Genomic DNA, 50,798 nt, shown 5'->3' on the forward strand with positions numbered 1-50,798 from the left:
AGACGGCATCGGGATCCAGAAGGGGTGGGGAGGACGAAGCGGGTGACGCGCCCGGGAAAGACACACTTTTTGTCCTGTAACCCGAACCAGACCCGTTGAGCCCTTGAATGGAGGATCCGCTGTGAAATCCGATCGGATTTCACAGCGGATCCTCCATTGATGCGCGGGTGCGTCGAGCCGAACCGCTGGACCTCATTCCGTGCCGGCGTCGAACGCGGCCGAGAGTCCGGAGCGATCGACATCGGCATCGACGTCGACGGGGGAACTGGCGATCTCCTCGGTGCCGCCGAGGTGGTGGTTGAGATCTAGAGATCCCAGTCCTTTGTGCGACCCTCAGTGCACGAGGCCGACACCATTCTATGGAGGCGGCCTCGTTCATTGCCACTTGGTGCGGTCAGCGCAGCGAGTGATGTTCCCAGGCGCGGTGCGGCACCGCTACTCTGGAAGAGTGAGTGAGACCGCAGTGACGCCCGAGACGCTCGCCTTGCGCGAGCTCGTGGACGCGCGCCGCGACGACTTCTTTGCGCTCCTGGAAAAATACAAAGCGACCAACCCGAGTCTGTTCGGGTCCGTCGCACGCGGGACGGCTGAGTCGGGAAGCGACATTGACATCCTTGTCGAAATGGACCCAGCTGACGGGAACCTCCTCATGCGAGCTTCCGGACTCCTGGAAGAGACACGTGAACTGTTCGGCCGCGACGATATTGACGTATTCCCCATACAGCTGCTCAAGCGCGGCATGTCGGCTTCAGTCCTTGCGGACGCGGTACCACTGTGAGTCGCAGCCCTGATCAGCGGATCTCTGACATCCTAGACGCAGTCGACCGTTGCCAACGCTACGTCGAAGCTCTTGACGATGGGGATGCCACACTCGCTGAGATGGCTGAGGACGCCATCGAACGCAATCTCCAGATCATCGGTGAAGCGGCCAATCACCTCCCACCGGAGGTCACTGAGGCACACCCGGAAATTGCCTGGCCGGAGATCCGCGGGTTCAGAAATGTACTCGTCCACCAGTGTTTCGGCGTTGACACCCACGTCGTCCGCGACGTCGTCGAAACGTACTTGTCGGGGCTGGCTGTAGCTTTGCGCTCCTCCGGAACACGTTGAGTGCGGATGTTTGAGGTTCTGACCGGTCTGGTACTCGGATCGACTCCTATTTCACCGTTCCGTAACACCGCCTGAGGAGGCCCCGCCGAGGTTATCGGTGATGTTCCGAGACTGGGCGAGACAGGTGTCTTGTCACACGCCGATTCGGTCGAGCCAAGGGCTCAGGACATACAGCGCATCCCTCCTTGCATCGGAAGGACTCAAGTCCTTGATTCGGGCCTCTAGCGTTCGAAGGCCGGCGAACTGCCATTTCTCGATGGCGGAGCGTTGAGCTTCGAAAGCTTCAGATAACCCATAGCGGGCGATGTCCTCTTTGACGATCCCTTTGCGTCCCCATCCTCCGAAAAGCGACTTGTGCGAATCTGGACCGATGATCAGGCGGGGCACCACAGCAAGATCCGCTGTGCTCCAGCAGTTGCCTGCATAGCAGATGATCTGGTTGGAATACCCCTGAAGTCCTCCGTGGACTGGACAGTAACCCCATCCGCCGTTGACCCAGGCATTACCCTTCACCTCGATAATGAGGAGCACATTGCGAATTTCTTCTCGTGCAGTGACGATGATGTCGGGCGATCGCTGGCGACCCGGTATCCTGACGCCTGCTGCACTCAGCCATTCGCTTCCGACCCATGACTCGAAGTCGGTCCCAGGCTGGTCAACGCCAGCCAGGTTCAGAAAGATTCTGGCGAGGTTATCGCCGAATTCCCCAACGAAGAATGCAAGAACCCGAGTGACATCTGTCTCTGATTGAAGGCCTTGCGAAATGCGCTCAACCCGACGTTCACTGCAGAAAGCGTCGCCGGCAGACCAGCTGGGATCTTTGTAGAAGTGTGGCGCGCGTGGATTGAACGCATTGCGTAGTTCCGCCATCTATTAGCTCCAGTCGAACATCGGGCAACTCTCGCCGAACGGGAATCTGTCGGTGCTTCGAAACTAGCAGTTTGCTCAGACACAGGCTCTGCACTGACGATATGGGCCTCCCCGCGTTGTCCAGTATTCTCGGGCCAAAGCCGCTCAGTCCGAGCGATCTGCGGCACGGATCGCGGCCTGCTGCTCGGGCGACAGCGGTCTGATCGCTTCCCGGATCGTCACGCCCGAGGCTCGGCGGGCACGGGGAAGCAACCACTCGAAGACGAGGTCCGGCCGCTTCTTCGCGGTGTCGCGCAGCACCCAGCCGATCGCCTTGCGGATGAAGAACTCACGCTCCTGAAGCATCACGTCGGCGAAACGCGAGAAACGGTCGAAGTCGCCGCCGCCGGCACGCAGCGGCCGCAGATGCGCGAGCAGCGCGGAGCGTCGAAGCCAGAAGTCCTTATCGACCGCCCATCTCTCGAGCACCGGATCGAAGTCTGCGGTCACCTCGGTGAGGGGACCGACGAGATCGCCGGCGAGAGGATCGACGAGGGCCCACGTGCGCGACTCCCTTAGGAACCGTTCGATGAGCGGGGCATCGTCTCCGCCGAGGTGGTCCTTCGCTGTGATGAGCACCATGACCGCTGCCGACCGGAGTTCGTGGATCGGGGTCTCCCAGAGCGCCTCGGCGACCGCGACTGCGAAGTCACGGCTGACGCCGGCTCCGGCTCCGCCCTCGACGGACCGCAGCTGTGCGGTGACGATCGAGCGAGTCTCGGGCACGCTCACACCGCAGTGATCGAGGGGGCTCTTGAGGTACGCCTTCTCCTTGGCGGCGCGCTCGGGGGTTCCGCGCAGACGCAGTTCGGCGGCGATCGCCTCGGCGATGGTGAGCGGCTGCCCTGTGTCGGCGGAGACTGTGCCGGGTTTCGGGGCGGTCATGGACACAGTCTCACCAGCGGCCCGGGGCCGGTCAAGGTGGACCTGGGGAAAGCTTGCGTGGTGGGTTCCGTTCGAAATCCAAGACCCATTCGAACAGAACCCACCACGCTGACGCCGCCCAGCAACAACACCGGTGCCGGTGCGACGTCGCGGGACGCGCGAACGCGACCCGGGTCAGGGGAGTGCCGGCGAACCTCAGCTCGCAGAGCTTCGCACGCGAGCGCCCGGTGCCCGTAATGGACGCATCGATCGCCGCAGCCGGGACGCTCAGTCCGTGCCGGCGTCGAACGCAGCCGAGAGTCCGGAGCGATCGACATCGGCATCGACGTCGACGGGGGAGCTGGCGATCTCCTCGGCGCCGCCGGCCTCGAGCGATCCCACGAGTTCCGAAGTCGGACCCGAGACGATGCCCATGGCCGCGTACTGCTCGAGGCGGGCACGGGAGTCGGCGATGTCGAGGTTGCGCATCGTCATCTGTCCGATCCGGTCCTCGGGACCGAACGCGGCGTCGCCGACGCGCTCCATCGACAGCTTCTCCGGGTGGTAGCTCAGCGCCGGACCCGTCGTGTTGACGATCGTGTAGTCGTCACCGCGGCGCAGGCGCAGGGTCACTTCGCCGGTGATCGCCGAGGCGACCCACCGTTGCATGGACTCGCGCAGCATGAGCGACTGCGGGTCGAGCCAGCGGCCCTCGTACATCCGCCGCCCGAGCCGGCGTCCCTCTTCGTGGTAGAGGGCGATCGTGTCCTCGTTGTGGATCGCGTTGAGCAGGCGCTCGTACGTGATGTGGAGCAGCGCCATGCCCGGGGCTTCGTAGATGCCGCGCGACTTCGCCTCGATGATCCGGTTCTCGATCTGGTCGGAGACGCCGAGTCCGTGCCGTCCGCCGACCTCGTTGGCCTTGTAGACCAGTGCCACGGGGTCGTCGAAGACCTCGCCGTTGATCGCGACGGGCCGGCCGGCTTCGAAGCGGACGGAGACCTCTTCCGTCTCGACCTCGACGTCATCGCGCCAGGCCGCGACGCCCATGATCGGTTCGACGATGTCGAGTCCGGCATCGAGGAACTCGAGGCTCTTCGCCTCGTGGGTCGCCCCCCAGATGTTCGCATCGGTCGAGTAGGCCTTCTCGGCGGAGTCCCGATACGGGTAGCCGTGGGCGACGAGCCATTCGCTCATCTCCTGCCGGCCGCCGAGCTCCTCGACGAAGGACGAGTCGAGCCACGGCTTGTAGATCCGCAGCTTCGGGTTGGCCATGAGGCCGTACCGGTAGAAGCGCTCGATGTCGTTGCCCTTGTAGGTCGACCCGTCGCCCCAGATGTCGACGCCGTCCTCCTTCATCGCGCGCACGAGCATCGTGCCGGTCACGGCCCGGCCCAGCGGCGTCGTGTTGAAGTAGGTCTTCCCGCCCGAGCGGACATTGAACGCACCGCACTGCAGGGCGACGAACCCCTCCTCGACGAGGAGGCGTTTGGCATCGACGAACCGGGCGATCTCCGCGCCGTACTCCTTCGCCCGAGCGGTCACGCCGTCGAGGTCGGGCTCGTCATACTGGCCGATGTCCGCGGTGTAGGTGCACGGAATCGCGCCCTTGTCGCGCATCCACGCGACCGCGCAGGAGGTGTCCAGGCCGCCGGAGAAGGCGATTCCGACGTGCTCGCCGACAGGGAGAGAAGAGAGAACTTTCGACATGGTCATCACTGTATCCCGCTGGAGGTGTCCGTGTCGAATTGTTATGCATAGGAATGAATTTTTATGTGGCATCGCCGAGGTGGTCCGGCGTTCCGCGATGACTTTGCGCCGTTCCGCGCGAAGTCAGCCCCGGTACGCGCCGAGGCGGCTCAGCAGTGAGCGCGCCCACGACCGCTCGGTTCGGGTGCCAGTGCGCTGGATGCATCCATGCCATAGGGATCAGAACCGAGCGGTTGGTGCTGGCGGCGGTTTCGGTAAGGGCGTTCGAGGACCCGCGCTCTGCCACGCACGCCGTATCGCGAGCAGAAAGTCCGCACGCGGTAGGCAAGTGCATCGCGTGCGGACTTCTTGCGAGTGGCGAGTGAGGCCGTCGGGACGACCGCGTCGCGTGCGGACTTCTTGCGAGCGGTGGCGCATAGCGCCGGGGCCGTCACGCGCGGAATCCCCGAGACATCGCGCGTGGACGCATCGTGGCTGCCCCACCGTCGCAGCCCACCCGGGAAGGTCAGGCGCCGCGGTGGGCGCGGATCGCCTCGGCGACGGCGATGGCATCGTCCTCCGGAGCATCCGACTTCCGGTCGGGGCGGGCGATGAAGAGGTAGAGGAACCCGACGGCGAGGACGACGACGAGGCCGATGAGGACGACGTAGTCGGCGAAGAACTCCCCGGTCTCGCCGGGCCGGGCGAGGAGGATCATCGCGAAGATCCCGTATGCGAGCGCGAGGACGTTGACGACGATGCCCCACGCGCCCAGCGACCACGGCCCGGCCGGCTTCCAGCCCTTCGCGCGCTGCCGCAGGGAGGCGAGGACGACCATCTGGAAGGCGAGGTAGATGCCGAGGATCGCGAACGAGGTGACCGCGACGAGGATGCCGTCGTTGAACCAGATGAGCACGCAGATGAGCGCGGGCGCGGTGCAGGCGACGATGAGCGCGTTGCGCGGGACCTTCGTGCCCTCGGTGACCTTCGACAGCCAGCGGTGGCCGGGCATCATGCCGTCGCGGGCGAAGCTGAAGATCAGGCGGGAGGCCGCGGCCTGGAGGCTGAGCACGCACGAGATGAACGCGAGGATCGCGATGAGAAGGAAGAGCTTCGCGCCCACCGGTCCGAGGCTGCCTTCGAGGATCGAGGGGATCGGGTCGGCGACCTCGCCGGCGACGATCTCTTCGAGATTGGGGGCGGCGAGCACGTAGCCGCCGAAGGAGAACAGGGCCGAGACCGCTCCGACGAGGATCGTCATGATCATCGCCTTGGGGATGCGGCGAGCGGGGTCGGAGACCTCCTCGGCGACATCGGCGCACGCTTCGAAGCCGTAGAAGAGGAAGAGTCCGGCCACGGCCGCACCCATGAACGCGGCGAGGTAGCTGCCGTCCCCGGCCACGCCCATCGCGTCGAAGAACACGGAGAACGGGTGCTTGCGCTCGAAGATGAGGAGGAAGAGGCCGAGCCCGATGACGCCGATGAGCTCGGCGAACAGGCCGATGCGCGCGATCCTGGCCAGCCACTTCGTGCCGCTGAAGTTGATCGCGAGCGCGAGGACGAGGAGCACGAGCGCGAGGACGAGCGTGACGTTGCGGGTGAGTTCGAAGTCGAAGAGGCTCGCGACGAAGCCCGCCCCGAACTCCGCCACCGAGGTGATGGTGACGATCATCGCGCAGATGTAGACCCATGCGGCCATCCACGCGTACTTCTTGCCCCAGAGTCTGCGGGTCCACGGGTAGATGCCGCCGGCGATGGGGAACTGGGAGACGACCTCGCCGAAGACGAGGGCGACGAGCATCTGCCCGGCCGCGACGATGACGATCCACCAGATCGACGGCGGACCGCCTGCGGCCAGTGCGACCGCGAGCAGCGAGTAGACGCCGACGAGCGGAGACAGATACGTGAAGCCGAGCGCGAAGTTCGCCCACAGGCTCATCGACCGGTCGAAGGAGTCGCTGTAGCCGAGGACGGAGAGATGGTCGCCATCGGAGAGATGCGCGCCGGTCGGTGTTCCGGCCCGTGCGGCTGACTGTGAGCCGGGCTGGGGACTGCCTGGCTGCTGCGGGGATTGCGGGGGCTGTTCGGTCATGGGGTGGCACCTTTGCACGAATCGACGGTGATTCAACCAGCTCATCGTAGCTGACCAGGAACGGTGCTCCGGAGGCCCGTTGCGGAGGCCTGGATTCCCGCCGACTGAGCAGACTCCATCCCGGCGCCCGGGCCGGCTCCTCGCCCGGGTGGGGGACCCGATCTCCGTCGTGAGAGGGAAGCCTGCCGCATGAACGCGTCGTAGATTGGTTGAGGAGGTCACCATGAGCGCATCGACTGAGAACAGCAATCCCCGTCCCACCGTCGCCGAGGCGAACGCCACCCCTGCGTCCCACGACCCCGCCGAGGCTGTCGCCCCGGCAGGTGGGCCGGTCCCCACCGAGGGTGTCGCCGAGTCCCAGCAGGCCGGTGCCGCCGCCGCGCAGACCCCGACCGACACTCCCGTTACGCCCGCCAGGGTGCCGTGGCTCGAGGTCGGGGTCTTCATCCTCGTCGCCGGGGGTCTCGGTTGGCTAGTGTGCCTGCCGTTGTGGCTCTCCGGTAAGGGACTTGCCGATCCGGTGCTCACGCAGATCTGTGCGACGACGCTGATGTTCACCCCGCTGCTCGGCACCGTTGCCGCGGTGCTCGTCCAGCGCAGACGCCACCGGGCGACGATCCCGAACATTCCCCGCTACCTCGGCCTGTGGCCGCTCTATCCCGTGGGACGCGTGCTCGGGGTGACCGGGCTCGCCGTGCTCGGCACCTACCTCCTCGTCCTCGCCGCCGCGTTCGTCTCTGCGGCGTTCGGCTGGCTCAGCCTCGACCTCGGCGGACTCTCCGGATTCCGCAGCGCGCTCACCGGCTTACCGGGCCTCGACACGATGCCCCTCGGCGCTGCGCTCGCCGTCTACCTGCTCATCGTCGTCGTCAACACGGCAGCGACCGCCGTGTTCGCCTTCGGTGAGGAAGTGGGCTGGCGCGGATGGCTGCTCACCTCGCTGCGACCGCTGGGAACGTGGCCGCTGCTCGTCATCATCGGCGTCGTCTGGGGGCTCTGGCACGCCCCGCTCATCCTCCTCGGCTACAACTTCGCCCGCCCGAATCTCGCCGGTCTCGCGCTCATGGTCGGCGCCTGCATCGCGCTGAGCATCCTCTTCGGCTGGCTGCGACTGCGCACGGGATCGGTGTGGCCGGCGGTATTCGCCCACGCCGCCCTCAACGCCTCCGCGGGGATGCTGCTCGCCCTCGTCCTCAACGGCAACGCCCCGGCCCCCGACGCCGCACTCGTCACCATGCTCGGCGTCTCCGGGTGGATCGTCTCGGGCGTCGTCATCCTCGTCCTCATCCTCACCGGCCAGTTCCGTCGCCAGCCGAGCCACGGCGGAGCCGCACTCGAGGCATGACGTCAAGTTCCCTCGCCGGAACGGCGGTCCCTCGCCGAGGTGAACCCCCAGGTAGCCTCGTCACCGGGCATTCGTCGTGGTCAGGCGTTGAGGTGGGACAGGGCATCCTATAGGCTCAAGCCCCAGGTGGGTGGATCAGGCCGCAGCGTCACACTGAGGACGACGGTCCCGCCCAGTACGGAACCTCACCCGGACGAGAAGGAGAAGCCCATGCTCGGATCATCCCTGCTGCGCACCGTGGGGCGCATGTCCACGGCACCGATCTTCATCCTCGGCGGCTATGCGGCCCTGACGAAGCCCGGCGGCCGCGTGCAGTTGGCGGCCCCGACACTGGACAAGCTTCGGGAGCTCATCCCCGTCCTCCCCGACGACAACGAGCTGCTCGTGCGCATCAACGGCGGCATCCAGCTCGCGGCGGGCACGACTCTGCTGCTCGGCATCAAGCCGCGCCTGTCCGCGCTCGCCCTCGCCGGGTCCCTCATCCCGACGACGATCGCCGGCCACGCGTTCTGGGAGCAGGACGAGCCGGAGGCCTCGGCGCAGCGCCTTCAGTTCTCGAAGAACCTTGCCGCGCTCGGCGGCCTCATGCTCATCGTCGGCACCGACGACACGCACAAGGCGATCGAGCGGGCCGCCGACAAGGCGGCGCGCAAGGCTGAGAAGCGCGCCTTCCGCGAGGCCAAGCGCGCCTGATCCGCCACGGTCGGCTCGAAGCGGTTTCGTCCGCCCCTCCCGTGAGGGTGCCCGCAGGAGTACCCTGAAGCAAACGGGCAGGATCGAGCTGACGGGAGCGGATCATGGTCAACTGGCAGCGCGGTGTCGAACGCCTCAGGCGCGACACTAACCATGAGGTCGTCGTCACCGGGGTCGAGGACTTCGGCGACCGCTATCGGCGGATCCACTTCACCGGCGATGATCTGCTCCGCGAGCTCATCGACGTCTATCCCACGGCGTGGGTGCGTCTGCGCGTCCCGCGCAGCGGCACTGCTGCAGGTGCGTTGGCCGGCGTCGGCGACAGGAGCGGCGATCAGGGCGCTGCAGGCGGTCCCGGCCGGTTCACCCACCGCGAATACACGTTCGTCGACGTCGACATCCACGCCGGAACGTTCGCCCTCGATTTCGTCCTCCGCACCTCCGGGAGGCACGGAGGTCCCGGCCCCGCGACCCGCTGGGCGATGAACGCCGTTCCCGGGACGACGATCGATGCCTCGGTCACCCCGGAGCGCATCGACCTGCCCGGGGACACGAGAAGGCTCGTCCTCCTCGGCGATCTCTCCGCCCTGCCGGCCGTGAACTCCTGGCTGGGATGGATTCCCGGCGAGGTCGAGGTCACCGCCATCCTCGAGGACGACGGCGACCGTGAGGGGATCCCGCAGCGGCAGCGGACGAACGCGACATGGACGTGGGTGAACAGCGCGGACACCCCTGGTCAGGCGATCGTCGACGAGGTCCGCGGACTCGGCCTCGACACGAACGGGCTCTACGTGTGGGCGGCCGGAGAGCGCGGCCTCATCTCCACGGTGCGCAGCCGACTGCGGCACGAGCTGCCGCTGGACAAGAAGCGCCGCTTCTCCCAGTTCTACTGGTCCGCCGGCAGATCCGCAGCGTGACGCCCGCCGACTCTGCCTCCACGACATCCGCGAATCCCGCTGACCCGACGTCCGCGGACCCCGCTGAGGTGGTCGCCTTCGCCGACTTCGACGATCCGCTCCTGTGGGTGAAGCCGAGTGCGCGCACCGACATCGCGATCGTCGACCACGACGAGGCATGGGCCGGGCAGTACGAGGAGCTCGCCGCCGCGATCCGCAGCGTCCTGGGCGATCGGGTGCTCGCGCTCCAGCACATCGGGTCGACCTCGGTGCCGGACCTCGCCGCCAAACCCGTCATCGACATCGACCTCATCGTCGCCGATCCCCGCCGTGAGGACGACTACCGCCCCGCGCTCGCCGAGGTCGGCTACGACCTCGTCATCCGCGAACCCGGTTGGTACGAGCACCGGGTGTTCCGGCACCAGGACACCGACGGCACCCAACGAACTCCGCTGAGCAACCTCCACGTCTTCGGCCCCCACTGCCCCGAATTCGTCCGGCACCGCCTCTTCCGTGACTGGCTGACCGCGACCCCGGACGACCGTCGACTCTACGAAGACGCCAAACGCCGGGCCGCGGAGGAGTCCAGCGACGCCGGGGAGACGACGATGGACTACAACGCCCGCAAACAGTCCGTCATCCGCGACATCTACCGCCGACTCTTCGCTGCCTCCGGTCTCCTCTGAGCAGTCGCCGCGTCTGACCGCCTGGTCCCCGCACCGAATCCGTCCCGCCAGGTGGGCTCTCGGCTGGCCGCGACCACACAATGCCCCCTGACGAACCGGCCGGGAGCGCCTATGCTCGAGACATGGCGAAGGCACTTCTCATCGTGGACGTCCAGAACGACTTCACCGAAGGCGGAGCGCTCGCCGTGACCGGCGGTGATGCGGTTGCGCGCGGGATCTCGGACTACCTCGGCGCGCGCGCCGCCGACTACGACGCGATCGTCGCCTCCCAGGACTGGCATGATGCCGATGGCGACAACGGCGGTCATTTCGCCGCCGAGCCCGACTTCGTCGACTCGTGGCCCGTCCACTGCGTCGCCGGCACCGCGGGTGCCGCCTTCGACCCGCTGCTCGAGACAAGGACCATCACCCACACCGTGCACAAAGGCCAGGGCGTGCCCGCGTACTCCGCATTCGAAGGGACCACGGAGACGGGGGAGCACCTCGGCGACCTGCTCACGACCCTCACCGTCACCGAGGTGGACGTCGCCGGCATCGCCACCGACCACTGCGTGCGCGCCACCGTCCTCGACGCGCTCGGAGCCGGGCTCGAGGTGCGGGTCCTCGGTGACCTCATCGCCGGGGTCGGCGCCGAATCGAGTGCGGCCGCGCTCGCAGAGATGCGGGCCGCGGGAGCCGTCATCGACTGACCTGAACTGGCCCGCGGCAGTAGGCATCCCCATCGAAAGTTGCAGACGAAGTCTCAACTGACAGGCGATGTGCCGAGCGCCGTAAATTGATGAGCTGGGACTATGAAGAATTCCCTTGCTCACGCCGGCGCATTCCTTGCGTCGAAGCGCGGTGCGTGGATCAGCCTCGGCGCTGTCCTCATCGTCGTCACCCTCCTCTTCGGACTCCTCGCCGGCGCCGGCGAGGACCGACCCATCGAATCGGCCCCGCCGGACTCGGAATCGAGCCGCGTCGCCGATGTCCTCGCGAAGTTCCCCGACGCCGACGAGCAGACCGTCATGGTTGTCGCCTCCCGGACCGACGGGGCTGCCCTCACCGCAGCAGACCAAGCGGGCTTGGCGAAGCTGCGCGACAACCTCGGCGAGGAGGCGCCCGCAGATTCCGGTGACGGACAGGTGAGCGGGCCGGTCACGTGCGATGACGGGGAGGCGGCACTGCTCATGGTGCCGATCACCGTGGGCATGACGAACACTCAGACCGCGGACGTCGTCGACGTCCTGCGGACGACGATCGCCTCCGACGCGGACGCGCAGGCCCTCGAAGACTCGGGAGTGTCCATGCTCGTCACCGGCGGTCCGGCGATCGGGGCGGACATCGCCTCGGCGTTCGACGGCGCCGACTTCACCCTCCTCATCGTCACGATCGTCATCGTCGCCCTCCTCCTCATCCTCACCTACCGGTCGCCGATCCTCTGGCTGCTGCCGCTGCTCGTCATCGGCACCGCCGACGGGCTCGCCTCGACCGTGACCGCGGCGATCGGCGATGCCCTCGACCTCCAGTTCGACGCCGGCATCATCAGCGTCCTCGTCTTCGGAGCGGGAGCGAACTACGCGCTCCTCCTCATCTCCCGCTACCGCGAGGAGCTCGGACGCGAAGCCGACCATCGCCTCGCGCTCGCCTCGGCATGGCGGCACACGGTCGGCACGATCCTCGCCTCGAACCTCACCGTCGTCCTCTCCCTGCTCAGCCTCGTCTTCGCCGTCATCCCCGGCACTCGCGGGCTCGGCATCACCGCGGCCGCGGGTCTGCTCATCGCCGCTGCCGCCGTCCTTCTCGCCCTGCCCCCGGTGCTCGCGATCTGCGGCAAGCGTGTGTTCTGGCCGTTCGTGCCCAAGGCCGACGGCGGGGTCCGTGAGGATGCCGAGGATTCCGGCGCCGAGGCGGTCGGCCCTGCCGCTGCCCGACCGTCGTTCTGGCGGCGGGTCGCGACCTGGGTGGTGCGCCGGCCGGGGCTCCACCTCGGCGTCGGGGTCGTCCTGCTGGGCATCATGGCCACCGGTCTCATCGGCACCACCGTGGGACTCGACCAGGAGGAGAAGTTCCGGGTGCAGTCGGAGTCGGCGCAGGGTCTCGAGGTCCTCGGCGATCACTTCCCGCCCGGGGAGTCGCAGCCGATCTGGATCGTCGCCGATGCCGATCAGGCCGATGAGGTCGTCGACTCCGTGAGCGGAATCGACGGAGTCGTCCGCGCCGTTCCGGTCGACGAGACGACGATCGACGGACAGTCGACCGCGAAGATCATGGTGACCGGCGAATACGCTCCCGACAGTCCCGAAGGGCTCGCCCTCGTCGAAGAGCTGCGCGCCGATGTGCACGGCATCGACGGTGCGAACGCCGAGGTGGGAGGGGCCGCCGCCTCGGAACTCGACGCCCGCGACGGCAATGCCCGGGACTTTGAAACCATCGCCCCGCTCGTGCTCGCGATCAGCTTCGTCATCCTCCTGGGGGTGCTGCGCGCACCGTTCGTCGCGCTCGCCCTGCTCGTGGTCAACATCGCCTCGGCGGCGGCCGCGATCGGACTCGGGTCGGTGCTCAGCCGGCTGTTCTTCGGGCAGGCCGCGATCGATGCGCAGGTGCCGATCCTCGCGTTCCTCTTCCTCGTGGCCCTCGGCATCGACTACTCGATCTTCCTCTCCCACCGGGCGAAGAAGGAGTCGGAGCTCCACGGCGCCCGACAGGGCATCATCGACGCCGTCGCCCACACCGGTGGAGTCATCACGAGCGCCGGCATCGTGCTCGCCGGAGTCTTCGCAGCCCTCGGCATGCTGCCGCTCATGGTGCTCGGTCAGCTCGGGCTCATCGTCGGCGTCGGGGTGCTCGTCGACACCGTGCTCGTGCGCACCGTCATCGTTCCCTCGATCTTCGGACTCGCCGGAGACCGGATCTGGTGGCCGAACCGGAGGATCGCCCGCGGCGGGATTGCCCGCGTGCAGGCTGGAGGTGTGCCGGTGAGCGGTGCGCCAGCCGGCGACGCTCCGGCGGCTGCCGGACACCCGGCGCACACGGCTCGGCACTGATGCGCGAACGACCGGCCGCCTCGGCGGTTCTGCTCCCATCGCCGGGCGACGGCGATCGCGCGGATGGCCGGGACGGCGATCAGGTCCTGGCCGGGACTCGGGGTGCACCGCGCAGCTCCGCGGTGCGCCCCGGCGCCCGATATGCTGACGGACAGAGGGGAGGGGTGGACGTGGGCTCACACGGCTGGACGGTGCGCACGATGGAGATCGGGCAGCACGCGATCGCCCTCGTCCTCACCGTCATCTCGTGCCTCCGGGCGGTCTCCGTGGGTGCCCCGCTGCCCGCGGTGATCGCGGTCAGCGTCGTCTTCCTCGCGTGGTACGTCCTCGGTGCGGTGCGGGCGGCGAGGTCCGATGCGGTCGTGCTCGCGAAATGGTGGCTCGTCGTCCTCGCGGTCATCTGGCTGCTCATGCTCGTCGTCTCCGCCGAGTTCATCTGGGTCGCGTTCCTCCTCTGGCTCCTCGCCGGGCACCTGTTCTCCCTGCGCATCGCCGTGGTCTTCACCGCAGCGACCTATCTCGCGACGATCGCCGCGCCCCTGCTCCACCACGGTGCGGTGAGCACGCCGAGCGTCATCGGCTCCCTCATCGGTGCGGTCTTCGCCCTCGGGCTCTCCCGCGGCTACATCGAACTCCTCCGGGAGGGCAGACGCCGGGAGGAGCTCATCCACTCGCTCGAAGCCGCTCACCGCAGCCTCGTCGACCTGCAGGACGAACTCGCGCTCACACAACGCCATGCGGGGGAGATCCGGGAGCGCACACGGATCTCGCGCGATGTCCACGACACTGTCGCGCAGGAGATCTCCTCGATCCGTCTCATCGCCCACGCCGAGGTCGATCGCACCACCGATCCGCATGCGCGCGATGTTCTCCGCCAGGTCGAGAGCCTCGCCGCCCAGGGATCGCGTGACATCCGCCGGATCATCGCCGAACTCACCCCCGCCGAACTCGAGGACGGGGCCCTGCCGGCCGCGCTGCGGCGCCTGTTGACCCGGCTGGAGAAGGAGAGCGGTCTGAGCACTCGCCTCGACGTCGACGAGACCGTGCCGCCGCTGCCCGCCGAGGTGGAGGTCGCCCTGCTGCGCACCGCACAGTCCGCGCTCGCCAACGTCCGACAGCACGCGCAGGCATCCAGGGTCAAGGTCAGCCTCATCGACTCCGAGGGCATGATCCGCATGGACATCGTCGACGACGGGGTGGGCATGGCCGACCATGATGCCCGCACCCGCGGCACCGACTCAGGGTTCGGCCTCGACTTCATCGCCGCGCGGATGCGCGAACTCGGCGGGGACCTCGTCATCGAGACGAACCCCGGCGCAGGATTCGCGATATCGGCGACCGTACCGACCAGAGGAGTGAGCGGATGACGATCCGTGTCGTGCTCATCGATGACCACCCCGTTGTGCGGGCCGGACTGCGAGCGGTCATCGACGCACCCGAGAACATCGAGGTCGTCGGCGAAGCCGGTGACGGCGCCGAGGCGCTCGTCCTCGTCGCCTCGACCGAACCCGATGTCGTCGTCTGCGACCTGCGTCTGGGCGAGGGCATGGACGGGATCGCAGTGACGAAGCAGCTGCGCGCCCTGCCGACCCCGCCCGCAGTCCTCATTCTCACGACCTTCGACCACGATGCCGAGATCGTCGCCGCGTTGAGCGCCGGTGCCGCAGGCTACCTCCTCAAGGACATCGAACCGGCGGAGATCACCACGGCGATCGAGTCCGCCTCCCAAGGGAAGACGTACCTGCCACCGGAGATCAGTGCGAAGGCGATCGCGCAGATGCGCAATCCGGCACCGCAGCTGACGAGGCGGGAACTCGAGGTCGTCCGGCTGCTCGCGACCGGGGCGTCGAATGCGCAGATCGCGCAGGAGCTCTTCGTCACCGAGGCGACGGTGAAGAGCCACCTCGTCAACGTCTTCGCGAAGCTCGGCGTCGATTCGCGGGCCCGAGCGATCCGCGTCGCCGAGGACCTCGGGTTCGCCTGAGCTTGCGGCGTTCATCAGCGGCGTGTCCCAGTGATCACCTCCCGAGCCCGTAGTGCTCGGCGAAGGGATCCCAGCGGGGGTCGTCGTGGACCTCGAGTTCGATGATCCGAGCGGCGTCGCGTGCTGCCGGTTGCCCGCTGAGGTGGGCGATGAGCGCGGCCGTCATGTCCATGCCCGCGGCGACACCCGAGGACGTCCACCGGTCGCGGTCCTCGACCCACCGGGCATGGGGCACCCATTCGACATCATCGCCATGAGTCGCAGCCCACGTGAAGGCGCGCTTGTTCGACGTCGCCCGGTAGCCCTCGAGGAGTCCGGCCGCCGCGAGCACCGCCGAACCCGTGCACACCGAAGTGATGATCGGCGAGGGCGATGCCCATGTGGCGAACCGGTCGAGGAAGACCTCATCGTCGACGAGGAGGCGAGTGCCCGCCCCGCCGGGGATGAGGACGATGTCAGGAGTGCGGCCAGCGGCCAAGGATTCGGTGGCGACCACCTCGGCGCCCTGACTGCTGCGCACCGGACCCGGCTCGTCGGCGAGGTAGACGATCCGGTACTCCTCGGGCAGGACGCTGAGCAGTTCGACCGGGCCGAAGACGTCGAGGAGCTCGAAGCCCTCGAAGAGGACGATTCCCACGCTGCGCTGTGCGGTCATGGACTCATCGTAGAGGGAGGCACGGACACGGGACCGACGGCGACCGAAGCGCACTGAGGCGACGCGGTCGGCCTGACTACGGGTGACCTATCATCTGGATATGACCACGAGACTTCTGCCATGAGGCTGCGCCCGGTCGCGGCGCTCACCGCCGCGCTGCTGCTCACCCTCGCCGGCTGCAGTTCGGGATCGCCTGCGAGCCAGCCGAGCCCGACACCGACGACGAAGCCGGTGCTCAGCGACCCGATCGACCTCGACTACCTCTCCTCGATCATCGTCGACGACGGACTCGGACGGGCCCTCGTCACGGACTGGAACGCCCAGAAGGTTCGCGCGATCGATGCGAAGGGAACCGAACTGTGGAGCATGCCCACCCGCATCGACGACGAACGCGGGGGAGCGGAGGCCTACTCGGTCGGTGACACCGTGGTCATCCACGACTACTCGGGAAAGACCGCGGCCTACTCGTGGGCCGACGGCACGAAACAGTGGGCGTACACCCTGCCCGGCGGCAGCGAGTCCTGCCATATGCCCGAAGGCTTCGGATCGCAGACGACGGGAACCGCCCCCATCCTCGGCGACGGCGACCTCATCCTCCTCAGCTACTACGGGGCGATCGAGGAACCGGGATGTCAGCCCACCTCGGCGGACGGCAACCTCACCGTCGTCGCCCTCGACCCGAAGACCGGGAAGGAAGCGTGGCCGGCACTGTCGGTGGGGCCGAAATCGCGGACCTTCGGCGGTGCGCGGGTGAACATCTCACCCGACCGGTCGACCGGCTACCTCTCGTGGGAGGACGACGGCGACTCGGCGCTCACCCGGATCGACCTGGGCTCCGGGAAGCACTCGACGATCTCCCTCGAGCAGGCGCGCTCGGTCGACGACACCGGATTCGACTACTACGACGTCCTGCCCACCACCGAGGCGGCCTCCGCCCTCTACGTCTACGGCACCGACGACCCCGACGACCCGATGAGCTCAGCGGTGACACGTGCGGCGGTCCTCGACCTCCCCGCCGGGCCGCCGCCGGCAGCGAGCCCGGTCATGGCGATCGCCGACACCACGGCGGAGGCGACGATGACGGACACCTTCGACCCGGTGTGCACCGTCGACCTCCAGTTCACCCCGAAGGGCGAGGCGACGTGCGTGCAGCCCCAGCTCTACGCCTCGGCGATCAAATACCAGGGAACGACCGGCGGGCTGAAGGCATGGGAGGCCGATGCCCCCGAGGCGGCCTTCGACTCGATCGGCTTCCCCGGCGCCCCGCAGACCGCACCGGTCGACGGACCCGAGGGCCCGCTCGTCATCGTGCCCGGGCTCGAATCCGGTGTCGATGCGCTCGATGCGCGGACCGGTGCGACCGTGTGGTCGGCCGGGGATCCGCGACCCGTCGGCGAGGTGGAGGCAGCGGACGACGGGCAGTTCGGAATGCCGTGGGGCGGGCAGGGAGTGATCCCGGAGCTCGGGCTCGTCGTCGTCACCGATGCGGGGTGGACGCGCTTCTACGACTCGGCGACAGGGAAGACCGTGAGTGAGCGGAAGGGCTCCGAGTTCGCCGCTCTGTCCTCTGGGCGACGCTTCGTCCTCGTCTCCGATGAGGATTCGACGACGATGTGGGCCGTCGTCGACCGGTGACCGCACGGCCACGAGCAGCACGGCGGTCGCCGGGCGCAGTGCAGGTTGCCCGTGGCCGTGAACGTCGGGTCGCCCGGGACCGATGAACTTAGCTCCGCCGTTCCTCGACGAGCCGGTCGAACGTCGCGCACAGCGGCCAGAACTGGGACTGCGGCAAGGGTGAGCCTGCGAGTGAGGCCTCGAAATAACTGAGGTGTGTGAGCCACCCGGTCGCATAGGAGTCGATGAGGTCCCCGAGTCCCCGGTGGCGCAGGAGGAGCATCGCCGAGGGTTGACTCTCCGCGGCCGGTGCGGTGGCGTCCTGCTCTGGGACCGCCGCGGGCCCACGGCCGTCGACCTCCTCGGTGGTCGAGACCGTGACGGCGATCCGGCTCGTCGGTTCGTCGGGAAACGACCAGCTCAGTTCCGCACTGTGCTCGACGGCATCCTCGGCGCCATCCTGACCGGCACGTTCCTGACCAGCACCGTCCCCGCCAACCTGCTCCTCGGCACCCCGTTCCTCGTCAGCACCCTTCTCGCCGATCGCGAGCACCTCGGAGCGGCAGAGGTAGCTGTCGGCATGGTCGATGATGATCTCCCCGCCGAGGCGGGTGTCGAAGACGAGCGGACGCCCCAGCCACTCACTGATCATCTCGACGTTCTGCAGGTGCGCCCACACCGCATCGGCGGTCGCGGGCAGCTGCCAGGCGATCGTGAGGCAGTCGGTGCTGCGGTCGGGGTCGAGCTGTGTCACCGGCATCGCGTGTCGCTCCTCGGATCGTCATCGACTGCCTCCGCGGGGACGGGACCGGATGCTGTGCTCGTGGTCCGCACCTCGGCGAAGAGCCCTCTGCCCCGAGATTAGCGGAACTGCCCACCCGCGTGACAGACCGAACCGACCTCAGGCCTTGTACTCTGTCGTCTATGGACACGGCAGAGGAGTTCGCGCCACTGGTTCTCATGGTCCTCGTCGTGTGCGTCTCCCCGCTGCTGGCCAGAGCCTCCCGCGGCTGGGTGCCCGACACCGTGTGGCTCCTCCTCGGCGGGCTTCTCATCGGACCGTCGGTCCTCGGCCTCGCCGCGCCGAGCGAAAGCCTCGGCCTGCTCTCCGAGATCGGACTCGGCCTCCTTTTCCTCCTCGCCGGGTTCGAGATCGACCCGCAGGCGATGCGCTCGCGCCAGGGCCGGCTCTCCTGGCTGGTGTGGGCGGTCAGCTTCGCCCTCGCCGTCGTCTTCACCGCCCTCGTCGCCGGCGAGATCGGATTCTTCGGCTGGGCGGCCGTGGGCATCGCCCTGACCTCGACCGCGCTCGGCACGCTCCTGCCGATCCTCAGCAACGCCGGGGTGCTGCGGACCCCTGTGGGCGCGGGCACGATGGTCCACGGCGCCGTCGGCGAACTCGGTCCCGTGCTCGCCATGGCACTGCTGCTGACCGGCCGCGACTTCTCCCTCAATGCCCTCGTCCTCGTCGCCTTCGTCGTCATCATGGTCCTCACCGTCGTCCTCCCCCTCCACCTCGGCAGCCGCATCCCCGGCCTGCGCCGCGCCCTCATCGACGGCGCCAGCGGCACCTCACAGCTCGTGCTGCGGGTCATCATGCTCGTCCTCATCAGCCTGATGTTCCTCTCCGCCGTCCTCGACCTCGACGTCGTCCTCGGGGCGTTCATCGCGGGCATGCTCGTGCGCAGGATCGCCCCCGCCGAGGCGACCGATCGTCTCGAGACCGGCTTGCAGACCTTGGGGTTCTCCTTCTTCATCCCCGTCTTCTTCGTCTACTCGGGCATGGGCATCGCCGTGGCCGCCGTCGCCGAGGCGCCGCTCATGCTCCTCGGATTCTTCGCCGCGATCGTCCTCCTGCGCGGACTCCCGCTCGTCCTCGGCGAACGGTTCCTCCACATCACCCCGGGCGTCACGGGACTGCGCCAGCAGACGCAGATCGGCCTCTACGGGGCCACCGGACTGCCGATCATCGTCGCCGTGACCTCCCTGGCCGAGAGCTCCGAGCTGATCACCGCCGAGGTCGGCTCCCTCCTCGTCCTCGCAGGGGCCTGCACGGTGCTCATCCTCCCGGCGCTCGCCGCGCTCCTTCAGGCGACAGCGCCCACGACGGGGACAGATCCCGCCGAGGCGGGGCCCGCGGTGGACGGACAGCGGTGAACTTCCGCGGTGAACCGCCTCGGCGGACCCCCTCGATGAACCGCCTCGACGAATCGGCTCGACGAACCGACTGCGGCCCGGAGCTGAACTCTTCGTATCGGATGGTTGTAAGTTAAATAACTGATGGGTAACGTGGGTGAGCGTTGTGCCTGGTGGCAGACCTGAGTCTCAGAGCGTGACTCAGCGGTTACCGCGATTCGATGGTCCGGTGACTGTTGTCGCACATGTCCGAGAGGTAGGCTCAACGGTGCATGAGACGACAGACGGAGGCAGAGATGGCGGATATGAAGAAGGTGCTCCACAGCCTGACTCGTAACCCCGCCACCCGACGCATCGGGGCGCTGTCGGGCAACACGAAGGGCATCGACGGCGACGACAAGACAGCCGCTGACAGCCCCGAATCGACGGACCCCGGGCAAGATACCGGGCACGACGCCGGCACCGATCGTCGCCGCGGACGCGGCAGCCAGGGCAACGGCGGCAGTCGCAGGGATCGCGATTCCTCCGGTAAGGACCGCCTCGGCGAGGATCCGACCGACGACACCGACACGAACGGGCCGGGCGCGAACGGACCCGGCGGCAACGGCAGGCGGCCGCTGCCGCACGTCGGGGAGCTCACCTCTGCGAGCGAAGACGCGATCGTCGACCCCTCCGAGGCGATCCTCGAGAGCATCGACCTCGATTCGTGGAAGTGGCCGGAGTACTTCGCGTTCGCGCTCACCCGGATGGAGGAGATCTTCCCCAGCGCCGGGATTCCGCGCGGCATCGGCTCCGTGAGCGAATACGTCTCCCAGGACAACGACTTCCGACCCCTGAAGATCGACGCGAAGAAGTGGGCCGCGGCCGACGATGAGGGCTGGGCGACGATCGGCGACGTGCTCGAGAACACCTACACCGACGCCTGGCTCGTCACCCGCGGCGGCGTGGCCATCGCCGAGGAGTACGCGTGGCCGATGAAGCCCGCGCGCCGGCACATGCTCTTCTCCGTGAGCAAGTCGATCGTCTCGATCGTCGTCGGCGCCCTCGCCGATGCGGGGATGCTCAGCGTCGACGACCTCGTCACCACCCACATCCCCGCGCTCTCCGAGAGCGGATACGCCGGCGCCACCGTCCGGGACCTCCTCGACATGCGTTCGGGGGTGAAGTTCTCCGAGGAATACCTGACGAAGGGCTCGGAGATCCGCAGCCTCTTCGAAGCCGTCGATTTCGCGCCCCGGACCCCCACCTCGGCGCATGGGATCAAGGACTTCCTCACGAAGCTCACGAAGGTCCGCGACCACGGCAGCTCCTTCGTCTACCGCAGCTGTGAGACCGACGTCCTCGCATGGATCTGCGAGAACGTCGTCGGCCGTCCCTTCGCCGTCGTGGCCAGCGAGTTCGTGTGGTCGCGGATCGGTGCCGCCCATGCCGCGCAGGTCTGCCAGGACCGGTGGGGCGGGTCGATCGCCGACGGCGCGATCAGCACGACGCTGCGCGACCTCGGGCGCTTCGGCGAGATGATCGCCCGGGGAGGCGTCAACGCGGACGGGACCCGGGTGGTCTCGCAGGCGTGGATCGATGACATCTTCGCAGGCGGTCCTGACTCGGCCCAGGTCTTCGCCGACTCCCCGTCAGGACAGTCGTACCCGGGCGGGATGTACCGCAGCCAGTTCTGGGTGCCCTCGGCCAACCGCGACGTCGTCATCGGCATCGGCATCCACGGCCAGATGCTCTACGTCGACCGGGCCACCCAGACCGTCGGCGTCAAGCTCTCCTCCGATCCCGAGCCGGTGTCCCTGGCCGCCCAGCACGGGACCCTGGCCATGTTCGAAGCCATCACCGAGGCTGTTCCCGTCGAGGCGGTCCCTCCCACGCCGTCCGCCGTGCCCGAGAAGGCAGTGGCCCCGGGTCCGCTGACGGGTGTCGCCGAGGCGCGCGCCGGGCTTCCCGCGGCCGTGGGCACTGCGGTACCCGGCAGTGATGTTCCCAGCGGTACTGCGGCTGCTCCCGGTGCGGCGGGGGCAGGGGCCCCGGCACCGGCGGGGCTCGTCGCCGGAAGCGGAGGCGCGGGAATCACTGCGGGTGGCAGCGGAGGCGCAGTCGCCGCCGTGCCCGGCGTCATCCCCGGCGGCTACGCATACTGAGCGGGCTCTCACTGCCTAGACTTGAGGCACGATGACAGCCGACGATCTCCTGCCCCAGCCTCGGCGCAGTGCACGCCGCGAACCGCACCGCATCGCCGTGCTCGCGCTCGACGGGGTCTCAGCGATGGACCTCGGCGTCCCGGTCCAGGTCTTCGGGGCCGAGTCGAACAGCGTCACCGGGCAGGTGAGCGGGTCGGCGACGACCGCGACCGCCTGGCCGTACTCGGTCGTCGTCTGCGGCGTCGAGGCCGGAACGGTCACCGGCTCCGATGGTCTGGCATACGCACTCGACCGGGGCCTCGACGCCCTGGCCGAGGCCGATACGATCCTCATCCCCGGTGCCGCCTCGGCGGTCGACGGGGAACCTCAGGCAGCCGTCATCGGTGCCCTCCTCACAGCCTTCGAGCGGGGAGCGCGGATCGCAGCTCTGTCGACCGGCACCTTCGTCCTTGCCCGCACGGGGCTGCTGTCGGGTCGGCGGGCGACGACGCACTGGTCGACGGCGCAGGCGCTGGCCCGGCGGTATCCGACGATCGACGTCGACGAGAACGTCCTGTTCATCGACGAAGGGCAGCTGCTCACCTCGGCGGGCGCCGCCTCGGCGATCGACCTCTGTCTCCATCTCATCCGCAGCGATCACGGGGTCGGGCTGTCCAATCAGGTGGCCCGGCGGCTCGTCGCCGCCGCCTACCGCAGCGCCGGTCAGGCGCAGTACGTGCCGCGCAGCGTGCCCGAGCCCTTGGGCGATGTCTTCGCCGACACCCGGCAGTGGGCGCTGCAGCACATCGGGGAGGAGCTCACGCTCGCGCAGCTCGCGGCCAACGCGGGGGTGTCGGTGCGGACGTTCTCACGGCGGTTCGTCGAGGACACCGGGTACACGCCGATGCAGTGGGTGCTCCGCGCCCGCGTCGACCTCGCCCGGGAGCTCCTGGAGAACACCGATCTGGGGATCGAGCAGATCGCTGACCAGGTGGGACTCGGCACGGGGGCGAATCTGCGGATGCACTTCCAGCGCATCCTCTCGATCTCCCCGAACGAGTATCGTCACTCGTTCTCCGGGTGAGCCGAGGGCCGGCGCGAGTCGGTTCTCTAGAGTTCTGGGCGCGACACCCGGTGTGAGGTCTCCCCGCATTCGGCCACATGGCCGAAAACTTGCGCTCTCTGGCAATAAGACTGGCGAGAATCTTTCGCAGACTGTCGTGCTGGCCACTGTTGCCGGCGCTCCGAACTCGAGATCATGGTGGTGTACCGGTTATCAGACCTCCCAAGGAGAGACATTGACCCGCATCGCCATCAACGGATTCGGTCGCATCGGTCGCGCCACCCTGCGCGCGCTGAGTGAGCGCAACAGCGAGATCGACGTCGTCGCGATCAACGACCTCGGTGACCTCGAGGAGCTTGCCCGTCTGCTCAAGTTCGACACCACGCTGGGACGATTCCCGGGGACTGTCGAGGCCTCCGGCGACAGCCTCGTCGTCAACGGTCATTCGATCCGCGTCTTCGCTGAGAAGGACCCGACGCAGCTGCCGTGGGGCGACCTCGACATCGACGTCGTCCTCGAAGCCACCGGCCGTTTCACCAAGGCCGACAAGGCCCGCGCGCACATCGAGGCCGGCGCCAAGAAGGTCCTCGTCAGTGCCCCCTCGAAGGGTGCCGACGTCACCCTGGCCTACGGTGTCAACACCGAGGCGTACACCCCCGATGCGACGATCATCTCCAATGCCTCGTGCACGACGAATGCGCTCGCGCCGCTCGCGAAGGTCCTCGACGACCTCGCCGGCATCGAACACGGGTTCATGACGACCGTCCACGCCTACACCGGCGACCAGAACATCGTCGACGGACCGCACAAGGATCCCCGCCGTGCCCGTGCCGCCGCCGCGAACATCATCCCGACCTCGACCGGTGCGGCGAAGGCCATCGGCCTCGTGCTGCCGGGCCTCGACGGCAAGCTCAGCGGCGACGCGATGCGCGTGCCGGTGCCGGTCGGTTCGATCGTCGAACTCAACACGACGGTGTCGAAGGACGTCACCCGCGACGAGGTGCTCGCCGCCTACCGTGCGGCCGCCGACGGTCCGCTCAAGGGCGTCCTCGACTACGAGGAGGAGCCGGTGGTCTCCTCCGACATCGTCGGTCAGCCTGCCTCGTCGATCTTCGACGCCGAGCTCACCCGCGTCGACGGCCGCAACATCAAAGTCGTCGCCTGGTACGACAACGAGTGGGGCTTCTCAAACCGCGTCGTCGACAACCTCGAGCTCATCGGCCGCAGCTGAGACGCCCGCCGGTTTCCGTGTGGAGTGCCTGCGCGGACCGGCTGCGCGGGAAATCGCGACGTCTCAGCCGCTGACCGCGCACTGAATGCCGTGTGGGGCGCTCCTCGAATCGAGGGGCGCCCCACACTGCTGTCATCGTGCGCATGCCGGCCTCGGTGCGGCGGCCCGCATGCGCGGCGTGTCGGGCCCATAGGCTCAGACGGGCGCTTGCAGCCTCGGGGCAGCGGCCTGTTCGGCCTGGTGCCGGAAGGTCACACGTCGTCGGCTCCGGTGGTGCCGCCTTCGTTCTCCCAGCGCTCGACGGCGCGGACCTTCAGGCGGTTGAACTTCAGGCGGACTCCGTAGCCGCCGTCGCTGTCGTCGGGGACGAACCGGGCGCCGTAGTGTTCGAGGGCGAGGACGAGGCGCCGTTCCTGCTCCGCGGTGAGGTCGTCGCGGCACTTCTCGTAGTCCTTGAGGCCCGCCTTGTCGATCTCGGCCTGCACGGCGACGTCCTTGAGGGACACCTGGGTGAGGATGCGGGCGGCACGGGCCAAGGGGCCGTCGATGATGATCTCTTCGCTGCTCATGTCCTAACCCTGCCAGATGGTCATCGTGCCTGCCAAGGCGGGGTAACGGCAGATCTGGGGTGGCAGTCTTCCGTTGCTGGCGCTGCCAGACGAATTTCCTGTTCTATTCTGTGCCGATGATGTCGTGTCAGTGCCGATGGTTACGCTGTTCGTCAATCTCGCGGCCGCTGGGGCCCGGGCAGCCGCACCGCACCAACGGTGCCCGATGGAAGGTCAGATCAATGGAGATCACGACAGAGAGCATTCGACGTCTGGCGAACCGCTGCCGAGACGTCACCGACACCGAGGCGGGCCCCCGCGGCCCGATCGGCTACCCGCTGAGTCTTGCGCTGTGCATCATCGACGCGATCTACTCCACGGGATCGCATCCGACCGCGGTCGCGAACATCGTCGACCGCTACATCGCCAGACATGGGAATGCCGACGGCGCGAAGTCCCTGCGGTATTCGATCGCCTCGGTCGGAGGGGAGAGGGCATGGGCGGAGACAGTGGCCCACAATCTCAAACCGGCCAGCACGCAGGCGGGCGCGCCGCTCAAGGCCGCAGTCATCGATCAGGCGACGAGGCTCATGGCCGATCTCGACATCGAAACGGTTCCCGACCTGCTCTCGGCAGTCGAGGCGAACCCCGAGGAGAACGAGGTGCTCAGCGGGTGGACGACCCTGCCGAGCCAGAGTTCGAAGGTGACGTTCTTCCACCTTCTCGCCCTTGCCGGATCCGCTCATTTCGAACCGGATCTTCGGGTCCGACGGTTCCTCACGGACATCGCCTGCGAGTTCCTCCCACCTTTCACCGAGGTGGGTCCCGGTGACGACGACTACCCAGGTACCGCTGAGTATGAGAGCCGTTTCGCCGAGGCGGTCGAAGCAGCACCGTCCGGCGAGGCGGTCGTCGAGGAGGGGGCGGGTCTCGGAGATGAGTGGGCCGGTCCAGGTGGTGACTGGTCGCCGGGAAACGGTCGTTGGGACTTCAGTGGCCCGGGATTCGGCGATCGTCCGATGGAGGCTGACGATGCCCGGCGCCTCATCAGCGAGACCGCCGATATCCTCGGAATGCGCGTCGATGAGCTCGGGCGACTCGTCTGGCAGCTGGCTCACGGTCGCATCCGGCCGCCACGTCCCAGGCAGGAGACCGAAGCGTGGAGTGGCCTCGCCTTCAGCGCGGGGTGAGCCGTCAACAGTGAGGGACGATCGCCTGATCTCAGCCCTTCTGCTTCGCCTTCCGGTTCTCCTTGACGAAGGCGAAGACGAAGACTCCGACGATGAGGGCGATCGTCACCCACAGCGAGTATTTGTCGATGACCTTGAGGACGTCGACGGCGGCCCTGCCGAGCTGATAGCCCAGCAGCGCCCAGAGCAGGGTGAAGAGCATGCTGCCGAGGAAGTTCGCGGCAAGGAAGAGCCTCAGACGCATACCCGTCCACCCGGCGACGATGTAGACGAGCGGCTGGGGCACACCGGGGCACGGGGCGATGAGCGTCATGAGGAAGAGTGCCCACTTGGGGATGCGCTTGAGCCGATCGATGCGGCGAAGCTGACGCTCATCCTGGGCGAAGAGGCGCAGCACCCCGTCGGCCCAGCGTCGTCCCGCGAGCCAGAACGCCCAATCGAGTTTCACCATGCCGATGAACCCGGCGAGGATGACCAGCCACAGCGGAATCTCGCCGACGCGGGCATAGGCACCGGCCGCAACGATCGCCGTCTTCGCGCCGTTGATGAATTCCTGGAGCACCGGCGCGTTGACGAGCATCCACGGTCGCACCGGCAGCAGCGCGAGATAGATGACCGGGACGCCGATGATGATGAAGAGGAGGAGTTTGTCGAGCGGAGCGGCCTTGCCCTGCCACGGTTTGATCGCTGCCCAGGGGTTCTCCTCGGCGGCCGGCTTCTCTCCGGACTCCTCACCGGTGCCGTCCGGCTCCTCGCCCGCCGAGGCGGTGGTCCCGGCTGATTCGGAAGAGGCGTCGGGGGTGGCCGCCTGAGCGTCGCGGTCCTCGACGGAAGAGCCGCCGGTCTCAGCGGAGGACTCGTCGCGGCGGATGGACTCGTCGTGGCGGCGTTCCTCGCTGATGGCATCTCCTGCGACTGCGTCGACGGTGGGCGTTCACAGTATCGCACGACAGCCCGGAGTCTGCTTAAGAAGACTCTCATCGCCGACGACTCGACAAAGCCGACCCCCCTTGGGCAGGGTGGACAGTGTGGGGCGACACTCGAAGTTTCTCAGCGCGGCGGTGACCGGGCTGGTCGTTGTTCTCGCCGGATTGGCCTTCGTCATCGTCCGCGGCACCGCCCAATCGCAGACACCCGACCTCACCCCGGTCCACGTTTCTCCCACCCCGACTGATCCGGGCGGAAGCGCAGAAGAAGACCCCGCCGATGCCGACGCCGGCGGCTCAGGTGACGGACGCTCACCTGGAGGAGGCGCGTCGGCCTCCGGCGATGCGTCATCGCAGGGACAGGGCGAACTCCAGCACAGCTACGAACCGGCCCCGAACCCGCCGCGAGAAGTGCCCGACGACGATGACGCAGACGACTCAGGCGACGACGATGACGACGACGATGACGGAGATGTCGATGACGACGACTGATCGTCGCATCAGGCTCACCGTCGAGAACCGTCTGACCATCGCGGTCTCCGTGCTCTCGGTCCTCACTCTCACGATCGTCGGACTGGTCCTCTACTCGGTGGAGTCGAACAACGTGTCCAATCGCATCTCGTCCTCGATGTCACAGGAGATCGGGGAGATGCGGGCATTCGCCCAGACCGGCGTCGACCCCGAGACCGGTCGACCCTTCGTCTCCATCGACCACATCCTCGGTCAGTTCCTCGCCCAGAACCAGCCGGATGCCCACGAAGCCCTCTTCGCGTTCCTCAGCGACGGACGGGTCCTCTACCAGGGCGAACCGAGCGCACTCGTGCGCGGCTCGCAGCCCCTCGAACGGGCGGTCGCTGCGGAATCGGACCAAGGAGGGGAATTCTCGCTGCGCGTCGACGGCAGCGAGTACGTGGGCTTTGTCCTCCCCGTCGCAAGCGTCACCTCGAGCAGCGAGGCGACCAGCACCTCATCCGCTTCGCCCCCTGCCCCATCGGCCGCGCCCACGTCAGCGGGAGCGCCTGCAGGCGGCTCGGCCGGAAGCGGCGGTGTCGACCCGGAGAGCGCACGCGGGTCGTTCGTCATCGTCACCAACGCCACCGCCAGTCGGGCCGACCTCACACAGGTCATGCAGCTCTACGTCGTCGTCGCCCTCTTGGCGACGCTGATCATCTCCGGCATCTCCTCCGTCCTCGCCCGACGTCTGCTCTCCCCGGTGACAGAGCTCAGGCAGACCGCACAGTCGATCTCCGGCGGCGATCTGAGCAATCGGCTCGAAACCCGCGGCAACGACGACATCGCCGAACTCGGTCGCACCTTCAACGCGATGCTCGACCGCCTCGAATCCTCGTTCGCGGCCCAACGGCAGTTCCTCGACGATGTGGGTCACGAACTGCGGACGCCCCTGACGATCCTCAGCGGTCACCTCGAGACCATGAACGCCGCCGATGTCGACGATGTCGACGAGACTCGGGCGCTCCTCCTCGACGAGACCGACAGGATGGCCCGACTCGTCGAAGAGCTCCTCGTGCTCGCCCGGTCCCGCCGGCCCGATTTCGTCCGCCCGGAGACGGTCGATGTTCCGAGCCTTCTCGACGATGTCCTCGCCAAGGCGACAGGACTGGCAGACCGGCAGTGGCAGATCGAGGTTCCCGCCCACCTCGAGCTGCGCGCCGACCGTCAGCGACTCACCCAGGCGCTCCTCCAGCTGGCGGCGAACGCCGTCGACCACACCGACGACGCCGGCACGATCACCTTCGGCGCCGAGGAGGACGCGACGCACGTTCACCTCTGGGTGCGCGACGACGGTGAAGGGGTGCCCCCGGAGATCGCCGCGGACATCTTCGACCGCTTCACCCGCGGAACCTCGGAGGGCGATGGCTTCGGGCTCGGTCTGTCCATCGTCGGCGCCATCGCCCACGCCCACGGCGGCACCATCGTCCTCGACCCCACCGAGGAGGGTGCCCGGTTCCGTCTGATCCTGCCGAAAGGACACCCGTGAAGAGAATTCTCGTCGTCGAGGACGAAGACCGGATCTCCTCGTTCATCGCCAAGGGCCTCGGTGCCGCCGGATTCGCAGCAGAGATCGCCGCGGACGGCATCACCGGCCGTGACCTGGCGGTGACAGGCGAGTTCGACCTCCTCGTCCTCGACATCGGACTGCCCGGCCTCGACGGCTTTCGCGTCCTCGCACAGCTGCGCGAACAGCGCCCGACGCTTCCCGTCCTCGTCCTCACCGCGCGGGACAACGCCGAGGACACGATCTACGCCCTCGAATCCGGGGCCGTGGACTACATGATCAAGCCGTTCCGCTTCGGTGAACTGCTCGCCCGCATCCGGCTGCGGCTCAAGGAGACCGTGCAGGAGGTCCCCACGACCGAACTGACGCGCGGTGATGTGCGCATCGACCTCCTCGGTCGCCAGGTCTGGGTCAGGGACCGTGCCGTGGACCTCTCGGCCAGGGAGCTCTCGTTGGCCGAGATCCTGCTGAAGAACCGCGGCAACGTCCTCTCGAGAGAACAGCTGCTCTCCCACGTGTGGGGATTCGACTTCGACCCGGGCTCCAACGTCGTCGACGTCTACGTCGGCTACCTGCGGCGCAAGCTCGGAAGCGACTTCGTCACCACGGTCCGAGGGTTCGGCTATCGCGTCGACTGACCTGATGAGAGGTCTCTCATCCTCGTCTCATCGCGACCTTAGTCTTCGCGACCACGCTGAAGGGTATGACAGAGAACCTGAGAATCGCGCTCTTCTCCCATGACTCCCTGGGCCTGGGCCATATCCGCCGGAACCGTGCGCTCGCCTTCGCGCTGGCCGCTCAGCTGCCGGAACTCACGGGACGCTCGGTGAGCGGACTCCTCATCGCCGGCAGCCCCGAGGCCGCCCGCTTCGACCTGCCCGGCGGCTGGGACTGGGTGATCCTCCCGGGCGTGACACCATCGGCCGGCGGCTACGCCCCGCGCGCGCTCGCCTCGACGATGGAGGGACTCAAGAGCCTGCGATCGGCGGCCATCACAGCGGTCCTCGAACAGCAGCAGCCCGACCTCTTCATCGTCGACCGGCATCCTTTCGGCATCGACGGCGAGCTGACCGAGGCGCTCGGCCGGGCCCGCACCCACGGGACCCGCACGGTGCTCGGCCTCAGGGAAGTGCTCGACGACCCCGCTGTCATCGCCTCGGAATGGGCACGTGTCGGCGGTCCCGGCGCGGTCGCCTCGGCGTTCGACGAAGTGTGGATCTACGGCGATCCGGAGGTCTACGACCCGCGCACCACCGGCGAAGTGCCCACCGAACTCGCCCGCCTGGCCAGAACCACCGGCTACCTCAGCCTCACCCAGCGGGAGAAGGTCGCATCCTTCGCCGATCCGGTCCTCAGCGCGGCAGAACCGTTCGTCCTGACCTGCCTCGGCGGCGGATCGGACGGAGCGGCCCTGGCCGAACGCGCCATCCTCGCCGCGCCGCCCGACGGCCACCGGCACATCGTCGTCGTCGGCCCGCAGATGCAGTTCGCCGAGGTCGACCGCCTCACCCGGTCAGCCCCCGAACGGGCGCACATCGTCCGGCACTGCCCGGACATGCCCGGACTCATCGCCCGCGCCGCTGCCGTCGTCTGCATGGGCGGGTACAACACGATGGCCGAGGTCATGGCCACCGCGACCCCGGCCCTCGTCGTTCCCCGGGTCGGTCACCGGGAGGAGCAGCCTCGTCGAGCCCGAGCGCTCTCCGCCGCCGGAGCCCTCGAATCCTGCCTTTTCGCCGAGGCGACTCCCGAATCCCTCGGCGACTGGTTCGCCCGGTGGGTCGGGTCGACGATGTCGAGAGGGCACATCGACCGCAGCGGCCTGCACACCGTCCCCCGCCTCGCCGCTGAGCTGCTCGGCCAGGTCAGCGCAGTGCCGCTGGCGACCACGACCGCCCGCCCCCATCCCACTCTCACCGAGGAGGCCCGCTGTGCCGTCTGAGACCGCCGTGACGCCGATCCCGCCTCGGCGGGGCTACGTCCTCAAGATGTATCCCCGCTTCTCCGAGACCTTCATCGTCTCCGAGATCCTCGCCCGCGAAGCGGCGGGTGAGGACATCGTCATCTTCTCCCTGCGTCCCTGCACCGACGCGCGGTTCCATCCCGAGCTCGCCAGGGTCAGAGCCCCGGTCATCCACGTTCCGCGGCCCTCGAGCGCTCGTGGCTTCTGGGAGCTGTGGCAGGAGGCGAACGCGGACCCGGTCGTCGCGCAGGCGGCAGCCGAGCACCTCGGCGAGCTGCTCGACCTCGACCACGACGACGTCGCCCAGGGCCTCGCGGTCGCCCGGCTGGCCCGGGACCACGGCGTGACCCATCTCCATGCGCACTTCGCGTCGGTGTCGACGACGATCGCCCGAGCGGCCTCGCTGCTCACCGGCATCCCCTACTCGTTCACCACGCATGCGAAGGACATCTTCCACGACAGCGTCGTCACCGCCGATCTCGCCCGCAAGGCCGCCGACGCCCACCACATCGTCGCGATCAGCGATTTCAACAGGGCATTCCTGGCCGCTCGGCTCGGCCCGGCCCTGGCGAAGAAGATCCATGTCGTCCGCAACGGCCTCGAGATCGACCGCTTCCCCTACCGTCCCGCACGCCCCGCGACGACGACACCGGCGCTGCTGGCCGTGGGCCGACTCGTCGAGAAGAAGGGCTTCGCCCATCTGCTCGACGCGCTCGCCCTGCTCGCTCGACAGGGACGGCGCTGTCGCCTCGACCTCGTCGGCACTGGCCCGCTCGAGGCGGACCTGCGAGCGCAGAGCACCGCACTCGGCCTCGACGACGCCGTGACGATGCACGGGGCACTGACCCAACGGGAGGTCCAGGCGATGGTCGACGGGCACGACATCCTCGTCGCCCCGTTCGTCCCCGCCTCCGACGGCAATGTCGACGGTCTGCCCACCGTCCTCCTCGAAGGCATGGCCGCGGGCATCCCCTGCATCGCAGGAAGTGTGACCGCCGTGCCGGAGATCGTCGTCGACGGAGTGACCGGGTGGCTCGTCGACGGCACCGACCCGGGGGCGATCGCAGCCGCCGTCGCCGAGGTGGTCGACCGACGAGCAGACGACCCGGAGTCGCTGCGACGGATCACCGACACAGCCCGTGACCGCGTCTGCGCCCTCCACGACTCCCGCGTGCAGGCCGAGGAGCTCGCAGCACTCATCGCCGCTCCCGCAGAAGAACTCGAGGTCGCCTCATGAGAATCGCCTACCTCCTCCTCGACCCCGGCATCGGGGTGTTCGGCACGAAGGGCGCGAGCGTCCACGTGCAGGAGGTCATCCGCACGTTCCGGTCCCTCGGTCATGAGGTCACCGTGTTCTGCACACGCACAGACACCGAGGTGCCCGCCGATCTGGCCGATCTCGACGTCGTGCGCCTCGACCTTCCCGCGGGGCTCGATCGGGGCAGTCGGGAGGTCGAACTGCTGCGGGTCTCCGACGCGCTCGCCGATCTGGTGGCCACGCAGCACCCGGAGACGGAACTCGTCTACGAGAGATACTCCCTGTTCTCGACGGCCGGTGCGCGGATCAGTGACCGTCTCGATGTTCCCCTGCTCCTCGAGGTCAACGCACCGCTCATCGACGAACAGCGCACTCACCGTGGTCTGGTCCACGACGACCATGCCGCTGCGGCCACCGCGGTCAGCTTCGGTCGGGCACGGCGCCTCGTCTGCGTCAGCGACGCCGTCGCGGACTGGGTGCACAGAGAGCACCCGGGGCTGCCCGATGTGACCGTCGTGCCCAACGGCGTCGACACCGACCGGATCGTCCCCGGACAGGGGGGAGACGGTCCGGTGCGCATCGGCTTCGTCGGCACCCTCAAACCGTGGCACGGCACCGACCGACTGCTGAGCGCCTGCGCAGGACTGCGAGGACCGTTCGCACTCGACATCGTCGGACACGGGCCCGAAGCCGAGACCCTCGCCGAGCTCGCCGCCGACCTCGGGCTGGGCGACCGAGTCACCTTCCACGGTGCGCTCGCCCCCGCTGAGGTTCCCGCCCGGCTGCGCGCCTTCGACATCGCTGCGGCCCCCTACCCGTCGGGGCCGAACTACTTCTCACCGCTCAAGGTCTACGAGTACATGGCCGCAGGGCTGCCCACGGTCGCCTCGGCAGTCGGAGCCCTCCCCGACCTCATCGACGGAACCGGGCTGCTCGTCCCGCCCGATGACACCGGCGCCCTCACCGCCGCGCTCCAGACGCTGCTGGACGACCCTGCGCTGCGCACCCGCATGGGAGACACGGCCCGCGCCCAGGCGGTGGCGAACCATTCGTGGGCCCGTCGCGTCCGCGACATCCTCGACCCCGTCCTCCAGGAGACCGCATGAAGCTCCGCCCGAAGCGCACCGCCGCTCAGCGCGCCGCCGACGACCGGCACGGTGGTCGGCCGGCGGGGACATCCTCCGCCCCGCCGACCGCCACCGCTCTGCGCCGGACCCTGCGCATCATCACCCCGCATCTGAGCCGGCACACGTGGCTGATCATCGCGGGCCTCGCCGCGCTGCTGGCCGATGTCGTCTTCCGCATCCTCGAGCCGTGGCCGATCAAGATCGCCGTCGACGCGGTCACCGCAGCGCTCGGAGCGAACATCGGCACGAGCTTCGGCCTCGGTTCGGGGCCGGCGACGACACTGGCCGCAACGGCGATCGGGCTGGCCGTCATCGTCGCCGGACGCGCACTGGCCAACTACACGTCGACGATCTGCTTCGCCCTTGTCGGCGCCAGGGTGGCCACCCAGCTGCGCTCCCGGGTCTTCGACCACATCCAGGCGCTGTCGCTGAAGTACCACTCCCGCGCCTCGATCGGCGACACCTCGCAGCGTCTCGTCGGCGATATCGGCCGTCTCCAAGAGGTCGCCGTCACCGCGGGACTGCCCCTGCTCGGCAACATCATCACCCTCGCCCTGCTGCTCGTCGTCATGGTCGTCCTCGACCCGGTGCTCTCAGCGATCGTGCTCGCCACCGCCGTCGTCTACGGTCTCCTCTCACGGTTCTCGACACCGAAGATCACGACCGCCTCACGATCGACGCGCAAGGGAGAGGGCCGCCTCGTCGGATCCGCCGCCGAAGCCCTCGGGGCGATCCGCGTCGTCCAGGCCTACGGGCTCGAACGTACGGTGGCTGCCGACTTCGCCGACGGCAACGAACGCGCGCTGCGGGCCGGGGTCCGCGCCCGTCGCCTCGCCGCCGGTCTCGAACGTTCGACGGATGTCCTCGTCGGCATCTCCCAGGCGCTCGTCCTCGCCTTCGGCAGCTATCAGGTGCTCCGAGGTGCGATGACGCCCGGAGATCTGGTCCTCTTCCTCCTCTATCTCAAGATCGCGATGAAGCCGCTGCGCGATATGGCGAAGTACACCGGACGCATCGCCCGCGCCACCGCCTCGGGAGAGCGGATCGCCGATCTCCTCGACGAGCCGATCGAGATCGCCGACCGTCCGGATGCACTGACGATGGGCCCGGTGAGTGGGGACGTCGTCTTCGACGGCATCCGGTCCCAGGACGGGCACGGCCGCCCGCTCTTCGACGGACTCGACCTCCTCATCCCCGCCGGGCAGAGGGTCGGGATCCTCGGCGCCTCCGGGGCGGGCAAATCGACCCTGACGAGCTACCTGCTCCGCCTGGCCCAGCCCGAAGAGGGACACATCTACCTCGACGGCTACGACACCGCCAAGGTCACCCGGTCCTCCCTGCGCGGCAGTGTCTCGGTCCTCCTCCAGGAGTCGGTGCTCTTCGCCGCCAGCGTGCGGGAGAACATCCGCTACGGGCGCCTCGACGCCACCGACGCCGAGGTGGAGGCCGCCGCCCGCGCGGCCCGCGCCGATGAGTTCATCCGGGAGCTTCCCGACGGGTACGACACAGTGCTGGGCAACCGCGGGGACACGCTCTCCGGAGGTCAGCGGCAGCGGCTGGCGATCGCCCGCGCCCTCGTCCGCTCCGCTCCCGTCGTCGTCTTCGACGAGGCGAGCACCGGACTCGACCCGCGCACCCGAGCGCAGGTCACCGAATCGCTGTGGGCGCTCACGGAGGGACGCACCGGCATCGTCATCACCCACGACGTCGCAATGGTCAGAGGCCTCGACCGAGTCGTGTGGCTCGAAGGCGGCCGGATCGTCGAGGACGGTTCGCCCCAGGTTCTCGCCGCCGACCCGTCGAGCCGGCTCGCCCAGTGGATGCGCGACCAGGACGATGGTCAGGGCAGCGACCGGTTCGCCGAGGCTGCCCCGGCCCGGATCCGGTCCGCGGTCACCCGCAGGGGCGGGCAACCGCGGCGATCGACGGCCGTGGAAGCAGGGGCGCACCGATGACGACGCTCGAGACCACACCACCGGTGCCCGGCCACGCCCGCGGCCTCGGCGTGCCCTTCGTCGACGAGCTGCGTTCGGACTCCGCGCTCAGCGCTCGCCTCGGGTTCCCTGTCCGCCCCGTGCGGATCCGCGTCAAACCCGGCCGCAGTGCGATCGTCGCGTGGCAGCGGCTCGGGGGCGAGGGCCTGGCCGGGTGGGGGTGGTCGGCGGTGATGCGGGATCCCGACAAGCTGGGCAACCTCGATCGGCGTGCCGCACGCAGCGGGGAGGCTCTCCACCGTCACGCGGTCGGCGATGGCGGTTTCGTCCTGCTCAGCGGGGGAGTGCGCGCGGATCCGAAGCTCGGGCGGCTCATCGGGCGGGCCGCTCGGGCCATCGACATCGACACGTGCGCCGTCGTCGGCTGCAACCCCGGGCGCAGGGTGCTGCTGCGCCATCCCGGCCGCACGGTCATGGCAGCGGGAGCAGACACGGCGGACGGCGGCGGTGGTGTCGAGCTCGTGCGGATCGGCGCCGATTCCTTCGACCATATGATCACCGCCTCGGCGTGGTGGCGGACTCGGGGGCTGCCGACTCTGCCCGTCACCCGCCTCGGCGGGCAGGCAACAGCGGTGCGCACCCCGTGGTGGGGGTCGGGGGACCTCGACCGGTTCCCGGACCGATCGCTCGCCGAGGCGGTCGGCGGGGTGATCGCGGAACTCCACGCGCACAGTCCGACCGGGCTGCCCGCGGCAGGGCATGACCCCTCACCTCTGGCGATGCTCGCCGGGGCGCAGCGCCTGCTCTCGCGTCTCCTCGGCGAGGACGACCGTCTCGCCGGTCTCGTCCGGCGGATCGGACAGCGACTCGAGGCGGCGGACATGCTCGATGGCCCGCGCCCCGTCCATGGGGATCTCAGCCCGGATCAGGTGCTCATCGGAGACGGTGAGATCCGGATCATCGACCTCGACCGGGCGGGCGTCGGGTCGGCGGGGATGGACCTCGGGCGGTGGCTCGCGGCCTGCCGTCTCCGTGATGACGGCAACGGCCGGAACCTCGAGGAGGGGTTCCTGAGCGGGTATGCGCGCGCCGGCGGCACATCGGTGTCCGGCGGACCTGCTGCCTCGGTCCATGATGCCTGGGCGGCGTGGGCGCTGCTGGTCACCGCGGTCGAACCGTGGCGCACGTGCCGACCCGATTGGCAGGAGCGGACCGACCGGCATCTCGTCCTCGCCGAGGAGGCGCTGAGCGGTGTTCCGGGGCGCGGCGGCCTCCGGTCGGCAGTCCCCGAGCCCGAGGCCGCCGTTCCGATCCCCCGGACGGTCGCCGTCGACGGCGTCGACGCGCAGGTGCGACGGGCGTGGCCGGAGAAGAGCGGGCGGATCGCCTTCGAGGCGGTCGCCGACGGGAGGCTTCGCGCCGGATACCTCGCACTCGGCTCCGACCGGAATGCGCCGCGAGTGACGGTGCTACGTGAAGGCGTCGACCCGCAGCTGCCGGGACTCGCGCCGCTGCTCAGCGGGACGGAGCCCGGACGGCTCATCTCGCATCGGCCCGGTCGGCGTGCCGTGGTCGCTCTTGCCGACGGCACCTTCGCCAAATGCGTGCGCGAAGGCCGGACGGGGACGATCCTCGCCGGTCAGGAACGCTCTGTCGCCTTCGCCGCAGGGTTCACCCTCCCGACGGTGCTCGATGCCGACGCCTCGACGGTGCGTCTGTCCCGGGTGCCGGGCGTCGAACTCCACGACCCCGGTCGCCTCGGTGAGCACTGGGAGCGTGCGTGGACGGACTGCCTGGCAGCCTGGGCACAGGCCGGCTCGTTCCCGGAGCAGGGCCCGGCTGCGTCCGGCGACTCTCACGGTCCGACGTCGGCGACCACGCATTCGGCCGCAGACGAAGCACGCGTGCTCGAGGACTGGCGCGACCGCGCCGCCGGCCCCCTCGGCGCTCTCACGGCCGGACTCGACCCGTTCCTGGCCGAGGTCACCGCAGAGCTGCGCGAGGGCGCTGCGGTGGGGGCCGATACGACCGGGATCGCCGCCTCTGCGGCGGATGCTCGGGGCAGCTGGGGGCCGGTGCACCGGGACCTCCACGACAAGCAGCTGATGTGGGATGCCGCGGCGGGGCCGGGTCTGCTCGACGTCGACACGGCATGTGCGGGCGAACGGGAGCTCGACCTCGGCAACCTCTGTGCGCACGCCGTATGGCGGCGCGAGCAGGGGATCTGGTCTCCGGCCCACGCCGACGTCGTTCTCACGGCGATCCGGGCGACCGCCTCGGCGAACGGCTTCGACCCGGTCAGGGTGAGACTGTACGAGCGGGCGACCCTGCTGCGCCTGGCCTGCGTCTATGCCTTCCGCCCGCAGTGGGCGGGCAGGACCGGGGCGCTCCTCCGGGCGGCGCGGTGAGGAGCGCTGAGCGGTCTCAGCTCTGCGTGCTCCGGCGGGCGTCGCCCCAGATGTCGACGCCCGAGTCGACGGCGAAGGCATCGATCGAGGCGAGCTCATCCTCGGTGAACGGCGGGGCGTCGAGCGCGGCGACATTGTTCTCCAGCTGGTCGATGCGGCTGGCGCCGATGACGAGGGAGGAGACCCGCGGGTCGCGCAGCGCCCAGGCGAGTGCCATCTGCGCGAGCGACTGACCGCGCGCCTCGGCGATCCGGCCGAGACCGCGGATCCGTTCGAGGTTGTCGGCGGAGAGGAACCCATCCTTGAACGAGGGTGTGGCCTTGCCTGCTCGGGAGTCCTCGGGCACTCCGCCGAGGTACTTGTCGGTGAGCAGACCCTGGGCGAGAGGGGAGAAGGCGATGACCCCGAGTCCCTCCTCGGCGGTCGTGTCGAGGAGGTCGTCGTCTTCGATCCATCGGTTGAGCATCGAGTACGAGGGCTGGTGGATGAGCAGGGGAGTGCCGAGGTCGCGGGCGATGCGCGCGGCCCGCGCGGTGTCGGCCGCGGAGTACGAGGAGATTCCGGCGTAGAGGGCGCGACCGGAGCGGACTGCGGTATCGAGCGCGCCGATGGTCTCCTCGAGCGGGGTCGAGGCGTCGGGTCGGTGGGAGTAGAAGATGTCGACGTAGTCGAGGCCGAGGCGGGCGAGGGAGGCGTCGAGGCTCGAGAGCAGGTACTTCCGACTGCCGCCGGGACCGCCGTAGGGCCCGGGGTGCATGGCCCAACCGGCCTTCGTCGAGATGATGAGCTCGTCCCGATAGGGGTGGAGGTCTTCGCGGAGCAGACGCCCGAAGTTGGTCTCGGCGGATCCAGCGGGTGGGCCGTAGTTGTTCGCGAGGTCGAAGTGAGTGATGCCGAGGTCGAAGGCGCGGTGAACCATGTCGCGCTGAGTCTGGAAGGCGACGTCGTCACCGAAGTTGTGCCACATGCCCAGCGACAGTGCGGGCAGGACGAGGCCGGATCGCCCGACGGGACGGTAGGTCATCGAGTCGTAGCGGTTCTTCGCGGCGGTGTACACAGATGTCTCCCCGGGCAGGCGAACAGTGGCTCTCTTCAGCTTAGGTCACGGGGCCTGTTCGGCTGCGATGTCCGCCTCGGCGGCGAAGTTGCTGATGCGGGCGGCGAGTTTGAGGTCGCGGTCGGTCACCGCACCGGTGTCGTGGCTGGTCAGGGTGATGGCGACGCTCGGGTAGGTGAGGGTGATGTCCGGATGATGGTTGGCGGCCTCGGCTGCGGCGCCGATTCGGTTGACGAATTCGAGCCCGGTCGCGAAGTCTCCCGTGGCGTATCGGGCGACGATGGTCTCGTCCTCGCCACGCCAATCGGTCAGCCCAGCTGCTTCGAGGGCATCGGTGAGTGTGTGTCCCGTGTATTCAGTCATGGTTCCATGCTAGGAACCGCGGTCTGTCGCGGGAACCCCTCGGCCGCGATTGCTCCCGAACTGTGTCGACGCTCAGTGCGGACGGTTCGCGATCGGCTGCGTCCGTGGCCCGGTTCTGGCCCGGTGCCGGCGCACGGCGTCGCGGTTGGCGCATCGGACCGAGCAGTAGCGCTGACGTCCGCCGCGCGTGACATCGACGACGACGTGCTCGCAGTCATCGCCGGGTGCCAGGCCTGCCGCGCATCTGCCGAGGCGGTGCATGCCGCGTGTCGTCAGGTGCAGAGCTGTGCCCACGGAGATGACGGCGCGCAGCACGTGGGCCAGGGACTGGTCGGCATCGCGGTAGTGCAGGTGCCAGCCTTCGCCGTCGTGGTCGACCAGCCGTGGGAAGGTCGCGGCGTGTGCCATGACCGCATTGAGCATCTCGGCGCGGTGCTCGGCGGTGTCGGCATCGACGATCTTCAGCCATTCGTCGATGACGGCACGGGTGTCGCCGAGGTCGGTCGGCGTGCGGGTGAACCCCATCGTCATCCCGAACTCCCTGGTCCGGGCTTCGATGCCGTCGCGATCCTCAGGCCAGTCGTCTGCGAGCGAGGCGGCGAGCAGCACCGCATATTCGCCGTAAGGGTTGAGTTGCATAAGACCATTACACCAGGGTGGAGTCATGGACACCAGAGCAGAACGCGAACACATCCACGGTGAGCCGCAGCCGAGTGGGCATTCGTCGACCGAGGCGGACCTCCGCTTCCCGCGGACCGGAAGTCCCTGCGCAGAGGACATGCCCACGCCGGGCGGACATCCGGCTGGCTGCCACGACGCCGCGGGCGGCTGCCGCGACGCCGATGGGGGCGGCGGCGCATGTGAGCACGGGTGGCTGACGGAATCGCGCCACCGAATCTCGACGGGGACGATCGTCTACGTGCGCTGCGTGCGGTGCGGGGCTCGGCGGGTCGATCACCTCGGCGGAAGCGCCCGTGTCCCCGACGCACTCAGTCGCACGCTCTTCGCCGATGCGCTCAGTCGCGCAATCGGCCGACCGTGCGGTTGACGTCCACACGGTATGGATAGATCCATGCCCTGTGGACCAGAACCGCGCGGTCACCGCCGTCCTCGAATGTTCACCTGATCTGCACCCGCGGATCAACCGGCGGCCAGGAGGCGCACGCACAATCACGATTGTGAGAATCAGTCCTGAACCGTCGCCTGCCGCCGGTCGCTTTCACCGCTCAGGCAGCCACTCGTCTCCGGTCATCCTCCCCGCGAGCGATCGCACGCCCGGCTCGCTCGGTCGCACGCCCGGCCCCATCGGTCACACCCCTCGCAAGCGATTCGTCGACCTCGAACTGCCCACCGGGGAACGCACCCGTGCCTACCGCGTCTTCGAGGCGCTGCCGGCCGTGGTCAGCTACACCGCGATCGCCCTCGTCTTCATCCTGCCCTTCATCGACCCGATGCTCGGCGCGGTCTATGTCCTCGCCATCGTCGGTCTGACGTTCGTCCGGGCGATGCGCGGGGCCGTCGACGTCGCCCGCGGGTTCGCGCGGTACCGGCGGGCGGCGCGCGTCGACTGGGGTGCCCGGCTCGTCGACCTCGAGCGGGCGATGGACGGTCTGCCGGCGCTGCCGTTCCCGCAGAGCGGGTTCCGTGCCGCTGAGCATGCGGCGACCGTGGAGCGGGTGCGTGAGCATCCCGCCGAGGCTGTCCGCCCGTCCGCGCTCATCCACGCCGTCGTCGTGGCAGCCTACAACGAGCCGTTCGAAGTCATCGCCGGGACGATCCGCACCCTGTTGCACACCTCGACCTCGCCCGGGCAGATCGCGGTGTTCTTCGCATACGAGGAGCGCGGGGGACCGGCGATGGCAGCCACGGCGCGGCGCCTCGCCGCCGCGTACGGTGACCGGTTCCGCGCCTTCGAGCTCGTTGCGCATCCAGCAGGTGTGTCGGGCGAGATCGCCGGCAAGGGTGCGAACATCACCCACGCAGGGAAGCGGTTGGCCGCTTGGGTGCGGGAGGAGGCGATCGACCCCGAACGGGTCATCGTCACCAGCCTCGACTGCGACAACATCCCGCACGAGTCCTACTTCGACTGCGTCGCCTACGAGTACGCGATCGCTCCCGATCGGCAACGGGTCTCGTTCCAGCCGATCAGCCTCTATGTCACGAACATCTGGGATGCCCCGGCTCCCTCGCGGGTGGTGGCGAGTGCGAACTGCTTCTGGAACCTGACGACGACGGTGAGGCTCTTCGCGCTGCGGAACTTCGCCTCGCATTCGCAGCCTCTGCCCGCGCTCATCGCGATGGGGTTCTGGTCGACGAAGACGATCGTCGAGGACGGTCACCAGTACTGGCGCAGCTGGTTCCACTTCGACGGGGACTACCGGGTGGTGCCCGTCCACGTGCCGATCTATCAGGATGCCGTGCTCGCCGGCAGCTTCGCCCAGACGATGGTCGCCCAGTTCAAGCAGCTCAGCCGGTGGTCGTACGGAGCCAGCGACGTCCCCTACGTCGGAGTGCGGGTGTTCGCCGGAGACGCGCGCTCGCCGTTCTGGCCTGGGTTCCTGCGCTTCCTCTCCCTCCTTGAAGGGCACGTCAGCCTGGCGTCGCTGTCGGTGATCATCGCCGTCGGCGGGTGGATCCCGTTCGTCATCGCCACGCACACCGGCCAGTCGACGGATTTCATCGACGTCATGCCCATGACCGTGGGCATCGTCCAACAGGTGGGGATGATCGGACTGCTCGTCTCGGTGCTCGTGTTCAGGGCGCTCCTGCCGCCGAGGCCGGTTCACGTCGCTCCGGTGCGCAGCCTGACGATGTGGCTGCAGTGGCTGCTCTATCCGCTCACCCTCCTCGTCTTCAACTCCGGGACCGCGCTGTATTCGCAGTGGTGCCTGCTCACCGGTCGCTACCGTGAGCGCTTCGACGTCACGGAGAAGCGACACAGCGCGGAGCTGCGCCGGTCCGCGTGACTCGGGCACCCTCGCCGAGGTGGTGGCTGGCCGGATTCGTCCGAAGAAGTCCTGGCCGAAGGTGGTGCTTCGCTCACACCACTGCTAGCCTAAATGCATGCACACGCAAACAAATCGCTCACAGGGGCCTGCTGACCTCGGGGGGTCGTGGTCGCGGGTGGCGGTCTTCGCCTCCGCGGTCGACGGCAATCTCGACAAGTGGCTGGCCGATAGCTATCGGCTGGGGCTGACGGAGTACCGGGCCTTGGGTTTCCTCCGTTTCGCCGACGACCGCGAACTGAGGGTGAGTGAGCTGGCGCGCAAGGTCGGGCTCAATCCGAGTTCGGTGACGCGGCTGGTGAGCAGGCTCGAAGCGAAAGGGCTGGCGGTGCGCGATGTGTGCGAGGATGACGGGCGCGGCGTCTTCGCGGTGCTCAGCGACCGTGGGGAGAGTCTCGCCGCAGAGATCGAACAGCCGTTCGCAGATCGACTGCGCGACGTGCTGGCCAGTCCGGATGTGCACTTTCCGGAGTTCGACGCCGAGGTGGTCGGTTCGGCGATGTCCGATGTCCGACGACTGCTGGGCGAGTGACTTGGGTGAGCGCCTCGGGTGGATGGCTCGGACCGCTCGCACGGACGACTCGGCATCGTTCGAACCTCGATCGCCCGGCCCTCTGCGTTCAGTGAACTGAAGATCGGTCGACATGTTTGCTGCTTCATCCTCATATAACTGTATGTACACACAAATAGAAAGGCTGAATACGATGAGTTGGCTCTATCTGGCGATCGCGGTGATCTTCGAGATCGCCGTCGGCATCGCCGCGGGCAAGGCAGAAGGATTCACCCGGCTGTGGTGGACGATCGCGACGCTGGCTGCGGGAGGGATCGCCACGTTCTTCCTCAGCCTGGCACTGCTGACCTTCGACGTCGGCGTCGGCTACGCACTGTGGACCTCGCTGGCCGGAGTGGGGATCGTCATCCTCGGCGCGCTGTTCCTCTCTCAACGTCTGACGTGGAGGAAGGCGGTCGGCATCGCCATCGTCATCGCGGGGGTCGTCGGCCTCAATCTGGCAGGAACGGCATGAGCGGGGCGCGCGAGGTTCCTCGCCGTACTCATTCGACGAGCAGGACCGGACAATGGTTGGCACTGCTGCTGGCCGGCGGCTTCGAGGTCGGTTATGCCCTCAGCGTCAACGGAAGTGCCGGATTCACCGACCTCGGCTGGTCTCTGGTGGCGATCGTCTTCTTCCTCTTCACGCTCTTCTTCCTCAGCGTCGCACTCAAGCGGATCGACGTCGGCATCGGCTATGCGGTGTGGGCGGGGATCGGGGCTGTGGGCGCTGCGGTGCTCGGACCCGTCTTCTTCGATGAGACGCTGACTGTGACGAAGGGAATCTGGTTGGCCGTGATCATCGGCGGAGTCGTCTGGCTCAAGCTCGCCGACAGCCCGGCGCTCGAGCGACGCGGACATGTGGAGCGCGCGGGGGAGTGATTGTCGGCACCCTCGCCGAGGTGGTGGCTGGCCCGGGGTGTCTGACGGCATCTCAACCCGCGCCGCCCCCACCGGTTTACGGTTTTCCTCAGTCGGGTCTCAGGTCTTCACCCCTGTGGAGCGGGCCGGGGGCGGCGTAGTGTCGAAGACATGAACTCACTATTCGATTCCATTCGCAAGATCGGTTTCCGCCGCGGACCCGACCGCATCCTCGGTGGCATCGCAGGCGGGCTCGCCGCCGTCACGGGACTCAATGTCTGGCTCGTGAGGATCCTCGTCCTCCTGTCATTCCTGCTTCCGGTGCTCGGTGTCGGCGCCTATGTCGTCGTCTGGGCGATCACCCCATGGCAGGACGGGAGCATCCCGCTCCAGCGTGCCTTCGGCGGAGGTCAGCTCGAACGCTAGGCACCTGCCGCCGAGAGGCCCATAGCTCGCGTGATCGTGATCGGCAGTTCCGGTCACGCGATGACGCCCCGCGATCCCTTGTCAGGGAGGGATCGCGGGGCGTCTGTGCATTCCGGAGCACGGCCGGTGTCTGCCGCCACTCCGGTCGTGAGACGATTCTCCGATGACACGGATGAGAACGCGCACCACTCAATCGGCGATGACGATCTGGGCGGCAGGTGCGCTCATCGCCGTCGACACCGTGTTCGTCGTCGCCTACATCCTCTGGTTCAACGCCGACGAGGCGGCTGTGAGCAGGGCTGAAGCTGCGGGCTTCGATACTTCGCAGTTGCTGCCTGCCTCAAATCTCCTCTGGGTGGCGATGAACGGTGCCCTCGTCGTTCTCCTCGGTGTCAACATCGTCGCCGTCAGCGCCTGGTTCGCCATGCTCGCGAGGCCGACCATCGCCCCAGACGGCCGCACGCACTAGGTTCGTCACCCGCGCTCACGCCCCGCGATTCCTCGACAGGGAGGGTGCGCGGGGCGTTTCCGTGTGTGCCCGAACACAAATAGATGTGGTTATCTCTGTGTTTATGCCCGAATGTGTGACATTATGAACATGTGTACGCCGCCGAACGCCAACAGACCATCCTCGACGCCGCGAGATCGCGGGGCCGAGTCGAGGTCACTGCTCTCGCTGAACAGCTCAATGTGACAGCCGAGACGATCCGCCGGGATCTCACTGCCCTCGAGCGGCGCGGACTCCTCAAGCGCATGCACGGCGGCGCGATCCCCGCCGACGCCGTGGCGCTCGAGCCAGCACTCGAAGAGCGCATCGGACACCGGGCCGCAGAGAAGCAGCGGATCGCCCTGCGCGCGATCGAAGAGTTCCCCGACGGCGGCAGCGTCCTCCTCGACGCGGGCACGAGCACGCTCGCGATCGCCCACGCCCTGCCCGACGACCTGTCCCTGACCGTCGTCGCCAACAGCCCGATGATCTGCGCGATCCTCGCCTCGAAACCCGGCATCACCCTTCTCCAACTCGGCGGCCGGGTCCGTGAGCGGACGGGAGCCGCCGTCGGCCGCTGGACCACCGACGCGCTGGCCGAACTGACCATCGACGTCGGCTTCATCGGCGCCAACGGCTTCGACGCCGCCCGCGGTCTGACGACCCCCGACGAATCCGAGGCCGCAACCAAACGGGCGATGGTCGAGGCCTGCCGCTCCACGGTGCTCGTCGCCGACTCGAGCAAAGCCGCACACGCCCACCTCCACCGCTTCGCCGCCATCGACGAGGTCGACCTCATCATCACCGATGCCGGCATCGACGAGTCCGTCGCCGAATCCCTCCGCGCGGCCGGACCGAAGGTCGCCGCCGTATGATCATCACGCTCACCCCGAATCCCAGCGTGGACCGGGCCATCACCGTCGGCGCGCTGCGTCGCGGCCATGTCCTGCGCGCCGCCTCCTCCCGCGTCGACCCTGGCGGCAAGGGCGTCAACGTCGGTCGGGCCCTGACATCCATGGGCGCCCGCCCGCTCGTCGTCGCCCCCTCAGGAGGGCCCGAAGGAGCCCTGTTCGAGTCGCTGCTCAGTGCCGACGACATCCCCGCCGAGGTGGTCCCCATCGCTGAGAGCATGCGCATGAACATCAGCGTGCTCGAGCCCGACGGCACGACGACGAAGCTCAACGAAGCCGGACCCGAACTCACCAGCGTTGAGGTCGACTCCCTGCTGGCAACAACGCTCGACCACGCGGGCCCCGGCGTCTGGATCGCCGGCTGCGGCAGCCTCCCGCCGGGAGCGCCCGCCGACCTCTACGCCTCGCTTGTGCGCGAGGCCAAGAGCCGCGGCGCCCGCGTCGCCATCGATTCCTCGGGGACCCCGTTCGAGGCTGCCGTCGCCGCCGGCCCCACACTCATCAAACCCAACCGCGTCGAACTCGCTGAACTCTGCGGACGACCCCTGGCCCACCTCGGCGCGGTGATCGAGACTGCGCGCGAACTCGTGGGAGGCGGCATCGAGAACGTCGCCGTCAGCCTCGGCCGCGACGGTGCCGTGCTCGTCACCGCTGACCAGGCCATCCACGCGACCGCGGTGATCTCCGACCCGGTCTCGACCGTGGGCGCCGGTGACTGCATGCTCGCCGGACTGCTGCTCGGCCTCGACGACGACACCGAGCCCCGGAGCGCACTCGCCCAAGGCGTGACCTGGGGAGCCGCCGCCGTGCGGCTCGAGGGCACAGCGGTGCCGACCCCGGCCGACCTGGTCGACATCCCCCTGACGATCTCGAGCGAACCCGACCTCGCTCTGCCCCTGGACGACTGATTCGCGCCCGAACGACGGACCGAATGACGAAAGGAATCGACATGCCGCTGATCAATGACGAACAGGTCCTGCTCGACCTGGGCGGGGCCGACCGCCCCGAGGCGACGCGCAGACTCGCCGAATGCCTCGTGGCGACCGGTCGCTGCACCGACCTCGAGCTCTTCGTCGCCGACGTCGAAGAGCGCGAGTCGAAGACGGCGACGGGCCTGCCCGGCGGAATCGCCATCCCCCACGCCCGCAGCGCCGCCATCACCGAGCCGTCCCTCGTCTTCGGCCGGACCACCGACGGCATCCCGTGGGGCGCGAAGGGCGGCCCCGCCCACCTGGTCTTCCTCATCGCGGCCCCTGCCGACGGCGGCGACGCCCACATGAAGGTGCTCCCGCAGCTGGCCCGCGCCCTCATGCGCGAGGACTTCCGCACCGCCCTCCTCAACGCCCAGACCCCCGCCGAGGTCGTCGCGATCGTCGACGAGCAGGTGCGCCTCGAACCCGCAGAGGCATCCCCGACGGAATCGCAGGCCGCCCCCGCCGAGGCGGTCGAACCGAAACCCGACACCACCGCTTCGGCCGCCCCCGCAGCCGCAGCACCCGCGGACACGACCACCGCCTCGGCGAGCGATGCCCCATCCACGGCCGAGGTTCCTCAACCGGCAGCAGCCACCTCGGCGGGCGAGTCCGCACCGACCGACCGACGCTACCGGTTCGTCGGGGTGACCTCGTGCCCCACCGGCATCGCCCACACCTACATGGCCGCCGAGGCGCTCGAGAACGCCGCCCGCGACGCAGGCTTCGAGATCGTCGTCGAAACGCAGGGATCGGCAGGGTCGACCCCGCTGACCGCGGCACAGATCGCCGAGGCGGACGCCGTCATCTTCGCCCACGACGTCGAGGTGAAGGAACGGGCACGCTTCGCCGGCAAACCGACTCTCGACGTCGGCGTGAAGAAGGCGATCTCGGAGGGACCCCAGCTCATCAGCAGGGCCGCCGAACTGGCCGCAGCCGGACCGACCGAGGCCACCGCCTCGGCGATCATCGACGAACGGACCGAAGACGAGGCGACCGAACGGCTCGGATTCGGCACCAAGCTGCGGCAGTGGCTGATGACGGGCGTGTCGTACATGATCCCGTTCGTCGCCGCCGGCGGCATCCTCATCGCCGTCTCCTTCATGCTCGCGCAGATCGCTCTCGGGGAGAACGGGGCGATCGAGATCGTCAAGTACAGCCTCACCGGTGACGACCAGTACAACATCGCCCAGAACTTCGACCTCGTCAGCCTGACCTCATGGGCGGCGCTGGCCTACGTCATCGGAGCCGCGTCGTTCGGGTTCCTCGTCCCGATCCTCTCCGGCTACATCGCCTTCGCGATCGCCGACCGACCCGGGCTGGTGCCCGGCATCGTCGGCGGATTCGTCGCGGTGACGATGAACGCCGGCTTCCTCGGCGGCATCGTCACGGGCCTGCTCGCCGGCGCCGTCGCGAAGTGGATCTCGAGCTGGAAGGTGCACAAAGGGGTGCGCGGTGTCATGCCCGTCGTCGTCATTCCGCTGCTCTCGACGCTCATCACCGCCGGTCTCTTCATCACCGTCCTCGGCCGACCCATCGTCGCGCTCATGAACGGACTCAACGAGGGACTCAACGGGCTGACCGGGGGCGGAGTCGTCGTCCTCGGACTCATCCTCGGCGCGATGATGGGCTTCGACCTGGGCGGTCCCGTCAACAAGGTCGCCTACGGGTTCGCGACTGCCGGTCTCTCTGCCGCGGGCACCGCGATGGACGCCCCGCAGCTGAAGATCATGGCCGCGGTCATGGCCGCCGGGATGGTTGCGCCGCTCGCGCTCGCGCTGGCGACGACCATCGCACCGAAGCTCTTCTCCGCCCCCGAGCGCGAGAACGGCAAGGCCGCATGGCTGCTCGGCGCGTCCTTCATCTCCGAAGGGGCGATCCCCTTCGCCGCGGCGGATCCGATCCGCATCATCATCGCCTCGACGATCGGATCGGCGGCGACCGGCGCCCTCGTCATGTTCTTCGGGTCGACGCTGCTCGCACCCCACGGCGGCATCTGGGTGCTCCCGCTCATCGGCCAGCCGCTGCTCTTCGTGCTCGCCCTCGCCGTCGGCGTCGCCATCACCGCCGCCCTCGTCGTCCTGCTCAAGGCGCTCGCGGCCCGGCGCCGGGCTGAGAAGGCTGCCGACAGCCTTCCCGAGGCGGCCCCGGTCGCCGCATGATCAGACCTCGCACCACCCGCACCATCGCACCGCACAGTTCACGCACCACAACTCACGCACCACAAGGAGAGATCATGGCAACTCGCACCGTCACCATCGCCTCGACCGTCGGACTCCACGCTCGCCCGGCCTCGCTCTTCGTCGAAGCCGTCTCCGAATCCGGGGTCGACGTCGAGATCAGCCGCCCCGGTGAGGACGCCGTCGACGCCGGCAGCATCCTCGGCGTCATGGCCCTCGGTGCCAAGCACGGCGAAGAGGTCGTCCTCTCCGCTGAGGGTGAGGGCGCCGAGGCGGTCCTCGATCGTCTCGTCGACCTGCTCGCCACGGACATGGACGCACAATGAGCGGCCACGGCGAGGCCCTCGGCGCGCCCGCTGCGGGGGCGGAGTCGGCGACGCTCCACGGAATCGGAGTGAGCCCGGGATCCGCGTACGGGCCCGTCGTCCAGGCGGCAGCGCCGGTCGCGCCTCCCGAGGATGAGCCGGCGGCGGAGGATCCGGCGGCGGCCTCGGAGCAGGCCATCGCGAGCTTCATGCACGTCGCCGACACGCTCGATCAGAAGGCGCTGAGCGCCGATCCGACGGCCCGCGACATCCTCAAGGCTACGGCGATGATCGCCCGCGACCGGTCGCTGCACCGTGAGGTGACGAAGCGTCTCAACGCGGGGAAGGGCCCGGCAGGTGCCGTCGCCGAGGCGATCGAGGTGTTCGCGGCACAGTTCGAAGCCCTCGGCGGGTACTTCGCCGAACGCGTCACCGACCTCCGTGACGTCGGGGCCCGGGCCATCGCCGAGGTGCTCGGGAAGCCTGCGCCGGGACTGCCGACGCTGACCGAACCGAGCATCGTCGCAGCCGAGGACCTCGCGCCCGCGGAGACCGCGACGCTCGACCGTTCCCTCGTGCTCGGCATCGTCACCCGGGCCGGCGGGCTGACGAGCCACACCGCGATCCTCGCCGCGCAGATGGGGATCCCCGCCGTCGTGCAGCTGCCGGAGGCGACGGCGATCCCGATGGGCACTCCGCTGCTCATCGACGGTGGCAGCGGTGAGGTCGTCGTCCGTCCGGATCCGGAGTCCGTGGAGGCGCAGCGGCAGCGTCGTGAACGACGTGCGGCAGCGCTCGCCGAGGTGAGCGGTCCGGGTGCGACATCCGACGGTCACCGGGTGGCGGTGCTGGCCAACATCGGGGGAGTCGATGACGCGGAGCTCGCCGGCGCCGAGGATGTCGAAGGGGTCGGTCTCTTCCGCACCGAATTCGTCTTCCTCTCCGCTGTCAGCGCCCCGAGTGTTGAGGAGCAGACGGAGATCTATCGGAAGGTGTTCGCCCCGTTCGCGGGTCGTCGCGTCGTCGTGCGCACCCTCGATGCGGGTGCCGACAAGCCGCTCGCGTTCGCTGACCTGGGGCCGGAGGAGAATCCGGCGCTCGGGCGACGGGGTCTGCGTCTGTCCCAGGCGAGGCCGGATGTGCTCACGGCTCAGCTCGAAGCGCTCGCGGCTGCGGCGGAGGCGACGGGTGCCGATGTCAGGGTCATGGCCCCGATGGTCTCGACCGCGGCGGAGGCCCGATGGTTCGCAGACCAGGTGCGGGCCAACGGTCTCGCCTCGGCGGGCGTGATGATCGAGGTGCCTGCGGCGGCGCTGCGTGCCCGACAGGTGCTTCAGGCCGTCGACTTCGGCAGTCTCGGGACGAACGACCTCGCGCAGTACACGATGGCGGCCGACCGGATGGAAGGCGAGCTCTCGGAGCTGCTCGACCCATGGCAGCCTGCCGTGCTGTCGATGATCGCCGCAGCCGCCGACGGTGCGAAGGCCGCTGGCAAGCCGCTCGGTGTCTGCGGGGAGTCCGCGGGTGATCCGCTGCTCGCGCTCGTCCTCGTCGGTTTGGGAATCACGAGCCTGTCGATGGCTCCGGGCAAGGTCGGTGCCGTGAGGCTGGCATTGCGGAGCCATGCGTTCGACGACTGTCGTGCCCTCGCCGAGGCGGCGCTCGCCGCCGAGTCGCCGGAGGAAGCCCGCGAAGCCGTTCGCGCAGGCGCGGCACCCGAACTGCTCGACCTGCTCTGAGACGGCTCAGCCGGGGTCGGCGGCCACCGTGTGGTGGGCGTCGTCGAGAGTGGTCGGTTCGCCGCGCAATAAGAGTTTCATTGGATTTGTCACATTCGGGACGATGCGAATGTGGTCTGATTGCGACATGCGCGAAAAGATGACAGTGACGTTTGAAACACTGCTGAACGGTTACATCGACGCACACCTCCGTTTCGAAACAGCAAGGCGTACCCAGAGTGCTGAAGCAACATTCCTCCCGCTTTTCGAAGCACTTAACTGGGCCGTTGTGATGGATGATCATATCGTTCATCACTGGAAGCCTGGGGGTGAGTTGCTGAAATACCGATGGAGAGATCTCCTGGAAGTAGAAGAGCGCGCGACAATCAGAGGAATCCGGCTCTTCGTAATTGAGAGTGTAGATCGGTGATTCCAGGACACGGCGAGTCGCTGCGCGGATAGACGTCGAGGTCTTCC

49 protein-coding genes are annotated in these 50,798 nt (G+C 68.4%); 38 read left to right on the forward strand and 11 right to left on the reverse strand.

Features of this window, described 5'->3' with window-relative positions:
* Positions 1 to 159 precede the first annotated feature (159 nt).
* From AAHA49_RS16330 to AAHA49_RS16340, 3 genes are all read left to right on the forward strand, one after another.
* Positions 160 to 309: a hypothetical protein gene (locus AAHA49_RS16330; RefSeq protein WP_342039001.1), complete on the forward strand. Its 150-nt coding sequence runs from the start codon at positions 160 to 162 to the stop codon at positions 307 to 309.
* 139 nt (positions 310 to 448) lie between these two features.
* Positions 449 to 778, forward strand: coding sequence for a nucleotidyltransferase family protein (locus tag AAHA49_RS16335; RefSeq protein ID WP_342039002.1), 330 nt, complete (start codon positions 449 to 451; stop codon positions 776 to 778).
* Positions 775 to 1,110 (forward strand): HepT-like ribonuclease domain-containing protein, encoded by a 336-nt coding sequence (locus AAHA49_RS16340; protein ID WP_342039003.1) that lies wholly within the window; start codon positions 775 to 777, stop codon positions 1,108 to 1,110. The genes AAHA49_RS16335 and AAHA49_RS16340 overlap by 4 nt, the downstream gene beginning before the upstream one ends.
* Before the next feature lie 132 nt (positions 1,111 to 1,242).
* Here AAHA49_RS16340 and AAHA49_RS16345 read toward each other — a convergent pair whose 3' ends face one another.
* The 4 genes from AAHA49_RS16345 to AAHA49_RS16360 form a co-directional block, all read right to left on the reverse strand.
* Entirely contained in the window at positions 1,243 to 1,980 is a 738-nt protein-coding gene (locus tag AAHA49_RS16345; protein ID WP_342039004.1) for a hypothetical protein, read from the reverse strand.
* A gap of 144 nt (positions 1,981 to 2,124) precedes the next feature.
* Positions 2,125 to 2,904, reverse strand: a complete 780-nt coding sequence (locus AAHA49_RS16350) for a DNA alkylation repair protein (protein WP_342039005.1) — start codon at positions 2,902 to 2,904, stop codon at positions 2,125 to 2,127.
* Between the two features lie 267 nt (positions 2,905 to 3,171).
* Positions 3,172 to 4,593 carry an argininosuccinate synthase gene (argG, locus tag AAHA49_RS16355; protein ID WP_342039006.1) on the reverse strand — a complete coding sequence of 474 codons (1,422 nt, stop codon included), beginning with the start codon at positions 4,591 to 4,593 and terminating at the stop codon, positions 3,172 to 3,174.
* A 505-nt stretch (positions 4,594 to 5,098) separates the two neighbouring features.
* On the reverse strand, positions 5,099 to 6,664 hold the full coding sequence (locus AAHA49_RS16360) for an APC family permease (protein ID WP_342039007.1): 1,566 nt from the start codon (positions 6,662 to 6,664) through the stop codon (positions 5,099 to 5,101).
* A 223-nt stretch (positions 6,665 to 6,887) separates the two neighbouring features.
* Between AAHA49_RS16360 and AAHA49_RS16365 the strand changes: the two genes are divergently transcribed.
* The 8 genes from AAHA49_RS16365 to AAHA49_RS16400 all read left to right on the forward strand — a co-directional run bounded on the left by AAHA49_RS16365 (position 6,888) and on the right by AAHA49_RS16400 (position 15,294).
* Complete coding sequence (locus tag AAHA49_RS16365; protein WP_342039008.1) at positions 6,888 to 8,009, forward strand: CPBP family intramembrane glutamic endopeptidase; 1,122 nt, start codon at positions 6,888 to 6,890, stop codon at positions 8,007 to 8,009.
* A 210-nt stretch (positions 8,010 to 8,219) separates the two neighbouring features.
* A complete protein-coding gene (locus tag AAHA49_RS16370) occupies positions 8,220 to 8,702 on the forward strand; it encodes a DoxX family protein (protein ID WP_342039009.1) in 483 nt (160 codons plus the stop codon).
* A 104-nt stretch (positions 8,703 to 8,806) separates the two neighbouring features.
* Positions 8,807 to 9,619, forward strand: coding sequence for a siderophore-interacting protein (locus tag AAHA49_RS16375; protein ID WP_342039010.1), 813 nt, complete (start codon positions 8,807 to 8,809; stop codon positions 9,617 to 9,619).
* Positions 9,616 to 10,284, forward strand: coding sequence for a GrpB family protein (locus AAHA49_RS16380; RefSeq protein ID WP_342039011.1), 669 nt, complete (start codon positions 9,616 to 9,618; stop codon positions 10,282 to 10,284). Before AAHA49_RS16375 ends, AAHA49_RS16380 begins: the two co-directional genes overlap by 4 nt.
* A gap of 122 nt (positions 10,285 to 10,406) precedes the next feature.
* A complete protein-coding gene (locus tag AAHA49_RS16385; protein ID WP_339392408.1) occupies positions 10,407 to 10,973 on the forward strand; it encodes an isochorismatase family protein in 567 nt (188 codons plus the stop codon).
* A 102-nt stretch (positions 10,974 to 11,075) separates the two neighbouring features.
* Positions 11,076 to 13,310, forward strand: a complete 2,235-nt coding sequence (locus tag AAHA49_RS16390; RefSeq protein WP_339392407.1) for an MMPL family transporter — start codon at positions 11,076 to 11,078, stop codon at positions 13,308 to 13,310.
* Positions 13,311 to 13,474: 164 nt separating this feature from the next.
* Positions 13,475 to 14,677, forward strand: a complete 1,203-nt coding sequence (locus AAHA49_RS16395; protein WP_342039012.1) for a sensor histidine kinase — start codon at positions 13,475 to 13,477, stop codon at positions 14,675 to 14,677.
* Positions 14,674 to 15,294: a response regulator gene (locus AAHA49_RS16400; RefSeq protein ID WP_342039013.1), complete on the forward strand. Its 621-nt coding sequence runs from the start codon at positions 14,674 to 14,676 to the stop codon at positions 15,292 to 15,294. Before AAHA49_RS16395 ends, AAHA49_RS16400 begins: the two co-directional genes overlap by 4 nt.
* Before the next feature lie 34 nt (positions 15,295 to 15,328).
* On the opposite strand, the gene AAHA49_RS16405 is transcribed toward AAHA49_RS16400, so the two are convergent.
* On the reverse strand, positions 15,329 to 15,949 hold the full coding sequence (locus tag AAHA49_RS16405; RefSeq protein ID WP_342039014.1) for a DJ-1/PfpI family protein: 621 nt from the start codon (positions 15,947 to 15,949) through the stop codon (positions 15,329 to 15,331).
* A gap of 120 nt (positions 15,950 to 16,069) precedes the next feature.
* Between AAHA49_RS16405 and AAHA49_RS16410 the strand changes: the two genes are divergently transcribed.
* Positions 16,070 to 17,584, forward strand: a complete 1,515-nt coding sequence (locus AAHA49_RS16410) for an outer membrane protein assembly factor BamB family protein (protein ID WP_342039015.1) — start codon at positions 16,070 to 16,072, stop codon at positions 17,582 to 17,584.
* 88 nt (positions 17,585 to 17,672) lie between these two features.
* On the opposite strand, the gene AAHA49_RS16415 is transcribed toward AAHA49_RS16410, so the two are convergent.
* A complete protein-coding gene (locus AAHA49_RS16415) occupies positions 17,673 to 18,323 on the reverse strand; it encodes a hypothetical protein (RefSeq protein ID WP_342039016.1) in 651 nt (216 codons plus the stop codon).
* 164 nt (positions 18,324 to 18,487) lie between these two features.
* Here AAHA49_RS16415 and AAHA49_RS16420 point away from each other — a divergent pair, with 164 nt between their 5' ends.
* From AAHA49_RS16420 to gap, 4 genes are all read left to right on the forward strand, one after another.
* Positions 18,488 to 19,720 (forward strand): cation:proton antiporter, encoded by a 1,233-nt coding sequence (locus AAHA49_RS16420; RefSeq protein ID WP_342039017.1) that lies wholly within the window; start codon positions 18,488 to 18,490, stop codon positions 19,718 to 19,720.
* Positions 19,721 to 19,971: 251 nt separating this feature from the next.
* Positions 19,972 to 21,843, forward strand: coding sequence for a serine hydrolase domain-containing protein (locus AAHA49_RS16425; RefSeq protein WP_339392399.1), 1,872 nt, complete (start codon positions 19,972 to 19,974; stop codon positions 21,841 to 21,843).
* 31 nt (positions 21,844 to 21,874) lie between these two features.
* Positions 21,875 to 22,906, forward strand: a complete 1,032-nt coding sequence (locus AAHA49_RS16430) for a GlxA family transcriptional regulator (protein ID WP_342039018.1) — start codon at positions 21,875 to 21,877, stop codon at positions 22,904 to 22,906.
* A 214-nt stretch (positions 22,907 to 23,120) separates the two neighbouring features.
* Positions 23,121 to 24,116 carry a type I glyceraldehyde-3-phosphate dehydrogenase gene (gene gap, locus AAHA49_RS16435; protein WP_342039019.1) on the forward strand — a complete coding sequence of 332 codons (996 nt, stop codon included), beginning with the start codon at positions 23,121 to 23,123 and terminating at the stop codon, positions 24,114 to 24,116.
* Between the two features lie 251 nt (positions 24,117 to 24,367).
* On the opposite strand, the gene AAHA49_RS16440 is transcribed toward gap, so the two are convergent.
* Entirely contained in the window at positions 24,368 to 24,685 is a 318-nt protein-coding gene (locus tag AAHA49_RS16440) for an XRE family transcriptional regulator (protein ID WP_342039020.1), read from the reverse strand.
* Positions 24,686 to 24,906: 221 nt separating this feature from the next.
* On the opposite strand from AAHA49_RS16440, the gene AAHA49_RS16445 reads away from it, so the two are divergent.
* Positions 24,907 to 25,854 carry a hypothetical protein gene (locus AAHA49_RS16445; RefSeq protein ID WP_342039021.1) on the forward strand — a complete coding sequence of 316 codons (948 nt, stop codon included), beginning with the start codon at positions 24,907 to 24,909 and terminating at the stop codon, positions 25,852 to 25,854.
* 31 nt (positions 25,855 to 25,885) lie between these two features.
* On the opposite strand, the gene AAHA49_RS16450 is transcribed toward AAHA49_RS16445, so the two are convergent.
* Positions 25,886 to 26,434 carry a DedA family protein gene (locus tag AAHA49_RS16450; RefSeq protein ID WP_339392393.1) on the reverse strand — a complete coding sequence of 183 codons (549 nt, stop codon included), beginning with the start codon at positions 26,432 to 26,434 and terminating at the stop codon, positions 25,886 to 25,888.
* A 448-nt stretch (positions 26,435 to 26,882) separates the two neighbouring features.
* Between AAHA49_RS16450 and AAHA49_RS16455 the strand changes: the two genes are divergently transcribed.
* The 8 genes from AAHA49_RS16455 to AAHA49_RS16490 all read left to right on the forward strand — a co-directional run bounded on the left by AAHA49_RS16455 (position 26,883) and on the right by AAHA49_RS16490 (position 37,487).
* The gene (locus AAHA49_RS16455; RefSeq protein ID WP_342039022.1) at positions 26,883 to 27,272 is read left to right on the forward strand and encodes a hypothetical protein; all 390 of its coding nucleotides are present in this window, start codon (positions 26,883 to 26,885) and stop codon (positions 27,270 to 27,272) included.
* A complete protein-coding gene (locus AAHA49_RS16460; protein WP_339392391.1) occupies positions 27,205 to 28,779 on the forward strand; it encodes a sensor histidine kinase in 1,575 nt (524 codons plus the stop codon). Before AAHA49_RS16455 ends, AAHA49_RS16460 begins: the two co-directional genes overlap by 68 nt.
* On the forward strand, positions 28,776 to 29,435 hold the full coding sequence (locus AAHA49_RS16465; protein WP_339392390.1) for a response regulator transcription factor: 660 nt from the start codon (positions 28,776 to 28,778) through the stop codon (positions 29,433 to 29,435). Before AAHA49_RS16460 ends, AAHA49_RS16465 begins: the two co-directional genes overlap by 4 nt.
* A 65-nt stretch (positions 29,436 to 29,500) precedes the next feature.
* Positions 29,501 to 30,739, forward strand: coding sequence for a glycosyltransferase family protein (locus tag AAHA49_RS16470; RefSeq protein WP_342039023.1), 1,239 nt, complete (start codon positions 29,501 to 29,503; stop codon positions 30,737 to 30,739).
* 46 nt (positions 30,740 to 30,785) lie between these two features.
* Positions 30,786 to 31,997, forward strand: coding sequence for a glycosyltransferase (locus tag AAHA49_RS16475; RefSeq protein WP_422614419.1), 1,212 nt, complete (start codon positions 30,786 to 30,788; stop codon positions 31,995 to 31,997).
* Complete coding sequence (locus AAHA49_RS16480; RefSeq protein ID WP_339392387.1) at positions 31,994 to 33,124, forward strand: glycosyltransferase family 4 protein; 1,131 nt, start codon at positions 31,994 to 31,996, stop codon at positions 33,122 to 33,124. The genes AAHA49_RS16475 and AAHA49_RS16480 overlap by 4 nt, the downstream gene beginning before the upstream one ends.
* The gene (locus AAHA49_RS16485) at positions 33,121 to 35,100 is read left to right on the forward strand and encodes an ABC transporter ATP-binding protein (RefSeq protein ID WP_339392386.1); all 1,980 of its coding nucleotides are present in this window, start codon (positions 33,121 to 33,123) and stop codon (positions 35,098 to 35,100) included. The genes AAHA49_RS16480 and AAHA49_RS16485 overlap by 4 nt, the downstream gene beginning before the upstream one ends.
* A complete protein-coding gene (locus AAHA49_RS16490; protein WP_339392385.1) occupies positions 35,097 to 37,487 on the forward strand; it encodes a hypothetical protein in 2,391 nt (796 codons plus the stop codon). Before AAHA49_RS16485 ends, AAHA49_RS16490 begins: the two co-directional genes overlap by 4 nt.
* Before the next feature lie 16 nt (positions 37,488 to 37,503).
* Here AAHA49_RS16490 and mgrA read toward each other — a convergent pair whose 3' ends face one another.
* The 3 genes from mgrA to AAHA49_RS16505 all read right to left on the reverse strand — a co-directional run bounded on the left by mgrA (position 37,504) and on the right by AAHA49_RS16505 (position 39,546).
* On the reverse strand, positions 37,504 to 38,544 hold the full coding sequence (gene mgrA / locus AAHA49_RS16495) for an L-glyceraldehyde 3-phosphate reductase (protein ID WP_339392384.1): 1,041 nt from the start codon (positions 38,542 to 38,544) through the stop codon (positions 37,504 to 37,506).
* Between the two features lie 45 nt (positions 38,545 to 38,589).
* A complete protein-coding gene (locus AAHA49_RS16500; RefSeq protein WP_339392383.1) occupies positions 38,590 to 38,907 on the reverse strand; it encodes a 4a-hydroxytetrahydrobiopterin dehydratase in 318 nt (105 codons plus the stop codon).
* A gap of 72 nt (positions 38,908 to 38,979) precedes the next feature.
* Entirely contained in the window at positions 38,980 to 39,546 is a 567-nt protein-coding gene (locus tag AAHA49_RS16505; protein WP_339392382.1) for a CGNR zinc finger domain-containing protein, read from the reverse strand.
* 25 nt (positions 39,547 to 39,571) lie between these two features.
* On the opposite strand from AAHA49_RS16505, the gene AAHA49_RS16510 reads away from it, so the two are divergent.
* The 13 genes from AAHA49_RS16510 (at position 39,572) to AAHA49_RS16570 (ending at position 50,751) form a co-directional block, all read left to right on the forward strand.
* Positions 39,572 to 39,955, forward strand: coding sequence for a hypothetical protein (locus tag AAHA49_RS16510; protein ID WP_339392381.1), 384 nt, complete (start codon positions 39,572 to 39,574; stop codon positions 39,953 to 39,955).
* A 130-nt stretch (positions 39,956 to 40,085) separates the two neighbouring features.
* Complete coding sequence (locus tag AAHA49_RS16515; RefSeq protein WP_339392380.1) at positions 40,086 to 41,873, forward strand: hypothetical protein; 1,788 nt, start codon at positions 40,086 to 40,088, stop codon at positions 41,871 to 41,873.
* Between the two features lie 157 nt (positions 41,874 to 42,030).
* On the forward strand, positions 42,031 to 42,444 hold the full coding sequence (locus AAHA49_RS16520; RefSeq protein WP_339392379.1) for a MarR family winged helix-turn-helix transcriptional regulator: 414 nt from the start codon (positions 42,031 to 42,033) through the stop codon (positions 42,442 to 42,444).
* Between the two features lie 172 nt (positions 42,445 to 42,616).
* Positions 42,617 to 42,937 (forward strand): DMT family transporter, encoded by a 321-nt coding sequence (locus AAHA49_RS16525; RefSeq protein WP_339392378.1) that lies wholly within the window; start codon positions 42,617 to 42,619, stop codon positions 42,935 to 42,937.
* A gap of 56 nt (positions 42,938 to 42,993) precedes the next feature.
* Entirely contained in the window at positions 42,994 to 43,344 is a 351-nt protein-coding gene (locus AAHA49_RS16530) for a DMT family transporter (RefSeq protein WP_339392377.1), read from the forward strand.
* Positions 43,345 to 43,494: 150 nt separating this feature from the next.
* Positions 43,495 to 43,749: a PspC domain-containing protein gene (locus AAHA49_RS16535; protein ID WP_339392376.1), complete on the forward strand. Its 255-nt coding sequence runs from the start codon at positions 43,495 to 43,497 to the stop codon at positions 43,747 to 43,749.
* Positions 43,750 to 43,921: 172 nt separating this feature from the next.
* Positions 43,922 to 44,218 carry a hypothetical protein gene (locus AAHA49_RS16540; protein ID WP_339392375.1) on the forward strand — a complete coding sequence of 99 codons (297 nt, stop codon included), beginning with the start codon at positions 43,922 to 43,924 and terminating at the stop codon, positions 44,216 to 44,218.
* Between the two features lie 131 nt (positions 44,219 to 44,349).
* Positions 44,350 to 45,111 (forward strand): DeoR/GlpR family DNA-binding transcription regulator, encoded by a 762-nt coding sequence (locus AAHA49_RS16545; protein WP_342039024.1) that lies wholly within the window; start codon positions 44,350 to 44,352, stop codon positions 45,109 to 45,111.
* Positions 45,108 to 46,055 (forward strand): 1-phosphofructokinase, encoded by a 948-nt coding sequence (gene pfkB, locus AAHA49_RS16550; RefSeq protein ID WP_342039025.1) that lies wholly within the window; start codon positions 45,108 to 45,110, stop codon positions 46,053 to 46,055. The genes AAHA49_RS16545 and pfkB overlap by 4 nt, the downstream gene beginning before the upstream one ends.
* Positions 46,056 to 46,096: 41 nt before the next feature.
* Positions 46,097 to 48,280, forward strand: coding sequence for a PTS fructose transporter subunit IIABC (locus AAHA49_RS16555; RefSeq protein WP_342039026.1), 2,184 nt, complete (start codon positions 46,097 to 46,099; stop codon positions 48,278 to 48,280).
* 74 nt (positions 48,281 to 48,354) lie between these two features.
* The gene (locus tag AAHA49_RS16560; protein ID WP_009380974.1) at positions 48,355 to 48,624 is read left to right on the forward strand and encodes an HPr family phosphocarrier protein; all 270 of its coding nucleotides are present in this window, start codon (positions 48,355 to 48,357) and stop codon (positions 48,622 to 48,624) included.
* Positions 48,621 to 50,342: a phosphoenolpyruvate--protein phosphotransferase gene (gene ptsP, locus AAHA49_RS16565; RefSeq protein ID WP_009380973.1), complete on the forward strand. Its 1,722-nt coding sequence runs from the start codon at positions 48,621 to 48,623 to the stop codon at positions 50,340 to 50,342. Before AAHA49_RS16560 ends, ptsP begins: the two co-directional genes overlap by 4 nt.
* Before the next feature lie 127 nt (positions 50,343 to 50,469).
* Positions 50,470 to 50,751 (forward strand): hypothetical protein, encoded by a 282-nt coding sequence (locus AAHA49_RS16570; RefSeq protein WP_342039027.1) that lies wholly within the window; start codon positions 50,470 to 50,472, stop codon positions 50,749 to 50,751.
* The last annotated feature ends 47 nt before the right edge of the window (positions 50,752 to 50,798 follow it).

Source organism: Brevibacterium ammoniilyticum (genome assembly GCF_038429965.1).
Lineage (GTDB): Bacteria > Actinomycetota > Actinomycetes > Actinomycetales > Brevibacteriaceae > Brevibacterium > Brevibacterium ammoniilyticum.

Excerpts from the sequence above, each read along its gene's own strand:
- AAHA49_RS16360 (WP_342039007.1), bottom strand. The coding sequence starts at position 6,664 with ATGACCGAACAGCCCCCGCAATCCCCGCAGCAGCCAGGCAGTCCCCAG.
- AAHA49_RS16345 (WP_342039004.1), bottom strand. The coding sequence starts at position 1,980 with ATGGCGGAACTACGCAATGCGTTCAATCCACGCGCGCCACACTTCTAC.
- AAHA49_RS16400 (WP_342039013.1), top strand. The coding sequence starts at position 14,674 with ATGACGATCCGTGTCGTGCTCATCGATGACCACCCCGTTGTGCGGGCC.
- AAHA49_RS16525 (WP_339392378.1), top strand. The coding sequence starts at position 42,617 with ATGAGTTGGCTCTATCTGGCGATCGCGGTGATCTTCGAGATCGCCGTC.
- AAHA49_RS16410 (WP_342039015.1), top strand. The coding sequence starts at position 16,070 with ATGAGGCTGCGCCCGGTCGCGGCGCTCACCGCCGCGCTGCTGCTCACC.
- AAHA49_RS16390 (WP_339392407.1), top strand. The coding sequence starts at position 11,076 with ATGAAGAATTCCCTTGCTCACGCCGGCGCATTCCTTGCGTCGAAGCGC.
- AAHA49_RS16350 (WP_342039005.1), bottom strand. The coding sequence starts at position 2,904 with ATGACCGCCCCGAAACCCGGCACAGTCTCCGCCGACACAGGGCAGCCG.
- AAHA49_RS16420 (WP_342039017.1), top strand. The coding sequence starts at position 18,488 with ATGGACACGGCAGAGGAGTTCGCGCCACTGGTTCTCATGGTCCTCGTC.
- AAHA49_RS16505 (WP_339392382.1), bottom strand. The coding sequence starts at position 39,546 with ATGCAACTCAACCCTTACGGCGAATATGCGGTGCTGCTCGCCGCCTCG.
- AAHA49_RS16510 (WP_339392381.1), top strand. The coding sequence starts at position 39,572 with ATGGACACCAGAGCAGAACGCGAACACATCCACGGTGAGCCGCAGCCG.
- AAHA49_RS16425 (WP_339392399.1), top strand. The coding sequence starts at position 19,972 with ATGAGACGACAGACGGAGGCAGAGATGGCGGATATGAAGAAGGTGCTC.
- AAHA49_RS16485 (WP_339392386.1), top strand. The coding sequence starts at position 33,121 with ATGAAGCTCCGCCCGAAGCGCACCGCCGCTCAGCGCGCCGCCGACGAC.
- AAHA49_RS16555 (WP_342039026.1), top strand. The coding sequence starts at position 46,097 with ATGCCGCTGATCAATGACGAACAGGTCCTGCTCGACCTGGGCGGGGCC.
- AAHA49_RS16535 (WP_339392376.1), top strand. The coding sequence starts at position 43,495 with ATGAACTCACTATTCGATTCCATTCGCAAGATCGGTTTCCGCCGCGGA.
- AAHA49_RS16370 (WP_342039009.1), top strand. The coding sequence starts at position 8,220 with ATGCTCGGATCATCCCTGCTGCGCACCGTGGGGCGCATGTCCACGGCA.
- AAHA49_RS16490 (WP_339392385.1), top strand. The coding sequence starts at position 35,097 with ATGACGACGCTCGAGACCACACCACCGGTGCCCGGCCACGCCCGCGGC.
- AAHA49_RS16415 (WP_342039016.1), bottom strand. The coding sequence starts at position 18,323 with ATGCCGGTGACACAGCTCGACCCCGACCGCAGCACCGACTGCCTCACG.
- AAHA49_RS16445 (WP_342039021.1), top strand. The coding sequence starts at position 24,907 with ATGGAGATCACGACAGAGAGCATTCGACGTCTGGCGAACCGCTGCCGA.
- AAHA49_RS16560 (WP_009380974.1), top strand. The coding sequence starts at position 48,355 with ATGGCAACTCGCACCGTCACCATCGCCTCGACCGTCGGACTCCACGCT.
- AAHA49_RS16330 (WP_342039001.1), top strand. The coding sequence starts at position 160 with ATGCGCGGGTGCGTCGAGCCGAACCGCTGGACCTCATTCCGTGCCGGC.
- AAHA49_RS16440 (WP_342039020.1), bottom strand. The coding sequence starts at position 24,685 with ATGAGCAGCGAAGAGATCATCATCGACGGCCCCTTGGCCCGTGCCGCC.
- pfkB (WP_342039025.1), top strand. The coding sequence starts at position 45,108 with ATGATCATCACGCTCACCCCGAATCCCAGCGTGGACCGGGCCATCACC.
- AAHA49_RS16470 (WP_342039023.1), top strand. The coding sequence starts at position 29,501 with ATGACAGAGAACCTGAGAATCGCGCTCTTCTCCCATGACTCCCTGGGC.
- argG (WP_342039006.1), bottom strand. The coding sequence starts at position 4,593 with ATGTCGAAAGTTCTCTCTTCTCTCCCTGTCGGCGAGCACGTCGGAATC.
- AAHA49_RS16405 (WP_342039014.1), bottom strand. The coding sequence starts at position 15,949 with ATGACCGCACAGCGCAGCGTGGGAATCGTCCTCTTCGAGGGCTTCGAG.
- AAHA49_RS16480 (WP_339392387.1), top strand. The coding sequence starts at position 31,994 with ATGAGAATCGCCTACCTCCTCCTCGACCCCGGCATCGGGGTGTTCGGC.
- ptsP (WP_009380973.1), top strand. The coding sequence starts at position 48,621 with ATGAGCGGCCACGGCGAGGCCCTCGGCGCGCCCGCTGCGGGGGCGGAG.
- AAHA49_RS16375 (WP_342039010.1), top strand. The coding sequence starts at position 8,807 with ATGGTCAACTGGCAGCGCGGTGTCGAACGCCTCAGGCGCGACACTAAC.
- AAHA49_RS16430 (WP_342039018.1), top strand. The coding sequence starts at position 21,875 with ATGACAGCCGACGATCTCCTGCCCCAGCCTCGGCGCAGTGCACGCCGC.
- AAHA49_RS16570 (WP_342039027.1), top strand. The coding sequence starts at position 50,470 with ATGCGCGAAAAGATGACAGTGACGTTTGAAACACTGCTGAACGGTTAC.
- AAHA49_RS16385 (WP_339392408.1), top strand. The coding sequence starts at position 10,407 with ATGGCGAAGGCACTTCTCATCGTGGACGTCCAGAACGACTTCACCGAA.
- AAHA49_RS16365 (WP_342039008.1), top strand. The coding sequence starts at position 6,888 with ATGAGCGCATCGACTGAGAACAGCAATCCCCGTCCCACCGTCGCCGAG.
- AAHA49_RS16500 (WP_339392383.1), bottom strand. The coding sequence starts at position 38,907 with ATGACTGAATACACGGGACACACACTCACCGATGCCCTCGAAGCAGCT.
- AAHA49_RS16460 (WP_339392391.1), top strand. The coding sequence starts at position 27,205 with ATGACGCAGACGACTCAGGCGACGACGATGACGACGACGATGACGGAG.
- AAHA49_RS16450 (WP_339392393.1), bottom strand. The coding sequence starts at position 26,434 with ATGCTCGTCAACGCGCCGGTGCTCCAGGAATTCATCAACGGCGCGAAG.
- AAHA49_RS16475 (WP_422614419.1), top strand. The coding sequence starts at position 30,786 with ATGTATCCCCGCTTCTCCGAGACCTTCATCGTCTCCGAGATCCTCGCC.
- AAHA49_RS16540 (WP_339392375.1), top strand. The coding sequence starts at position 43,922 with ATGAGAACGCGCACCACTCAATCGGCGATGACGATCTGGGCGGCAGGT.